Genomic DNA, 56,615 nt, shown 5'->3' with positions numbered 1-56,615 from the left:
AGGACAATTTCCGCTTCCGCGAGCAGGACAGCCTTTCCGCAGTCAATGAAGCACTGCAGAGCGGGCAATGGACGCCCGAGCTGCGCGCCGACCTGCTGGAGCGGCAAGCACCCGCGCTCAGCGTTCTGGGCATTTGTCTGCTGATGGTCGCGGTGCTTGGCTTTCCCAATGGCAGGCGCAGCAGGTTCACCGTGCCCATGGAAGCCTTGGTGATGCTGCTGGCTTTTGCCGAGCGGGGCGTGAGCTCCTATAGCCCATGGGGTCCGGCCACCGGAGGGATCGTGCTCATTGTCGCCGCCCTCCTGATCATCCTGATGCGCGCGCGGCCCCGGGCGCCGGGCAAGGTGGTGCCCGCATGAGCCGGATCGACCTCCTCGTGCTCACCCGGCTGGGCGGGCGCATCGCCACCATAGTTTTTGTGTTTTACGGGCTGATCGCCCTGGTGGAATCGCTCGACACCTGGCGCTTCAACTATGTGGCCGAAAGCCAGGGCGTGCCGCTGGCCATCCTGATGGTGGCGATGAGCGCGGTGCGCTGGACCATCAAGACCCTGCCCGTGACCGTGCTGCTGGGCGCAATCCTGGGCTTCCTCGATCTCAAGGCGCGCCATGAGCTGACCGTGATTGCCGCCAGCGGTATCTCCATCTGGCGCATCGTGCGCGCCCCCACCGTGGCGCTGATCTTGGTGAGCTTTGTCATTGCCCTGGGCGCCGAAACGATGAGCACCCAGATCAACCGTCAGCTTTATCCAACCTCCCCGGGCAAATCCTCCATGCTCACCGATGGGGACGATATCTGGCTCGAGCAGCGCAGCGGGGAGTTCCGCTATGTGCTGCTCGCCCGTGCCATGCAGCCGGGCGGCTCGGTGCTGGGGGATGTGACGGTCTATGCCCTCGGAGGCGAAATGCCCCCGCGCATCGAGGCACCCGAAGCGCAGCTGCGCGACGGACAGTGGCTGATGCCGGAAGCGACCGTGCGCACGGCCGATGCCCCGGCACGGTTGGTACGCGACTTCGCCCTGCCTACCACATCGAGCCCGGCTGAAATCAGCCTCAAGCTGGCCTCCACCGAAGACATGACCTTTTTCGAGCTGTCGCGCCTTGTGAGCGCGGGGATTGCCGATGAGGGCATCCGGGCGGCAGCGACAATGCGGCTGATCAAGCTGCTCTCCTTGCCGCTTGTGCTTACCGGATCGCTGTTCATTGCATTTGCATTTACTGCGGGTTATCGAAGGTCGGCTAACTATGGCCCCGCGGTTCTTTCGGGGATCGTTCTTGGGTTCGTTGTGTTCGTGATTACCGAGATGGCTGACCGCGCAGGGTCGACCGGCGTTCTCGACCCCACGTTTGCGGCAGTTGGACCGGCATTGGTGGCGATCGTTATTGGTGTAACGGTGCTGCTGTATAAGGAAGACGGGCGCGCGTGAGTAACAGGGGCTGGAACACAGGTTTGGTGTCGCCGCTCCGCAAGGCGGGTGCGGGTGCCCTGCTGGCGCTGGCCTTGTCTACGGGCGCCATGGCGCAAGGGCTGGTGCCGGCGCAATTCTTCAATGCTCCCGTCGATCCCGAAGCCGCTGCAGCGGTGGAAGCCGATAATCTGCAGTTTGATGCCCGCACCGGGATCATCACCGCTTCAGGCGATGTGGTGCTGAATTATAGCGGTTACACCGTAACCGGGCACAATCTCGTCTTCAACCGCAACAGCAATGATGTGCAGTTCACGGGGCCCGTGAGCGTGCGCGACCCCTCGGGCAATGTGGCACAGACTACCGATCTGCGCGTGACGGGTGGCATGAAGCAGGCCTTCATCAACGCCCTGACGATCACCACCTATGACGGCGCCCGGATCACGGCGGACAGCGTCGAATATGACGCGGCGCTGCGCACCCTTTTGAATGATGCCACCTATTCGCCCTGCGGCGATTGTATCGACGCCAAGGGACGGCGAATCGGCTGGTCGATGCGCGCGGCGCGCATCATCTCCAATGAGGAAGATGGCTCGCTGACGCTCGAGCAGCCCTCGCTGGCGTTGTTGGGATTTCCCGTGGCGTGGCTGCCTTACCTTTGGCTGCCCGATACCAGCGACAGCGCGCTGGCCAATGTCCGCATGCCATCGGTCGATTCCAGCGAGGAAATCGGGCTCAAGGTGGAAGTGCCCTTTGTGGCCTATTCCAACCAATGGACCGACATCATCCTGTCGCCCGCGCTGGTGAGCCGGCAGGGCCTGTTGCTGGGCGCCGAATGGATCCAGCGCTTCGACCAGGGCTCGTTCCGGATCAAGGCTTCAGGTATCTACCAGCTTCAACCGGACGCCTTCAGCTTCCCCGAAGCGCGCGAGGACTGGCGCGGAGCGGTGCAAAGCTCGGGCTCATTCCGGCCGGTCAAGGACTGGACGGTGGGTTGGTCCTACTCGGCCTTCACCGATGCGGCATTCTTCGAGGATTATCGCCTCGAAGAGCGCGAAGCCTCGGTCAACGAGGTCTATGCGACCAATGTGACGCGCGACACCTTTATCGATCTACGCCTGCAGCAGTTCACCCTCCTAGGAAAGGTGTCCGAAGCTGATCAGGACCGGCAGGGTGATGCCGTTCCCAGTGCGCGGTTCAACCATGTCGAGCGCCTCGCACCCGGCTGGGGCCAGGTCGAGGTGAGCGGACGCTTGCTAGGCGTGCAGCGCGAGGGCGATCATCGCGCCTTTGCCAACACCGTGCCCTATGTGTTCGGCTTTGCCGGCGACAAGACCCATGCCATGCTGCAGGGCGGCTGGCAGACGCAATGGATCGGCGCGGGCGGCTTTGTCGCCACGCCCTATCTGGGTGGGCGCCTCGATGCGGCCTATTACAATGGCGAAAGCACCTTGCCAGTGGCGCCCGATGAAACCACGCTCTGGAGCGCAACGCCAATCGCCGCCATGGATGTGCGCTTCCCGATGGCCGCGAGCGATGGCTCCACGGTGCATCTGGTGGAGCCAATCGGGCAACTGGTTTATCGCGGCTCGGACACTTCGCTTGTCGGCATCACCAATGACGACGCCCAAAGCTTTGTGTTCGATGACACCAATCTGTTTTCGTATAATCGCTTTTCGGGCAGCGATCGGCAGGAAACCGGGCTGCGCGCCAATATCGGTGGCCGTTATCTGGCTGACTTCGCCGATGGCAGCTATGTCGAACTGATTGCCGGCCAGTCCTTCCATTTGGCGGGTGAGAATGCCTTTGTCACCGCCGATCCTGCATTCAGCAGCGCCCGGACCGGGCTTGAGGACGGGGCATCCTATGCGGTGCTGGGCGCTTATGGCGCCCTCAATCCCCATACCCGATTTGGCGGCAAGCTGCAGGTTGATACCGAAACCATGGACATCGCCCGCGCGGGGCTGGGGGCGAGTTTTTCGGTCGAAGGGTATTCGGCCGGTTTGGATTACTTCTATATTGCCGCCGACCCCCAAGGTGGCGTGCTGCGCGACCAACATGAGATTGGCGCGCAAGTGGGCGTGCCTATCGCCGACTACTGGACCGTCAAGGCTGCCACCTATTGGGATCTCGCGGCCAATGAGTGGCTGCAGGTCAGCGGCGGCGTCGTATACGACGATGGCTATCTGGAACTGGGCGCCGGGGCGACCCTGACCGGGCCGACCCACACCTCCCCCGACGATACGCGCTTTACGGCATCGTTCCGCCTCAAGGCCCCGGCAGGTCTCAACATCGGCTATTCCGGAGATGTGGGCCGGTAGGTTACCGATTTTGGCCGTATTCGTGAGCAATTGACTCCACGATGTTCCCGCCCCATTGGAGGTGGGCAAGCGAACAACAGGCGGATAAGCGAGATGGCGGTTGGAAATTTGGCCCGCGCGGCCGGGGCTGTGATGATCGGCGCGCTGATGAGCTTTGGTTTGGCAATGCCGAGCTTGGCAGCCAATGTGAAGGTCACCGTGAACGGCACCCCCATCACCGACGTGCAGATTGCCCAGCGCGTCAAGCTGTTCGCCATTGAAGGCAACAAGACCGGCCAGCGCGGCGCCACCGAGCAGTTGATCGATGAAGCCATCCAGATGCAGGAAGCCGAGCGGCTCGGCATCGAGGTTTCGGGCGCACAGGTGGATGAAGGCATCCTCCAGATCGCACGTAACACCAAGCTCAGCCAGGACAAGCTGATCCAGATGCTGCAGCAAAGCGGCGTCAATATCGACACGCTGCGCGATCGGCTTGAAGCGGCTATTGCCTGGAACGGCGTGACGCAGGCGGCGATCATGCCCCAGGTGCAGATCTCGGACCTGGCACTGGACCAGCAGGCCGCCAGCAAGGTCGCGGCCTATCAGAGCTTTGATTATATCCTCAAGGAAATCATCTTCGTGGCCCCGGGCGGCCAGGGCGCCGGCGCCCGCACTGCCCAGGCCAATCGCTACCGCAGCAGCTTTTCGGGCTGCGACAGCGCGGTGGAACTGTCGCTCGGCTATACTGACGCGGCCGTGATCGATGTGGGCCGTCGGCACGCCACCCAGCTGCCCGAAGCCATTGCCAAGGAACTGGCCGGGCTCAACGCCGGCGGCATCACCAAGCCGCGCGTGGTGGAAACGGGCGTTTCGATGCTCGCGGTCTGCCAGAAGACGCAGGCGGAAGACCTGACCTTCATCAAGGGCGATCTGCGCGCCGAAGCGGGCAGCGACGCGCTCAAGGGACAGGTCGAGACCTATCTGGCCGATTTGCGCAAACGCGCCAAGATCATCTACAACTAATCAGGGCCCGCTTCGGCGGGCCTTTTGCTTTGGGGGGTACCGATTTGGCTCAGCCGCTGGCGATCAGCATGGGAGAACCGGCCGGGATTGGGCCTGACCTGATCTTGCAGTTGTTCGCGCGACGTCATGCGGAGGCCCTGCCCCCATTTTGCGTCTTTGGCGCAGCCGAGTTCTTTCGCGCCCGTGCGGCTCGGCTGGGCCTCGAACTGGCGGTGGAGGAATGCACGCCCACTGACGCGGCCGAGGTGTTCGCGCGGGCTTTGCCCGTGTCAGCCGTTGAGGGGCTGGTACCTGACCACCCCGGCAAAACGAGCCCGTTGTCGGGCCAGGCGGTGATCCGCGCCATCGAGCAATCGGTGGCCGCGGTGCTGCGTGGCGATTGTCGTGGGCTGGTGACCGCGCCCATCCACAAGGCGGCGCTTTACCATGCCGGCTTCCGGCACCCCGGCCATACCGAATTTCTGGCCGAGCTTTGCGCGGGCGGCGGCAAGCCCAAGCTGCCGGTGATGATGCTGGCCCATGGCGACCTGCGGGCGGTACCGGTCACCATTCACGTCCCAATCAAGGATGTGCCGGGGCTCCTCACCAAGGAGTTGATCGTCGAGACGGGCTGCGCGGTGCATCGTGATCTTAAGCACCGCTTCGGGATCGCCGAGCCGCGGATCGGGGTGGCCGGTCTAAACCCCCATGCGGGAGAAGGCGGCGCGATCGGACGCGAGGACCTGGAGATCGTGGGGCCGGCGGTCGCCGAGATGCGCTTCCAGGGCGTTGACGCAGTCGGCCCCATTCCTGCCGACACGCTGTTTTATCCGCCCCATTGGCGGCAATATGATGCGGTGATCGCGATGTATCACGACCAGGCGCTGATCCCGATCAAGACGGTGGCGTTTGAAGACGCCGTCAATGTTACACTAGGACTGCCGATCGTGCGCACCTCGCCCGACCATGGCACGGCGTTCGACCTGGCGGGCACCGGCAATGGGTCGCCCCGCAGTTTTCTTGCGGCCATCCGGCTGGCCGACACCATGACGGAGCCGAGCAAGGCATGAGCCAGATCGATGACTTGCCCCCGCTGCGCGAAGTGATCGCCGAGCATGGGCTGCGCGCCAAAAAGGAACTCGGACAGAATTTCCTCCTCGACCTCAACCTCACCTCGCGCATTGCCCGCGTGGGCGGCTCGCTGGAAGGCGTGCGGGTGATCGAGGTGGGTCCGGGGCCTGGCGGGCTGACGCGCGCGCTGCTGGCCGAAGGGGCGCGCGAAGTGATCGCCATTGAGCGCGACCCACGCACGCTCCCTGCCCTCGCCCAGATTGCCGAAGCCTACCCTGGCCGGCTGACGGTAATCAGCGGCGATGCGCTGGAGATGGACTACCGGACGCTGGCGGATGGGCCGACCCGCATCATTGCCAACCTGCCCTACAATATCGCAACGCCCCTGCTGACGGGATGGCTCACCGCCGAGCCCTGGCCGCCGTTCTGGGACAGCCTGACGCTGATGTTCCAGCGCGAAGTGGCCGAGCGGATCTGCGCCGCGCCGGGCGAGGATCCCTATGGCCGGCTTGGCGTCCTGGCCGGCTGGCGCACCGATGCGCGGATTGCCTTCAATGTGGGTCGGCAAGCCTTTGTGCCGCCCCCAAACGTGACATCCGCCGTGGTGCATCTCGTACCCAAGCCGGTGGACGACACCATTGCGGTCAAGCAGCTCGAACAGGTCACCAAGGCCGCGTTCGGACAGCGGCGCAAGATGGTGCGGCAAAGCCTGAAATCGCTGGGCGTGCCGTTGGAAGGCCTGCTCGCTGCCGCCGGGCTCAAGGGCGATGAACGTGCCGAGGATTTGCCGGTCAGTGCGTTTCTCGCCATGGCGCACGTACTGCCGCAGCTGCGCCAGACACCAGCAGCGGCCAGCCAGCAATAGGTCGGCTAGGCTCCGGTCGGGGCTGCAGGCACCGGCTGCTCGGATGGCAGCGGCGCAAGGCGGGTCAGGTGCAGCCCAACCAACAGGGCTGCCACTGCCGCCCCGCCGCTAACCAGCAGCACGCCGTTCCAGTCCCAGGCGACCCACGCATAGCCGCCCAGCGTACCGAGCACAGATGAGCCCAGATAATAGCTGAACAGATAGATGGCGGAGGCCTGGGCGCGACCGACGCTGGCGCGGCGGGCAACCCATGCACTGGCAATGCCATGGGCGGCGAAATAGCCGGTGGTGGCAATGGCGAGCCCCAGAATGATCACCGGGGTTGAGGGCACAAGGGTCAGGAACACCCCTAGCGTCATGACGAGCACCAGGGTCCAATACACCCGCCGCCGTCCGAGGCGCTGCGCGAGGCCGCCCGCCCAAGCTGAGCTGAAACTGCCCAGCAGATAGACCACGAAAATGGCCGAGATGGCCGCGTGGCTCAGCGCAAAGGGCGGCAGCGCCAGCCGGAAACCGACATAGTTGTAAAGGGTGACAAAGCTGCCCATCAACAGGAAGGCCGAGGCAAAGAGCCAGGGTAGCCCAGGATCGCGGAATTGCAGGCGTACCAGCGCGGCAAGCTCAAGCAGCGCAATGCGGCTGCGGCGTGAATTATGGGGCGCGGGCAGGAGCAGCACGACCACCAGAGCAGCGAGCGCGATGGCGGCGCCAAGAACCATGAGCGCGGGGCGCCAGCCAATGAGATCGGCGAGGATGCCCGACAGCAGCCGCCCGGCCATGCCGCCAATGGCAGTGCCCCCGATGTAAAGCCCCATGGAAAAGCCCAAAGCTTCGGGGTCCATCTCCTCGGCCAGATAAACCATGGCGACCGCGGGCAGGCCGGAAAGGGTAAGGCCCATCAGGGTGCGGATGATGAGGAGCGCGCTCCAATTGGGCGCGAAGGGCAGGACGAGCCCCAAACCCGCGGTGAGGAGAATGGCCCAGACCATCAGCGTGCGGCGCCCCAAGCGGTCGGACACCCAGCTGGCGAGCAGGAGTGCGAGCGCCAAGGTGGCGGTGGTGCTGGAAAGCGCAAGGGAACTGGTGCCGGCGTCGAGCCCAAACTCGGCCGCCAGGATGGGCAGCAGCGGCTGCACGGAATACAGCGACGCGAAGATCGCGAAGGCGGACAGAAAAAACGCGATATTGGCGCGCACAAAGGACGGGGTGCCACGGCGAATGATCTGCGTGCCGTTGGTCATGCCAGAAGTGCCTTGTCGCGCAGCGGGAGGTCGAGGAGCTTAAGACCGCAGCCCGGCGCCACTCAAAGGGAATCGATCTGGTTCTGCAGATCCTTGACGAAATTATCGAGCTGCGTCAGCCGGCTCCGCTCGAGCCGTGCAGCGGCAAGGATTGAGCGCACCTTCTGGGTCGAAGCCTCCAGATCGTCATTGACGATGATATAGTCGTATTCGTTGTAGTGCTGCATCTCGAGCTTGGCATTGCGCAGCCGTTTTTCGATCGTGCCCACGCTGTCCTGCGCGCGCCGCTCGAGCCGGGCGCGCAGCTCCTTGATGCTGGGGGGCAGGATGAACACGGTCACCATGTCCTTGCGGCTCTTTTCGTAGAGCTGCAGCGTGCCCTGATAGTCGACGTCAAACAGGATGTCGTTGCCGGCGGCCAGCTGCTCTTCCACCTTGGCGCGGGGCGTGCCGTAGAAATTGTCGTGCACCTGCGCCGATTCGAGCAATTCGCCATCGGCCTTCATGCGGTTGAAGGTGGGCACATCGATGAAATAATAGTGCGTACCCTCGACCTCGTCGGTGCGGCGCGCTCGCGTTGTCACCGATACCGACAGCCGGATATTGGGGTCCTGCCCGAACAGGGAGCGCGAAATGGATGATTTACCGGCCCCAGAGGGCGAAGCAATCACCAGCATCACGCCGCGACGTTGAGATTCCATTGGGGCACGGCCTTGGGTGAGGTTCTGTCGCTGGGTTGTTTAGCGAACAAAGCCTTGCGGTCAAGAGCCGTGCGCCACCCGTCCCCAGCTGCGACCTATTGCGGCGCGGCGGGGGCCGCCTCACCCGCTTCTTCGGCTTCCAGCGCCTGGCGCGCGGCTTCGGCATCTGCCTCGGCCTGGGCGGCAGCCTCACGCTCTATTTCGCGCCAGCGCGCCACATTGGTCTGGTGCTCGGCATAGGTTTCGGCAAAGGCATGGCCGTCAGAGGGTACCGGCCCCTTGGCCACGAAGTAGAGATACTCGTGGGTGTCGGGGTTGGCGACAGCGCGCAGGGCATCTGCGCCCGGATTGGCAATCGGGGTCGGGGGCAGACCATCGATCTGGTAGGTGTTGAACGGGGTCTTGGCTTCGATCTCGGAGCGCCGCAGCCCGCGCCCAAGCGGGGCCTGGCCATTGGTAATGCCATAGATGATGGTGGGATCCGACTGCAGGCGCATGCCTTCGCGCAGCCGGTTGACGAACACGGCGGCGACCTGTGGACGCTCGCTCGCGACCCCGGTTTCCTTTTCCACGATGGAAGCGAGAACCAGCAGCTCTTGGGCCGATTGGAGGGGCAGGTCCGGATTGCGGGCGGCCCAGATCGCGTCTAGCTCGGCCTTCATCGCGGCCTGCATCTTGTCGACCACTGACTGGCGGGTATCGCCGGGAAGGTAGTCATAGCTGCCGGGCAGCAGCGAGCCTTCGGGAGGCACCGGGGTGATTTCGCCCACCAGATTGCTGTCCCCATTGATCCGTTGCACCGCTTCCCACGTGGTCCAGCCCTCAGGGATGGTCACGGCGTAGCGGATCGGATTGCCTTCGGTGAGTTCCTTGAGGATATCGGCCATGCTAGCGCCGGCGGGGATGGTGAAGTCACCCGCCTTGAGCTTGCCTTGCCGCTCGAGCGCCCGCCCGCCGAGCTGGAACACATAGCGGTTCGAGATCAGCCCCTGCTCTTCAAGGCGCTCGGAGGTGGTGCCAAGGCCGTTGCCCGATTCGACGCGGAACACGGTGTCAGCCTGGGCGGGGCCGTCGCCATAGAACTGGGAAGCGCCATAGAGCAGCACGCCGCCGGCAACCACAAGCCCGATCACCAGCAGGGTCAGCAATCCGTTGAGGATGTCGAGAAAGCCATTGCCCGAGCGCTTGCGTGTCCGCCGGTTCTTTGGATCGGCCATGTTGCTGCCCCCGCCCTCTGTCGTGAATCGTTGTGGGGGCTCTGTTCCATCGCAATGGCACAAAACTGTGGCATGGCTCGCGCTTGCGGTGCAAACCAGCGCATGAGCGCTGGCTACCCTGCGCGGGAGAGTCGTCCCTTAATCGGCCTTGCGCATCACCAGAGTCGCATTGGTGCCGCCAAACCCGAAGGAATTGGACAGCGCCACATTGATCTCTTTCTTGCGCGGTGTCTTGGGCACCAGATCCATGCTGGTTTCCACCGACGGATTGTCGAGGTTCAGCGTTGCCGGAGCAATGCTGTCACGCATGGCCAGGAGGCAGAAGATGGCCTCAACCGAGCCGGCAGCGCCCAGGAGGTGACCGATGGCCGATTTTGTGGAGCTCATAACCGCCCCGGCGGCCGCATCGCCCATGACGCGCATGACGGCGCCCAGTTCGATTTCGTCGCCGAGCGGGGTCGAGGTGCCGTGGGCGTTGATGTAGTCGATCTCGGCGGGGCTGATGCCAGCGCGCTTGATCGCCGCGCTCATGGCGCGGAACCCGCCATCGCCATCGGGCGAGGGGGCCGTGATGTGATAGGCATCGCCCGAAAGGCCATAACCAACCACTTCGCCATAGATCTTGGCGCCACGGGCCTTGGCGCGCTCATAGTCCTCGAGCACGACAATGCCGGCGCCTTCGCCCATGACAAAGCCGTCGCGATCCTTGTCATAGGGCCGGGATGCAGCTTCCGGATTGTCGTTAAAGCCCGTCGACAGGGCCCGTGCAGCGGAAAAGCCGGCGAGAGCCAGCCGGTTAACGCAGCTTTCGGCGCCGCCGGCGACCATCACATCGGCATCGCCGAGTGCAATCAGCCGGGCCGCATCGCCAATGGCATGCGCGCCGGTGGAGCAGGCGGTAACCACGGAATGGTTGGGACCCTTGAGGCCAAAACGGATCGAAACATGGCCAGAAGCCAGGTTGATCAGGCGGCCCGGGATAAAGAACGGGCTGATGCGCCGCGGACCTTTTTCGTGCAGCGTGATGGAGGCATCGTAGATGCCGCCGACCCCGCCAATGCCAGAGCCGATCAGAACGCCGGTGCGTTCCTGATCTTCCTGGGTCTTGGGCTCGACACCCGCGTCCTGGATGGCCTGCGTTGCCGCGGCCATGGCATAAACGATGAAAGGATCAACCTTGCGTTGTTCCTTGACGTCCATCCAGTCGTCGGGATCATACTTGCCCTCGGCATAGGGGCCGAGCGGCAAGCGATGAGCGATCTGGCAGGCGATGTCGTCGACCTGGAAATCGTCGATGCGCTTGGCGCCGCTCTTACCAGCCAGAAGATTGGCCCAGGTTGCTTCTACGCCACAGCCCAGAGGTGTGACGAGACCCAAACCGGTGACGACGACGCGGCGCATTTCCATTGTCGAGCCTATCGTGCGCCGGCCTTAGCCGACAGCCTTGGTGAGGAAGGAAACTGCGTCACCAAAAGTCTGGATGGATTCAGCAGCATCGTCCGGGATCTCGACCGAGAATTCTTCCTCGAACGCCATCACCAGCTCGACCTGATCGAGCGAGTCAGCGCCCAGATCGTCGATGAAGCTCGCCTTTTCGACGACCTTCTCAGCATCCACATTGAGGTGTTCCACAACGATCTTGCGGACCCGATCAGCGACATCGCTCATATTTGACTTCCCTTTTTCGAAATCGAAGTTTCGGTTGCTTCTTATTGGCGCCTAGCCAAATCTTCAAGCGCCGTCTTGGGCTGCCATACCGGAATATCGGCTTCCAGCACAGCTTTTCCCGGGACGGGGCCGTCCTTGCAGTGGCGCCGATAGGGGCGCCCGCTGCCCTATCCTAACGCAGCACCGGCGATTTAGATCATCGCCATGCCGCCGTTCACATTGAGCGTATGCCCGGTGATATAGGCCGCAGCATCGCTGGCGAGGAACACCGCGCAGGCCGCCACTTCCTGGGGCGTGCCCAGCCGATTGGCGGGGATGGTCGACAAAATCCCCTCGCGCTGCTTGTCATTGAGCTCATCGGTCATGGCCGAAGCGATAAAGCCCGGCGCGATGGAATTGACCGTGATGTTGCGCGAAGCCACTTCATGGGCAAGTGCCTTGTTCATGCCGATAAGGCCGGCCTTGGAGGCAGCATAATTGCCCTGCCCCGGATTGCCCATGACCCCGACCACCGAGGAAATCCCGATGATGCGGCCGAAGCGCTGCTTCATCATGCCGCGCAAAACGGCGCGATTGAGGTGAAAGGCAGCGGTCAGGTTAACCGCGATCACCTCGTCCCACTCCTCGTCCTTCATGCGCATGAAGAGGTTGTCGCGCGTCATGCCGGCATTATTGACCAAAATATCGAGCCCACCCAGCGCCGCTTCCGCGGACGGCACGAGCTTATCGACGTCGTCGAGCTTGGAGAGATTGCACGGCAGGATCGGACTGTCGGCGCCGATTTCCTTGGCAACATCCTCCAGCGCTCCCTGGCGGGTGCCGCTCAGCGCCACCTTGGCTCCCGCTGCGGCGAGCGCCTTGGCGATCTCGCGCCCGATGCCGCCGCTGGCGCCAGTCACGAGCGCGCGCTTGCCGGTCAAATCAAACATGGGACAGCTCTCCGCAGAAAATCAAACAGGGGATCAACAGGAATCAGGCGGACAGCGTCGCGGCGAAGGCGGCGATGTCGTCGGGCGTGTTGACCGCCACAGCAGTAGCCTCAGGGTTGATGCGTTTGGCAAGGCCCGTCAGCACCTTGCCGCTGCCCAGCTCGGCCAGATGGGTGACCCCGCCCTCGCCCGTGAGCCAGGTCACGCTTTCGGTCCAGCGCACAACGCCCGTGACCTGCTCGACCAAGCGCTGGCGGATCGCGTCGGGATCGCTGATCGGCGCGGCCAGCACATTGGCCACGAGCGGCACAACCGGCGCCTGCATCTGCACCTCGGCCAGCGCCTCGCGCATGGCGTCGGCTGCGGGCTGCATCAGGGCGCAGTGGAACGGGGCACTGACAGGCAGCAGCAAGGCACGCTTGGCGCCCTTGGCCTTGGCCAGCTCAACGGCGCGCTCGATGGCGGCGACAGCACCTGATACCACGACCTGGCCCGGCGCATTGTCATTGGCGACATCGCAGATTTCGCCCTGCCCCGCTTCGGCGGCCACGGCACGGGCGGTCTCGAGGTCAAGGCCCAAGAGCGCCGCCATGGCGCCATGACCAACGGGCACGGCCTTTTGCATGGCCTGCCCGCGCGTCTTGAGCAGGCGCGCCGCATCGGCAACAGTGAAGGTGCCCGCCGCGCAAAGGGCAGAGTATTCGCCCAGCGAATGGCCCGCCACATAGGCAGCGTGATCGGCGAGGCGCATGCCGCGCGCTTCAAGCACCCGCATCACCGCGATGCTCACCGCCATCAGCGCCGGCTGCGCGTTTTCCGTCAGGCGCAACATCTCGTCCGAACCTTCGAACATGATGGCTGACAACCGCTGCCCCAGCGCCTCATCGACCTCGCCGAACACGGCGCGCGCTTCGGGGAAGCTCGCGGCCAGATCCTTGCCCATGCCAACTGCCTGGCTGCCCTGGCCGGGAAAGGTGAATGCATAGCGGGTCATTGACGGCGTCCTTGTTGCTCGGGAGCGGCGCCGCTCCCTCTTGGGAGGCGCGTTTGCCGGGAGTGTGTGGCAGAGTCAAGGCACTGGCGGCGCCCCCGGCCATCCGATCTAGTTGTTGAGGCCAGCCGCCTGGCGGGCCGAGCGCTCGGCAACGTCACCGGCCTGCCGGATCTCGGCTTCGGTTTGCCCCAGGGCACGAGCACCTTCTTCGGCTGCGCGACGAGCAGCGACAACCGCATCGCGCCGCATCTGCTCGGTCATGGTGCCGGCCCGCGACCGCAGATTATCGATCGTCGCCTGGGGATTGGCCATCGCGTCAACCGCGGGCGCCAGCGATTCAGGCACGTTGAGCTGCAAGGTGCGCGAACCATCGGGATTGCTCTGAACACTTGCCGCAGACTCCCGGTCCGGCGCGTCATCACAGGCCACAAGCCCAAGGGTGGCAAGGAGCGCGAGTGGGGCAAACAGCTTTTTCATGCGAAACAAAATTCCTGGTAACGTTGAGTGGTCTCGCCATGGCAAAGCCTGAGCCGCCGGGGGGTTCCAAAATAGCCAAAAGGCCGAAAAGCCTTGTGCGAAGCCCCTCTTTGGCCTATGTGACCCCCAGCATTCGTTTGGCCGGGGGCTGAACGGAGGGTTGGTGCATGGGGTCTCTCCTGCGCCGATAGGACCAACAAGTCCGGCCTCCCGTGTTCCCGCTCTTTGCAAGACTGCTTTGACGCCGTTCCCGGCTTCAAGGAGGCTCCGCGCCAGCAAGTGCACTGTGTTGAACCACAAAGGAAGGCGCATCAATGGCCCTTTACGAGCATATCTTCCTGGCGCGCCAGGACGTCTCCCAGCAGCAGGTTGAAGAGCTGACCGCTGCTCTGACCGAAGTCCTCGCTTCTGGCGGCGGCAAGGTCACCAAGAATGAATATTGGGGCCTCAAGGGTCTCTCCTACCGCATTCGCAAGAATCGCAAGGCCCACTACACGCTGATGAACATCGACGCTCCGGCTCCTGCCGTTGCCGAGATGGAGCGCCAGATGCGCATCAATGAAGACATCCTGCGCTTCATGACCGTGCGCGTTGACGAGCTGGAAGAAGGCCCGTCGGCCATGATGCAGAAGCGCGACCGTGATGACCGCGGCGACCGCGATGGCGGCCGTCCTGATCGTGGTGGCTTCGGCGGCGAACGCCGTCCCCGCCGTTTCTAATTCAAGGACCTCAAAGCTATGGCAATCAAAGACCTTACCACCGCCCAGGCCCGCCGTCCGTTCCAGCGCCGGCGCAAGACCTGCCCGTTCTCGGGCGAAGGCGCTCCCAAGATCGACTACAAGGACGTGCGTCTGCTCAGCCGCTATGTGTCCGAGCGCGGCAAGATCGTTCCCTCGCGCATCACCGCCGTTTCGGCGCTCAAGCAGCGTGAGCTGGCTCGTGCGATCAAGCGGGCCCGCTTCATCGGCATCATGCCGTATGCCGTCCAGTAAGGTCGCTGTGCTGGCGATCTAGTGGCGGTTCGCTGCGCTTCCGGTGCTCACGTACCCAAAGTACGCTGCGCGCCGGTTCTCGCGAACCACCACTATCTCATCCAGCCCAACGACTTTCTGTTTGGCGTCCAGGTGCCCTCCAAGGGCTGCCTGCCACAGTGCCCCCTCACCAGGGCACATCGCTGGGGTTCCGGATGGTCCGGGGCTCCTAACCGTCCATGAGACGGGACAGCCACAAGGAAATTGCAATGAAAGTTATCCTGCTCGAACGCGTCGGTCGCACCGGCTCCATCGGCGACGAAGTGACGGTCAAGGACGGGTTCGCCCGTAACTACCTGCTGCCCCAGGGCAAGGCCTTGCGCGCCACTGCCGGCAACCGCTCCAAGTTCGAAGCCGAACGCGCCCATATCGAAAAGCGCAACGAAGAGCGCCGCAACGCCGCTGCCGGGATCGCTGAAGGCCTCAATGGCCATGTGGTGGTGATCATCCGCCAAGCCGGCGAAACCGGCCAGCTCTACGGCTCGGTTGCTTCGCGCGACATCGTCGAGGCCTTGGCTACCGACGGCTACACCGTACAGCGCTCGCAGGTGGACCTTGCCGACCCAATCAAGTCGGTCGGCATCCACACCGTCGCGCTCAACCTGCATGCCGAAGTTGCGGTCACCATCACCGTCAACGTCGCTCGCTCGGAAGACGAAGCAAGCCGCCAGGTCGCTGGTGAAGACCTCACCGTCACCCAGTATGACGATGACGAGGCTGGCGATTTCGCCGCCGGCCAGGCCGATGCGGCGCAGGACGATCGTTTCGACGACTCGATCTAAAACCTGCTGCCCAGATTTGTGAAAGGCCGGGCACCCTGCCCGGCCTTTCGCTATTTCCAGGCGCTCCGATTCGCCCCCATCCTGCCGCGTTCGCGCGCTAGCAAGGCAATCGCGCCCGCCATCCCCGTTATGCCCATAGTTCACAGCCTTGTTCGCCAGCCGTTAACCTTTGTGGCGTAGCGCGAGACTCCCGGCTCCGTGCCATGGTTAAGAAGCGTTAACGATCCCTAAGGAGGTCCGCATGGCAGAGATCGCGCACTTCCCCCGCGCCGAAGAAAAGCCCCTTCGTCTGGCGCCCCACAATGTGGAGGCCGAACAGGCACTGCTGGGCGCGGTCCTGGTCAACAACGAGGCGTTCTACCGGGTCTCGGACTTTCTCGAGCCCGTGCATTTCTACGAGCCCATCCACCGCGAAATCTACGAGGTGATCGGCAAATTCATCCGGGCCGGCAAATCGGCCGATCCGATCACCATCAAGAGCCACCTCCCCGAGCAGCTGCTCGCCGACATGACCATGCCGCAATATCTGGCGCGGCTGGCGGCCGAAGCAACCACGGTGCTCAACGCCGCCGATTATGGGCGGGCGATCTATGACCTGGCCATTCGCCGCAACCTGATCCTTGTGGGCGAGGAGATGGTGTCGGTCGCCTATGAGTCGGACGTCGACATGAGTCCGAACCAGCAGATCGAAAAGGTCGAGGGCGAGTTGTTCCAGCTCGCCGAAAAAGGCCGCTATGACGGCGGCTTTCAGGCCTTTGGCGCGGCGCTCACCGCCTCGATCCGGATGGCCGGCGAAGCCTTTCAGCGCGACGGTGGGCTTTCGGGCGTTGCCACCGCGCTGCACGACCTTGACCGACAGATGGGCGGGTTGCAGCGCTCGGACTTGATCATCCTGGCCGGCCGCCCCGCCATGGGCAAGACCTCGCTCGTGACCAATATCGCCTACAACGTCGCCAAGGCCTGGAAGGGCGATGTCACCCCCGACGGGCACAACCGCACGGTGGATGGCGGCATTGTTGGCTTTTTCAGCCTCGAAATGAGCTCCGAACAGCTTGCCACCCGTATTCTGGCCGAGCAGGCGGAAATCTCCTCCTCCGATATCCGCCGCGGCCGCATTCACGACAGCCAGTTTTCCAAGCTGGTGGATGTTTCCAATGCCATGAGCCGGGTGCCCCTTTATATCGACGACACCGGCGGCATCTCAGTGGCGCAGATGGCCGCGCGAGCCCGGCGCCTGAAGCGGCAAAAGGGTCTGGACCTCTTGATCGTCGACTATTTGCAACTGCTGTCCGGCTCGTCCAAATCTTCGAGCCAGAACCGCGTGCAGGAGTTGACCGAGATCACCACCACGCTCAAGGCGCTGGCCAAGGAGCTGGAAGTGCCCATCATCGCGCTGTCCCAGCTGTCCCGTCAGGTGGAAGCGCGCGACGACAAGCATCCCCAGCTCGCCGACTTGCGTGAATCGGGCTCGATCGAGCAGGACGCCGATGTGGTGATGTTTGTGTATCGCGAAGAATACTATCTCAAGAACAAGGAGCCCAAGGAGGGCACGCCCGAGCACATTGCCTGGCAAAGCGAGATGGAAAAGGTGCATGGCAAGGCCGAAGTGATCATCGCCAAGCAGCGTCACGGCCCCACCGGCACGGTGCAGCTATCGTTTGAGGCGCAATATACCCGTTTCGGCAATCTGGCCCGCGCCGATTACCTCCCCGAGCGAATGGAATAATTCATGGCCCTGCAATCCGGCCTGGGCGGCCAGTTGAGCATCGATCTTGGCGCGCTGGCCCGTAACTGGCGCGCCCTCGACAAGGTCAGCGCCGGAGCGCTGACTGGCGCCGTCGTGAAGGCGGACGCCTATGGCACCGGCATCACCCAGGCCAGCAAGGCCCTGTTTGGGGCAGGCGCCCGATTCTTTTTCACCGCAACCCCTGACGAGGCGCTTTCAGTGCGCGCCGCCCTGCCCGAAGCCCATATCTTTGTGCTGGACGGGCTTTACCCTGGGGCGGCCAATCTTTACGTGCGGCAAAACCTGATGCCGGTGATCTCCTCGATCCCTATGCTTGAGGAATGGCTGGCCAAATGCGTGGAGCGCAACGAGGCCTATCCTTGCGCTTTCCATTTCGATACCGGCATGAACCGCTTGGGTTTTCGGCTCAACGAGGCCGAGGAAGTGCGCGAGCGCACCGCGGCGCTTGGTTATCAGCCGCAAATGCTGATGAGCCACCTAGCCTGTGCCGACCAGCCCAACCATGAAAAGAACCGCACGCAGCTGGCGCTGTTCAGCTCCGTGCTCAACCAATTCCCCAATATCCCGGCCTCGCTCGCCAATTCGGCCGGGCTGATGACCGGACGCGAATATCATTTCCAGATGGTACGACCTGGCATCGCCCTTTATGGCGGGCGCGCGGTCAACGGGCGCCGCAACCCGATGGCGCCCGTGGCAACGCTGCACGTGCCCATCCTGCAGATCCGCGAAGCCCGCACCGGGGAAACCGTTGGATACGGCGCCCATTATTCGCTGGCGCGCGACAGCCGTCTGGCGATCCTTGGTCACGGCTATGCCGATGGCTGGCTGCGTTCGCTGTCCTCGGCAACGGCGCGGCAGACCGCCAAGGCCTATATTCGCGGCAAGCTCTGCCCCATCATCGGGCGCATCTCGATGGACCTTTCCATCGTCGACATCACCGAGCTCGGTTCCGACCTGCCCCTTCCCGGTGAAGCGGCGGAAATCCTGGGCGCCAATGTGCCGGTGGACGAGCAGGCCGATGCCGGCAATACGATAGGCTATGAATTGCTGACTTCGCTGCGGCTGGCTCGGGTCAACCGGGTATATCTCGGCGACGGCCTCGGCGAGGATTAGCGTTCGTCTTTTGTTCTTGCCGCCCCGTCGTCCTTGTCGTATTGCCTGAGGTGAAACGAGAGGGTGCGATGGGCGTATATGTGATCCTGCTGCGGGCCATCGGTCCGGTCACGCACAAGATCATGTCCATGGCCGCCTGGCGCGATGCGGTAGCGGCCGCCGGCTTTACCGCGCCGCAGACCTATATCGCTACCGGCAACATGATCGTGCAAAGCGACGATACGCCATCCGCGGTGGAGCGCCGGATGAACGAGATCGTCCGCGGCTTGGGCTTGGGCCCCGGCAATGTGGCCGTGGTGCGCACCTCAGCGCAGGTGCGCCAGTTGGTGGACAGCAATCCCTTTCCCGAAGCGGCGGCGGAGCGTGGCGGGCAGATGGGCGTGTATTTCTTTGTGGACCCCAGCCCGGACTTCGGCTGGGTCGCCCAATATAACGGCCCGGAACAATTGCATGTCGAGGCCAACCACCTGATCGTCGATTATACCAGGCAGATCTCTGCCAGCCCCAAGCTTCCCGGTCTGATCGAGAAGCGATCGGGCACCGCCACCGCCCGCAACTGGAATACACTCAAAGGACTGGCCGAACGCGCCAGCGCCCGCGAGCAGAAGGATCACTGACTTGGCAAAATCGCGCTCTTCCTTTGTCTGCCAAGCCTGCGGTGCGGTCACCAGCCGCTGGCAGGGCCGCTGCGACGCTTGCGGCGAGTGGAACACCATTGTCGAGGAACTTACCGATAGCGGCGTGGGCGCGGGACCCAAATCGGCCAAGGCCGGCGGCAAGCCAACCAATCTTGTGCCGCTTTCGGGGGAAACCGAAACCGCGGCGCGCGTCATCACTGGCATTGCCGAACTCGACCGGGTGACCGGCGGTGGCTTTGTCATGGGCTCGGCCCTCCTCGTGGGTGGCGATCCCGGCATCGGCAAGTCGACGCTCCTGCTGCAGTCGGCGGCAGCACTCGCCAATCGTGGCAAGCGGGTCGTCTACGTGTCGGGCGAAGAAGCGGTGGCGCAGGTGCGCCTGCGTGCCCAGCGGCTGGGCCTGGGGGAAGCCGAAGTGTTGCTCGCGGCCGAAACCAATGTCGAGATCATTCTCGCCACGCTCGAAAACGGGCCGCCGCCCGATCTTGTCATCATCGACTCCATCCAGACCCTCTGGACCGACCGCGTCGACAGTGCGCCGGGCACCGTCACCCAGGTGCGCACCTCCGCCCAGGCGCTGACGCGCTTTGCCAAGAAAAGCGGCGCCGCCGTGGTGCTGGTGGGCCATGTTACCAAGGACGGCCAGATCGCCGGCCCACGCGTCGTCGAGCACATGGTGGATGCCGTGCTGTATTTCGAGGGCGACACCAGCCATACTTTCCGCATCCTGCGCGGCGTCAAGAACCGCTATGGCGCAACCGACGAGATCGGGGTTTTCGCCATGACCGAGCGGGGGCTCGAACAGGTGGCCAATCCATCGGCGCTGTTCCTGGATCAGCGGGACGAAGGCGCCGCCGGCTCGGCCGTGTTCGCCGGGCTCGAAGGCACTCGGCCGCTGCTGGTTGAAATCCAGGCCTTGGTGTCGCCCTCCCCCTTGGGTACGCCCCGGCGGGCCGTGGTGGGCTGGGATTCCTCGCGCCTGTCCATGGTGCTGGCGGTGCTGGAAACCCGCTGCGGCGTGCGGATCGGCGCTAACGACATCTATTTGAACGTGGCGGGCGGGCTCAAGATCAACGAACCGGCGGCCGACCTCGCTGTGGCAGCCGCACTGATCTCGTCCCTCACCGGTTCGCCCCTGCCGGCGGATGCGGTGTATTTCGGCGAAATCTCTCTCGCCGGCGGTGTGCGGCCGGTGGTGCACGGCTCCTTGCGCCTGCGCGAAGCCCATAAGCTTGGGTTCAAGTCGGCTTCCACCGGGCGCCTCGCCAGCAATGACCGGCATGGCGGGCTCGACATCGCAGAATTTTCGGTGTTGTCCGAACTGGTTGGGCGCATTGCCGCCAATGGCAAGGCGCCCGCCCATTCCGGCGAGGACGACTAAGCAGCGCCTTTCAGGGGACATCCTGCCGCGCCCCCGGGTCCTGCCCTTGGCATCTCAGCTTAAAGCAGTTAAACGAGGCGCTTGTTGCACCTGACCCAACAAGCAGAACAGGCAAATAGACTATGCTAACAGCGTTCGATGTCGGTGTTGGTGTGCTGGTGCTGATTTCAGCAATCCTGGCCACAGCCCGCGGCCTGACCCGCGAAGTCTTGTCACTCGCCACCTGGGCCGGTTCGGCCGCCATTGCCATCTATATGTGGCAATATCACCCCGAGATCGCGCGGCAATATATCGCCGAACAGGTGGTCGCCGATATCGCCACCGTAGTTGGCACCTTCATCATTTCCCTGATCGTGCTGCATCTGCTCACCATGCGGATTGCCGACTTTGTGGTGGATAGCCGGGTTGGGCCGATCGACCGTACGCTGGGCTTTGTGTTCGGCGTGCTGCGGGGTGTGCTGATCGCCATTGTCGTCACCATTTTCGGCACCTGGCTCCTGGGCAGCAACCTGCCCCCCTGGGCCGCCCAGTCCCAGACCCTGCCGCATCTGCAAAGCATGGGGAATTCGCTGATCGCAATGCTGCCTCCTGACCTAGAAGAACAGGTTACCGAAATCCTCAAGGGTGGCACTGGCCTGACCGATGACGCCGAGGACGCCCCCGGTCCTGCCGACGAAGGCACCGATACCAATGAGGACGGCACAGTCCCGCCGCCGGCAGGCGCGCCGACAACGCCTCCCGCACCGGTCACGCCAGCTACGGGGGCGTGATCAAGCCTTGGTGACCCGGCCAGCATGGGCATGCCTGCCGGGCCATATCGGCATTGGTACATGCCGCCTGAATAAGGTATGGGTCGCCATCCGCTATTGTTTCTGCGCCGGACACTTCGCACCGGCTACCGCACAAGCCTGAAATGGAGAGCCCGGTGGTCCATCCGAGCGATGACGATTTCGATCTTGACGGCGACACCCTGCATGAAGAGTGCGGGGTGTTTGGCATTTTGGGGCATCCCGATGCCCCGGCACTGACTGCGCTGGGGCTGCATGCGCTGCAGCACCGGGGGCAGGAAGCGGCCGGCATCGTTTCGTTTGATGGGCGCCAGTTTCACTCCGAGCGTCAGTTGGGGCTGGTGGGCGACCACTTCACCGACCCCGCGACGCTCAAGCGCATTCCCGGCTCCATGGCCATGGGCCATGTGCGCTATTCCACCACCGGCGAAACCATTCTGCGCAATGTGCAGCCCTTGTTCGCCGAACTGGAAGTCGGCGGCATTGCCATCGCCCATAATGGCAACCTGACCAATGGGCTGACCCTGCGCCGGCGCTTGATCGCGCAGGGCGCGATCTGCCAGTCGACCTCGGATACCGAGGTGATCCTGCACCTGATCGCCCGTTCGCAGCGCACCTCGTCCTCGGACCGGTTCGTGGATGCGATCGGGGCAGTTGAAGGTGCCTATGCCATGGTGGCGATGACGCGCACCAAGCTGATCGGCGCACGCGACCCCAACGGCATCCGCCCGCTGGTGCTGGGCGATCTGGATGGCAAGCCCATCTTTGCTTCGGAAAGCTGCGCGCTCGATATCATCGGCGCCAAGTTTGTACGCGACGTCGAGAATGGCGAAGTGGTGGTGTGCGAAATCCAGCCCGACGGCTCGATCAGCATCGAATCACTCAAGCCTTTTCCGCCCCGTCAGGAGCGGATGTGCCTGTTCGAATATGTCTATTTCGCCCGCCCTGACTCCGTGGTCGCCGGGCGCAGTGTTTATGCCGCGCGCAAGCGCATGGGCATGAACCTGGCCAAGGAAGCTCCGGTCGATGCCGATGTGGTGGTGCCCGTGCCCGATGGCGGCACGCCCGCAGCCATCGGCTTTGCCCAGCAGAGCGGCATCCCATTTGAGCTCGGCATTATCCGCAACCACTATGTGGGCCGCACCTTTATCGAGCCGACGCAGTCCATCCGTGCCTTTGGCGTCAAGCTCAAGCACTCGGCCAACCGCGCCGAGATCGCGGGCAAGCGGGTGGTGCTGATCGACGATTCCATCGTGCGCGGCACCACCTCGGTGAAGATCGTGCAGATGATCCGCGAAGCGGGCGCGAGGGAAGTCCATATCCGCGTCGCCAGCCCCATGATCCATTATTCCGATTATTACGGCATCGACACGCCCGACCCAGACAAGCTCCTGGCCAACCAGCACGCGGACCTCGCTTCCATGTGTCGGTTCATCGGCGCCGATTCGCTGGAGTTCCTCTCCATTGACGGGCTCTACGAAGCTGTGGGCGGCGCCAAGCGCAATCCCCAGGCGCCCCAGTTTACCGACCATTATTTCACCGGCGACTACCCAACACAGTTGACGGATCTGAACGGGCGCTCCAAGAACGAACCCAAGCAGATTTCCTTGTTGCGAGAGGCTGGTTAATGCCTGCAGAACACGATCTTGCGGGCAAAGTTGTCCTGGTCACCGGCGCATCGCGCGGTATCGGCTATGCCAGCGCCCTCGAAGCCGCGCGCCGTGGCGCCCACGTGGTGGCGGTCGCCCGCACCGTAGGGGCGCTCGAGGAACTGGATGACGAAATCCAGGAACTCGGCTCGTCCTCGACGCTCGTGCCGCTCGACCTACGCGATGGCGATGCCATCGACCGGCTGGGCGCGGCGATATTCGAGCGCTGGGGTGCGCTGGATGGCCTGATCGCCAATGCCGGCATGCTGGGCACGCTGTCGCCCGTGCCCCATCTCAAGCCCGAAGAATTTGAATCGGTGATGGCGGTCAATGTCACCGCCAATTACCGGCTGATCCGCGCCACCGACCTGCTGCTGCGCCAAGCGACAGATGGACGGGTTGTGTTCGTGTCCTCGGGCGCTGCGCGCAATGTTCGGCCTTATTGGGGACTTTACGCCGCGAGCAAAGCCGCGGCGGACGCCCTGGCCAAGGCCTATGCCGGCGAGGTCGAGCAAACCCGCTTGCGCGTCAATGTGTTCTATCCCGGCGCCGTGCGCACGGCGATGCGCGCCAAAGCGATGCCGGGGGAGGATCCTGAGACCCTGCCCCGCCCGCAGGATGTTGCGCCGCGCCTGGTGGATTTGCTGAGCCCGTCGCTGACGCAGACCGGCCAGATCTATGACATGCGCCAGGGCGGGTTTACCCCGCTCTAGGCCGTTGTCGTGACGCCATCGAGTCGCGTCATCAGCACCTTGTCGATCCTGCGGCCATCGAGATCAACGATCTCAAAGCGCCAGCCGTCGTGCTCGAAGGTTTCGCCCACGGCGGGCAGGCGGTTGATGGTCGAAAGCACATAGCCCGCCACCGTTTCAAAACGCGCATCCTTGGGGATGGCGACCTTGAGCTTTTCACTGAACTCGTCCACAGGCATCCAGCCGGCGACCAGATAGGAGCCGTCTTCGCGCCGAACCACGGCCGGATCGTCGCCGGTTTCTTCCTGGAACACGCCGGTGATGACTTCCAGAATGTCGCCGGAGGTCACGATACCTTCAAAATGGCCGTATTCATCCACGACCAGCGCCATGTGCACGGTGGAGTTGCGGATGGCGCGCACCACGTCGAGTGCATCAGCATGATCCATGACTACTGGTACAGGCTGCACGAATTTGCGGATATCGAGCGGCTGGCCGTTGGCGAAAGTGGCGACAAGATCGGTGATAGCCACGACGCCAATGATGGAGTCGGCGTCGCCGTCCTGCACGAGGAGGCGCGAACGGTGCGTGCTCAGGATGTTGCGGCGGATTTCAGCGCCGTCATCGGCAAGATCGATCACATCCACTTCGAGGCGCGGCGTCATCAGGCCGCGCGCGGAGCGATCAGCGAGACGCATGACGCCCGAGATCATGGAGTGCTCGTCGGTCTCGATCACGCCGGCCGTGGTGGCTTCCGCGATGATGGTGCGCACTTCTTCTTCGGTGACCGTTTCTTCCATCTGGCCGCCCTGCCCCAAAAGGGTCAGCACCGCCTTGCCCGAGATGTCGAGTACCCAGACGATGGGCGAGCCAACCTTGGCCAGCAGCTTCATCGCGGGGGCGACGCGGGCGGCAACGCCTTCAGGGTCGCGGAGAGCGATCTGCTTGGGCACCAGCTCGCCCAGGATCAAGGAGATATAGGTGATGAACAGCACCACGCCGCCCACACCCACCACATCGGCGATGTTATCGGGGACACCCAGGGCTTCGAGCCAGTCGGTGAAGCGCAGGCCAAGCGTCGCACCTGAAATGGCGCCGGACAGGATGCCAACGAGGGTAATGCCGATCTGCACCGAAGACAGGAACTTGCCGGAGTCCTCGGCCAGATGGATGGCGACCTCAGCCCCCTTGTTGCCGGCATCGGCCATGGTGCGCAGGCGCGCGGGCCGGGCGGAAACAACGGCGAGCTCGGACATGGCCAACGCGCCATTGACGATGGTCAGAACGATTACGATCAGGATTTCTAGGAACAAGATTTCAACGTGATACGCGGCCCCGCACTCAGCATCGGGTCGCTTCAGACGCGTTGATTATGAGGCAAAGCGAGCCGAAGCACCATGGGGTGTTGATGCTTCGTCCGGTTTGGCTAGCCCAGCCGGCGCTTGCTAGGATCGTTATAGGGGTTATTGCTGCCCGAACGCACCCAGAGCCGAATGGGCGTGCCTTTGATATCAAAGGCTTCGCGCATCCCGTTGACCAGATAGCGCTGATAAGCCGTCGGCAGGGCATCGGGGCGCGAGGCAAACAGGATAAAGCTGGGTGGCCGGGTCTTGGCCTGCGTCATATAGCGCAGCTTGAGGCGGCGGCCCGAAACGGCCGGGGGCGGATGCCCCTCGACCATGCCCGCGAGCCAGCGGTTGAGGCGCGCGGTGGAAACATGGGAGTTCCAGGCGCGCTCGATGGTGAAGATCGCGTCCATCAGCTTGTCGATATTGCGCCCGGTCAGCCCCGAAAGGGTGACCAGGGGAATACCGCGCAGCTGCGGCAAGAGCCGGTCGCAGGCTTCGCGCAGGGCCGAAAGCGTGGCGTTCTTGTCCTCGATCAGATCCCATTTGTTGAGCGCGATCACCATGGCGCGGCCTTCGCGCTCCACCAGGTCGGCCAGCGCCAGATCCTGCTTTTCGAACGGGATCGTGGCGTCGAGCATCAGCACGACGACTTCGGCATACTGGATCGAACGCAAGCTATCGCCCACGGCGAGCTTTTCGAGCTTTTCCTGCACGCGCGAGCGTCGGCGAATGCCGGCGGTGTCGACGAGATTGATCGTGCGCCCTTCCCATTCCCAGGGCACGAGAATGGAGTCGCGGGTGATGCCGGCTTCGGGGCCCACCAGCACGCGGTCTTCCCCGACCATGCGGTTGATCAGCGTGGATTTGCCGGCATTGGGGCGGCCGACGATGGCGACATTGAGATAGCGGCGCGGGTTCCAGCGCAGCGTGGCCTCATCGCCCTCGCCTTCGAGCATGTCCGGGGTGATGTCGATATCGACCTCGGGCATGGCATCGAGATCGGCAATGGCTTCGGCCTGCTGCTTTTCGGCCGCGGCATCGATGGCCTGGCCGACGATGGAATAAAGCTCGGACAGCCCCAGTCCATGCTCGGCCGACAGCGCGATGGGTTCGCCAAAGCCGAGCTTGAAGGCTTCCACGAGCCCCGCTTCTGCAGCCTTGCTTTCAGCCTTGTTGCCCACGAGATGGACGGTCTTGCCGGCCTTGCGCAGCACCTGGGCAAAGCGCTGGTCGAGCGGCACAACGCCGGCGCGCGCATCGATCATGAAGAGGATCACATCGGCTTCGGCAATGGCCAGCTCGGTCTGCTGGCGCATCCGGTCTTCCAGCGAGCCGTCGGTGACATCCTCATAGCCGGCGGTGTCGAGCACGCGAAAGGTGAGATCGGCGATATGGCCTTCCGCTTCGCGCCGGTCGCGGGTGACGCCGGGTGTATCGTCGACCAGCGCGATCTTGCGGCCGACCAGGCGGTTGAACAGGGTCGACTTGCCGACATTGGGACGACCGACAATGGCTACGGTGACGGTCATGGCATGGCTTTCTGGTGGGCGGGGCGCAAGGCTCCGCCGTTATTCAAGGACAGGATCGGTGGTTGGGGTGGCCGGAGCCGGAGCCGCGGGAGCCGCAGCTGCAGGCGCGTCCGTGGCCGGGGCCGGGGCAACAGCTTCTGGCGCAGCGGGTGCCGCAGCTTCTGGAGCGGGTGCCTCAGCTGCCGGCTCGACGGGCGCGGCCTCGTCGACGACGACGGTTTCGCTCGATTGCAGCGTAGCTTCGCTATCGGGGATCGGTTCGGGCGCAATCACGCCTTCCGACACCATCTGGCCGAGATAATAGCCCATGCGCTGGCGCGTGGTGTTCTGCGTCAGGGGATCGTTGAGCACCGATTCAAAGCTGGCCTGGGCGGCGGCAAAGTCGCCCGCCTTGTATTGCGCCAGCCCCATGGCTTCGCGCGCCGCATTGCGCAGCGGATTGCCTTCGGTGGCGATGGTTTCAACGCGCGTCTGCACATCGGCAAGGGTGCCGTTATCTACCAGAAGCGTGCCGGCAAACACTAGCGCGAGCTCGCGCAGGCGCGGATTGGACTGGGTATTGGCCAGTTCGTCGTAAACGGCTACGGCCTCGGCCGCCTTGCCTTCCTTGGCCAGCAGCCCCGCCTTGCGGAACTGCGCCAGCACCGGATAGCCGCCCGACCCATCGGCGATCAGGCGGTCGAGCTCGGTTTGGGCCGCGGCAAGGTCGCCCCCGTCGGCGAGGTCAAAGGCCGCATAAAGCTCGTCCGAGGACTGCGCCGCATTGCTCGACTGGTACCAGGACCACCCTTCGTTGATGGCAACGATCAGCACCACGCCAACGGCTGCACCCAGGATATAGGGCGCAAAGCGGCGCCAGAACGCGCGCATGCGATCAGAGCGCAGTTCCTCGTCGACTTCGCGAAAGATGTTGTCCTGGGACATGGGCGGCCTGACGTCGTTGGAGAAGTGCGGGGAGCATTACCATGGGTCCCCGCGATTGCAAACGGAATGGGCTTGAGTGGGCGACCGGCCGGCCGCTCACTCCCACTCGATCGTGCCGGGGGGCTTGGAGGTCACGTCATAGACCACCCGGTTGATGCCGCGCACTTCATTGATGATGCGGGTGGCGGTGCGCCCAAGGAAGTTCATGTCGAACTGGTAGAAATCGGCGGTCATGCCGTCCACCGATGTAACTGCGCGCAGCGCACACACGAACTCATAGGTTCGCCCGTCGCCCATTACGCCCACGGTCTGGACCGGCAAGAGCACGGCAAAGGCCTGCCAGATCTTGTCGTATTGGCCCGACTTGCGGATCTCGTCGAGATAGATGGCGTCCGCCTTGCGCAGGATATCGAGCTTTTCTGGCGTGATCCCGCCGGGGCAGCGGATGGCCAGGCCCGGCCCGGGGAAGGGATGGCGACCGATAAAGCTCTCGGGCAAGCCAAGCTCGCGGCCGAGCACCCGCACTTCGTCCTTGAACAATTCGCGCAACGGCTCGACGAGCTTCATGTTCATGCGCTCGGGCAGGCCGCCCACATTGTGGTGCGACTTGATGGTCACCGAGGGCCCGCCGGTGAACGAAACGCTTTCAATCACGTCGGGATAGAGCGTGCCCTGAGCGAGGAATTCGGCGCCGCCGAGCTTTTCGGCTTCCGCCTCGAAGGTCTCGATAAAGAGGCGCCCGATGATCTTGCGCTTGGTCTCGGGATCCACCTGCCCCGTCAGCTCGCGCAGGAACAGCTCGGAGGCATCCACATGCACGAGCGGGATATTGTAGTGGTCGCGGAAGAGGCTGACGACCTGCTCGCTCTCGTTGAGGCGCATCAGGCCGTGATCGACATAAATGCAGGTCAGCTGATCGCCGATGGCTTCGTGGATCAGCACGGCGGCCACCGAGGAATCAACGCCCCCCGACAGCCCGCAGATCACCCGGCCGGTGCCGACCTGGGCGCGGATGCGCTCGATCATCTTGTCGCGATAAGCCGACATGGTCCAGTTGGACGCCACGCCGCACACTTCATGGACGAAATTGGCAAAAAGCTTGGACCCGTCGGGGGTGTGCACCACTTCGGGGTGGAACTGGGTAGCCCAGATGCGCCGGCTTTCATCGGCGATCATGGCAAAGGGCGCGCCGGGCGAAGTGGCCACGATCTCAAAGCCGGGCGGGATGGTGACGACGCGGTCGCCATGGCTCATCCAGACCTGGTGCTCGGTGCCAACTTCCCAGACACCAGTGGTGAGGGCCGAGTGCTTTTGCACGGTCAGCTCGGCGCGGCCGAATTCCCGGTGATGGCCCGCTTCCACCGTGCCGCCCAGCGCCATGCACAAGGCTTGCTGGCCATAGCAGATGCCAAGGATCGGCACGCCGGCCTCGAGCAGTGAGGGATCAATGGTGGGGGCGTTCTCGTCCAGCGTCGAAGCGGGGCTGCCTGAGAGCACAATGCCGCGCGGCTTGAGCTTCGCGGCCGCCTGGGCCGCGTGCTGGAAGGGATGGATTTCGCAATAAGCCCCGGTTTCGCGGATACGGCGCGCAATCAGCTGGGTGACTTGCGAACCGAAGTCCACAATCAGGATTGCGTCGGTCTCGGGATCTTTCTGGGGGTGCTGCATGGCGAGCATTTACCGGCACAAAGAGCTAAGTGCAAGCCTCGCGGATGCATGCCTGCCTAGTTCAAAAGTGCAATCGAAAGATTGAGGGCACTGGCAAAGCTCACCCACAGCAAATAGGGCAGGAACAGCCAGCTGGCGAGCTTGTCGAGCGGGCGCGCCATCAGCATGAAGCCGATGATCGCCAGCCACATGAGAACGATCACCACAAAGGCCGGCCACAAGAGATGCGCGCCGAACCAGACCGGCGACCAGGCGAAATTGAGCACCATCTGCGCCCACCACAGCTTCATCGCGGTGCTGCGCGGATCGATCATAAAGATGCGCCAGCCGGCAATGCCGATCAGCACGTAAAGCGTCGACCAGACCAGACCGAACACCCAACTGGGCGGATTGAAGAACGGCTTTTCGAGATTGTCGTACCATTCGCCGCCCCCGCCGGTGAACACCCCGATCAGCGAGCCGATCCCCAGCACCCCGACCACAAAGACGGCGAGAAGCAGCCAGGAGCGCGGGGTGCGATGATCGGCGGTCGAAACGCTGGACATTGGGCTCTCGCGGTTGAACAGAGGTCCCCCGCTGAACGCCGTGGCGCCCCCTCGGTTTCACCGACGCAGGATGTGGCAGTAAAAGCCGTCCGTGCCGGTCAGGCGCGGGGTCAGGGCAATGCCGCCCGCAGCGGTCGCAACGCCCTCGGGCAGCGCGGTGCCGAATGCGGCCGACCAGAGATCGGCCGGTGCCATCGAGACCAACTCGGGATGCTCGGCGCGGAGGGCAACGATCTGATCGTCGTTCTCCTCGGGCAGGATCGAGCAGGTGATGTAAACGAGCGTGCCACCCGGCTTGAGGAAGGCGAGGCCCTCGCGCAACAGCGCCGCTTGTTCGCCCATCCGCGTCGCCAGGAGTTCAGGCGAAAGCTTCCATTTGGTGTCGGGGCGCCGCCGCCAGGTGCCCGTGCCGGTGCAAGGGGCGTCGATGACGACGCGATCCATCTTGCCCATGAGGTCATCGAGCGCGCCCTCATGGGGGGCACGCACCTGCACATTGCGCGCGCCATTGCGCTTGAGGCGATCATAAATGGGCGCCAAACGGTTGCGATCGCTGTCATAGGCAAAGATCTGGCCCTTGTTGCCCATAGCTGCCGCCAAGGCGAGGGTCTTGCCCCCGGCCCCGGCGCAGAGATCGAGCACCTGTTCGCCGGGCTGTGCATTGGCGAGGGCCGACACGATCTGGCTGCCCTGGTCCTGCACCTCGAACCAGCCCTTGAGATAGCCCTCGTCGGTGGTGACATTGGGCGTGCGCGCATCGCGAGGCCCGGCCGGCATGGTCACACCCTGGGGCGCAATGGCGGTAGGCTGCGGGTTGAAGCGCGCAAGGGACTTGAGCACGCGTTCGCGGCTCGACTTGAGCGTATTGACGCGCAGATCGAGCGACGGACGAGTGGCCATGGCGGCCCCTTCGGCCACCCAATCGGCACCAAAGGCCCGCTCGAGCGAGGGCGCCAGCCATTCCGGCAGATCGGCGCGCACAGGAGCGCGCGCCCCATCAAGGCTGCCGGCGGCACGGGCGATCTCGTCCTCGCTCAGCGGCTCGGGGGCATGATTGTCGCCCGCAAAAGCGGCGTTGAGCGCCTGCGGATCCTCCTGCCAGTCGCGCAGGGCGACGGCAAGCACCAGGGCGCGCGGGGAATCGCTGGCCATCAGGAAGGCATGGGAAGCGCGGTGGCGCAGCGCATCATAAACGAGATTGCCGATGGCGGCGCGATCACCGGCGCCGGCAAAGCGGTTGGCCAGCCCCCAGGCCTTGAGCGCTTCGGAAACGGGGCGCTTGCGCGTTTCTACCTCGGACAGAACGGCAATTGCAGCGGCAAGGCGGCCGGGAAGGCGCATGGGCAACTCAGGCTAAAAGAATGCGGAACAGCAGCACTAGCCAGAAGATGGCCAGCACCGCAAGGCCAAGGCCATAGGCGGCAAAGCGCTGTTGCACATGGTTAGTGGTGACGTGAATGGCGGCGTGAACGTAGCGCGAAGCCACGAACACGGCGGCGAGCACCACTTCAATCAGGTTCGGCACCCCAGCCCAGAGCGCCAGCAGCGCGCAAATGTAAAACAGCACCGGCAGCTGAAACTGGTTGTCGAAATTGTTGGACAGCAGTCGCGCCCGCAGCGGATAGGCGGTTTTTTCCACCGCAATATCGGTGACCTTGATCTCGCCCGACATCACGCGCGGCACCCGCTCGCGCCCCATCAGCACAAGGATGACCAGGGTCAGCAGCACCTGCGCCGCGATGGCGAGCACAAGGAGCTTGGCATTGAGCGGCATGAGGCAAGCCCCCGGTGAGACAGCGTGAATGCGGCATTAGTCGTTCAGCGGGTCATGGCCCCAGTTCATCAGCGAAAAACGCCACGGCGTTTCGCTGATGTCACCGCTCGGGCGCTGCGCCAGGTGGCGATGCACATAGCCAACCACCTTGCGCATATGCTGGTAGTCGTCATCGGTCAGCTCGGCCTTGGGCTTGCGCTTGATCTCGATGATGCGCTGGCCCGATTGGTGGCCCACCGATTCTTCGCCTTCGTCGCGATCCTTGGGCCAGCCGACCTTCTGGCTGTGCTCGGAGGCCAGCCATTTGTTGAGCTCGGCGGGCGCCATGTTGACCGCTTCGTTGAAATCCTTGCGGATCGCGTCCTTCTCAGCCTCGTCCATGCTAGCCACCCCCCGGAGTTTGTGCCCGGGGGTAACGGGTGCGGCAGGGCGGCGTTCCGTCAGCGCCTTAGCGGGCGCTGCGGTAGTTCGGGGCTTCGCGGGTGATGGTCACATCATGCACATGCGATTCGCTGAGCGCCGCGCCCGAAATCTTGACGAACACCGAATTGTTGCGGAAGTCCTCGAGATTATGGGCGCCGGTATACCCCATGGCCGCGCGCAGGCCCCCTGCGAGCTGGTGCAGCACGGCGCCGGCCGAACCTTTATAGGGCACCTGCCCTTCGATACCCTCGGGCACGAGCTTCATCTGGTCGCGCACATCCTGCTGGAAATAGCGGTCGGCCGAGCCCGAGCCCATGGCTCCCACCGAGCCCATGCCCCGATAGGATTTATAGGAGCGGCCTTGGTAGAGGTAAACCTCGCCCGGGCTTTCATCGGTGCCGGCGAGGAGCGAGCCCACCATCACGCAGGAGGCGCCGCCGGCCAGGGCCTTGGCCATGTCGCCCGAGAACTTGATGCCGCCATCGGCGATCACGGGCACGCCATGCTTGGCGCCTTCTTCGGCGCAGGCCATCACGGCTGCCAGCTGCGGCACGCCTACGCCCGCAACGATCCGGGTGGTGCAGATCGAGCCGGGACCGATGCCGACCTTGACCGCGTCCGCACCCGCGTCGATCAGCGCGCGGGTGGCTTCCGCGGTGGCGACATTGCCCGCCATGATGCGGGTGGAATTGCTTTCGCGCTTCACGCGCTCGACCGCCTCGGCAACCCGCACCGAGTGACCATGGGCGGTGTCGATGACGAGGAGGTCGACGCCCGCCTCGATCAGCGCGAGCGAACGCTCGAACCCGGCATCACCGACGGTGGAGGCAGCGGCCACCCGCAGGCGCCCCTGCGCGTCCTTGACGGCATTGGGGTTGAGCTGGGCTTTTTCGATATCCTTGACGGTGATGAGCCCGGTGCAGCGCCCCTCGCTGTCGACCACCAGCAGCTTTTCGATGCGGTGCTTGTGCAGCAGCACCTTGGCTTCGTCCTTGGACACGCCATCGCGCACCGTGATGAGGTTTTCATGCGTCATCAGCTCGGCAATGCGCTGGGCGGGATTGGAAGCAAAGCGCACATCGCGGTTGGTGAGGATACCGACGAGCTTGCCGGTCATGCGTCCGCCCTTGCCGCCATTTTCCACCACGGGAATGCCCGAAATGCGGTTGGTCTGCATCAGCGAGAGCGCATCGGCCAGGGTCGCATCAGGGCCGATAGTGATGGGGTTGACCACCATGCCCGATTCAAAACTCTTGACCTGACGCACCTGCTCGGCCTGCTCGGCCGGGGTGAGATTTTTGTGGATCACGCCCATGCCGCCGGCCTGCGCCATGGCGATGGCCATCGCGCTTTCGGTGACCGTATCCATGGCCGAGGACAGGATGGGCAGGTTGAGCGCGATGTCGCGCGTCACATAGGTGGCGATGTCGGTTTCGCCGGGCAACACATCGGAGCGTGCCGGCTGCAGCAGCACGTCATCAAAGGTGAGGGCGGAATCGCCGGTGATGGTGGTGATGATCTTTGCCAATGCCAATAACTTTCCGGTGGTCTGAGGGGGATCAGAGCTTTGGGGATGTGAACGGGGCGAGCGGGGCGCCGGGTTCAGGTTGGCGAGGGTCTCTAGCACCCCCCGGTTGCGCTGCATAGGGGGGCGGCCGCGCAGCGGGGGTGCCGGCTTTGCATGGCGCGCATGCCCATGGCGAGCGCGGCCAATATAGCGCGGCAAGAGCAAGCATTCATCATTTGGTCGATCAACACTTGTTTGCGCTTTCCAGTGCCGCCGCTGGCGACCATACTGGCATTGGCTGCTGCGTCGGCCCCTCTTTTGCTTTGCCCCGGTTTTCCCTTGATCCGCGTTACACCCCTCATCCTGGCGGTCGCCCTGTTCATGGAACAGATGGACTCCACGGTGATCGCCACCTCGCTGCCCGCCATTGCGGTGGACATCGGCACCGAGCCGGTGGCGCTGAAACTGGCGCTGACCAGCTATTTCGTGGCGCTGGCCATCTTCATCCCCATTAGCGGCTGGATGGCGGACCGCTTCGGGGCCAAGAACATTTTCCGCATCGCCATATTCGTGTTCATGCTGGGCTCGCTCGCCTGCTCGTTCTCCTATTCGCTCGAGACCTTTGTGATCTCGCGCTTCTTTCAGGGCATCGGCTCCTCGATGATGACCCCGGTTGGGCGCCTGCTGCTGGTGCGCTCGACCCCGCGTAACGAGCTCGTTGCCGCCATGGCCTGGCTGACCGTGCCCGGGCTGATCGGGCCGCTCACCGGCCCGCTGATCGGTGGGTTCCTCACGACCTATCTGAGCTGGCACTGGATTTTTTGGATCAATATTCCCATCGGCATTGCCGGCATCCTGCTCGCGGGTCGCTTCCTCAAGGTCAAGGACGAGCGCAATTCGCGCCCCATCGACGCCGTCGGCTTTTTGCTCGCCAGCGTCGCCTTTTCCGGCACGGTGTTTGGCCTCTCGGTGATCAGCCTGCCCGCCCTGCCCCTGATCTATGGCTATCTGACCATTGCGGTAGGGGTCGTCGCCGGCATCTTTTATCTGCTCCATGCCCGGCGCACCAAATACCCGCTGCTTGACCCGCGCATGTTCCGCCAGCGCCTGTTCCGCTCCTCCATCATCGGCGGCTCGATCTACCGCATCGGCATTGGCGCCGTGCCGTTCCTCTTGCCCCTGATGCTGCAACTGGGCTTTGGGCTTAACCCCTTCCAGTCGGGCGCCATCACCTTTGTGTCGGCAATCGGCGCCATCATGAGCAAGTTCATCGCCGAACGCGTTTTTGCCTGGTTCGGCTTTCCCCATGTGCTGGCCGTTGCCGGAATCATCGGGGGCGTGCTGATCGCGGTGCAGGGCACCTTTACGACCACCACCTGGGTGCCCCTGATCATGGCCGTGCTGCTGGTCGGGGGCGTCTTGCGTTCGATGTTCTTTACCGGCTCCAACGCGCTGGGCTATGCCGATATCAGCGACGAGGATGCCAGCCAGGCCACCGCAATCGTCGCTGTAGCCCAGCAACTGAGCATCGCCTTTGGCGTTGCGGTCGCAGGGGCGGTGCTGGAAATCAGCACCCGCACCCATGGCGGGGAACTGTCCCTCGCCGACTTCCAGATCGCGTTTTTCGTTGTTGGTTGCGTCAGCGCCCTTGCCGGCCTCGTTTATCTTCGCCTCCCCGCGGAAGCGGGCAACAATGTCTCGGGCTACAAGGCCCTGGTTGCCACAAAGGAGTGAGTGCGGGGGCCGCCGCCCCTATGCTCGAACACAGATTTGTCCCGCATCACGCCCCTGATCCTCGCCACCGCCTTGTTCATGGAAAACATGGACGCCACGGTCATCTCGACCTCGCTCAACGCCATTGCCAGCGATATCGGCACCGACCCGATCTCGCTCAAGCTGGCGCTGACGGCCTATCTCGTGGCGCTTGCGATCTTTATCCCCATCAGCTCCTGGATGGCCGACCGGTTTGGCGCGCGTACCGTGTTTCGCTGGGCCATGGGCGTCTTCGTGCTGGGCTCGCTCGCCTGCGCCTTTGCCAATTCGCTGGAAACCTTTGTCGGCGCCCGCTTCCTTCAGGGCATGGGCGGCGCGATGATGACGCCCGTAGCGCGCCTCGTGCTGGTGCGCTCCACCGCCCGGCACGACCTCGTCGCGGCCATGGCCTGGCTGACCATCCCCGGGCTCATCGGGCCCATCGTGGGCCCGCCATTTGGCGGTTTTCTCACCACCTATCTGTCCTGGCACTGGATCTTCCTGATCAATGTGCCGATCGGCATGGTCGGCATCGCTCTCGTCAGCAAGTTCCTGCCCGAAATGGAGCGGATCGAACCGGGCACGATGGATTTCAAAGGCTTCATCCTGGCCGGCAGCGCCTTCGCGCTCTTTGTTTTTGGCACCTCGGTGATCAGCCTGCCCGCCCTGCCGCCCATGTTTGGCGTGATTGCGACGGTGCTGGGCATTTTGCTCGGCCTGCTTTACGTTCGCTACGCGCTGGCCACCCCCAAGCCGCTGTTTGATCTGCGGCTGTTGCGCTTTCCGTTTTTCCGCAGCGCCGTGGTGGCCGGCTCGTTTTTCCGCCTGGGCCAGGGCGCGATCCCGTTCCTCTTTCCCCTGATGCTGCAGCTCAGCTTTGGCATGTCGCCCTTTGAGTCAGGGATGGTCACCTTCGCCGGAGCCGTTGGCGCCATTGTCGCCAAATTCGTCGCCAACCAGATCTTTGCCAGCATGGGGTTCCGCAACGCCCTTGTGGTCGCGACGGCCGTGTCGGCGCTGGGGCTCGTCGCCATGGGGCTTTATACCCCCCAAACGCCCCTGCCCCTGATCATCGCCATTCTCGTTGTGGTGGGCTTTTGGCAATCCATCTTCTGGACCGGCAGCAATGCCTTTGTGTTTTCCGACATCAACGACAAGGACGCCGGCCAGGCCAATGTGATCAGCCAGGTCAATGTGCAGCTGACCATCGCCCTTGGCGTGGCGCTGGGCGGTGGTATCCTCGAGGCCAGCAATGCCCTGCGGGGGGGCGAGTTGATCCTCGCCGATTTCCATTTGGCGTTTTTCGTTTTGGCCGGGATGTGCCTGATCTCGACGGCGCTGTTCATGCGCCTGCCCGGCAATGCCGGCCACCAGCTGACGCGCCCAGCCCCGGCCGCCGAGTAGGAGGGGGCGGGAACTCAGGCACAGCCCACCCGTTGCTGGCAGGATCAATCCAGCCACGGAGTTCTGCGCTTGTTTCATTCCCTTCTGATCGGCATGGCCGGTGGCATGCGGGCGCTGAGCCCCCTTGCGGCCGTGTCCATTGCCGCCAATCGCGGTGCCCTGCCCGCCGATAACGGCGCCCCGCCCTTCTTGGGTCATCCCCTGGTGGTTGCGGGCACCGTCGCGCTCGCCGCCGGCGAATTGCTGGGCGACAAACTGCCCTCCTCACCCGACCGGATCATTGCGCCGGGCCTGGCCGCCCGCGCGATCACCGGCGCCATCACCGGCATGGCGCTGGCGCCGCGCGAACAGCGCTATACCGGCGCGTTGCTGGGCGCGGCCGGGGCTCTCGCCGCCGCCTATCTCACCTTTAATGCGCGCATGGCGGCAATGCGCGACCATGGACAGACCACGACCGGCCTCGTGGAAGATGCGGTGATGCTGGGCGCCACCGCCTGGGTCGTGGCCGATGCCAGCCATGCCAGCACCCGCGCCTTGGAGGACACTAGTCCTCGTCGTCTTCCGCCGCCGCCTCGGGCGCTTGGCGCCCCTTGAAACCCTTGGCCAGCAGATAAGCCTCCGCCGAGTCGGAACGACTGGACGGTGGCTTGGAATGCTGGGTGGTGCGGAAGTGGCGCTTGAGCATGTGCAGCAGCTCATGCTCGGTGCCGCCCTGGAACACCTTGGCCACAAAGGTGCCCCCCGGCGCCAGAACGTCGAGCGCAAAGTCCGCCGCAATCTCGATCAGGTGCACGATCCGCAGGTGATCGGTCGGCCGATGGCCGGTGGTGGGCCAGGCCATGTCAGACATCACGAGATCGGCCTTCTTGCCGCCCATCGCCTCGATCAGCATGGCCGGCGCATCGTCGTCAGTGAAATCCTTTTGCAGCAGGATCACGCCCGGAATGGGATCCATTTCCAGGTAATCGATCCCCACGATCAGCGGATTGGCGTCGGTGGAGCCGGTCGCCGCAGCCGCGACCTGGGACCAGCCGCCTGGCGCCGCGCCCAGATCGACCACGCGCATGCCCTTGCGGAAGAGATGGTGCTTTTCATCCATCTCCTTGATCTTGAACGCCGCCCGCGAGCGATAGCCCGCAGCACGCGCCCGCGCCACATAGGGGTCGTTGAGCTGCCGCTCCAGCCATTTGGTGGATGAAACCTTGCGTCCCTTGGCCGATTTGACCCGGATCTTGAGGTCCTTGTCGGACTTGCGCCCGCCCGTACCCAGTGCCTTGTCAACCATTGCTGCTTCTCCGCGTCGGATAGCGCGAGGCGCGCGTTCGGGTCTTGTCGGCATCCATCAGCGAAATCAGGATCCCTTCGCGCAGGCCCCGATCGGCCACCCGCACGCGTTCAGCCGGCCATTCGCGCCGGATGGCTTCAAAGATCGCGCAGCCCGGCAGCACCAGATCGGCCCGGTCGCGCCCGATGCAGGGGTGAGCCACCCGGCGATCGAATGGCATGTTGAGCAACACGCGCATGGTTTCATCAACCTCCGCGCGGTTCATCCACAAGCCATCGACTTTTTGCCGCTCATAACGCTCGAGCCCCAGATGCAGCCCCGCCAACGTCGTCACCGTGCCCGAGGTGCCGATCAAGTGCACGGGATGGGTGGTGATCATCTGGCGCAGCTTTTCGCGGCCCCGGAACTGGCGCAACTGCTCGGCGACATAGGCGACCATGGCTTCAAACACCGCCGGGGTGACGTCAACGCCCCCGAAGCGCTCGGCAATCGACACCACGCCCACCGGCAGCGACTGCCAGGAGCGGATCGAGGCGGACATGCGCCCGGTGGCCTTGGGGCGGCCGCCGCGGAAATCGAGCCAGGCGAGCTCGGATGAGCCACCCCCGATATCGAACATCAGGGCGCCCTGCGCCCCACCATCGATGAGGTCGGCGCAGCCGGTCACGGCCAGCTCGGCTTCCGTGCGGCGATCGACGATCTCGAGCTCGATCCCCAGCTCATCCTTGACCCGCTGCAAAAAGGCGGGGCCATTCTCGGCCGCCCGGCAGGCTTCCGTGGCGATCAGGCGCATGCGGGCGGGCTGATGCTCGCGCAGCTTGTTGCGGCAATGGCGCAGCGCCTCGACCGTGCGGTCCATCGCGGCATCGCCAAGCCGGCCCGTCACCGAAACGCCCTCGCCCAGTCGCACGATGCGGGTAAAGCCATCCAGCACCCGAAAGCCGCCATCATGGGGCCGGGCAATCAGGAGCCGACAATTATTGGTGCCGAGATCGAGAGCGGCATAGATGGTGCCCCGATGCCGGCGGGGAGGTGGAGGTGCGGCTGATGTCCGCTGTTCCGAGGGGTATGGAGGCGCACCGGCCCCCTCTTCCCTGCCCGGCTGGCCTTGCGCTGGCCGGGAACGGAATGGCGCATCGTCGGCAAGCGACGGCGCTGCAGCGGACCGATCGGGATCGGTCACTGTGAACTCCTGCGTGCACGGTCGCCGGTCCGGCTTTTCCGGACGCGCCCGGGCACTGTTTATTGCGTGTCACCGTGTAAGGTAGTGCAAGGGGCGCCCAAGCGCAATGGCAAGGATTGTTGCTGTCCGCTATCCTCTTGAGGGAGGTATGGATATCGACCTTGCCCTGTTGCGCGCGCCCCGCTTGTCCCTTTGTAGCCCGTCCCCTTGTGGCTCTTGCTCAAGCCGGACGCCAACTCCCTGCAAAGGGTCCGAGCGCACGAAAGGAGCATGGCAAGAGCCCACAACAGCGGAGCGGGACAGCCGCGATCGGTGGGCAATTCTGGCCAGTTATCTACCCTCAGATCGGCTCCTCGGTGCCGCTTCCCCGTAGGCCACGCCCTTGGCTCGGCCAGGTTTATCCACTTCCCGCTGCTTTATCCGCCACAGCCCCTTGATCACCACCGCCAATGTGCTAAAAGCCGCCCCGAAGCCAGCAGGGCACACCCCGGCCAGCCTCCCAGCGCCGGGCTCGCTCACAGCCCACCGATGCCGCTTGCGCATTGGGGAATAGTTCAACGGTAGAACAGCGGACTCTGACTCCGTCAATCTTGGTTCGAATCCAGGTTCCCCAGCCAATCTCTCAGCAAAAACTCTTTGTTCCCTGAAGGTTAGAGCCAACGCCGCCGGCCCGACTGCGTGGTTTCCCACCAGTTTGGCCACCGAGTTGGCCACCGGACACGATTCGGTTTCTGGAGTCGCAGGGGAGCGACATACCCAGCCGAAACTGTCGTGCCCGTCAGTTGGGGGCATGCATCGACATGCGCACCGGACACTACACGCGCCTGAAAGGTCGCATTACCTACTTCCGCCGGAAGGTACCTGAGTTCCTCCAGGTAAGGCTTGCATCTACAGAGATCCAGACTTGGGGTTATCTCCTCCGCTTTGGCAGAGCGGCTTGGCCGCAAGTTGGCTGTCGAGATTGATAACTTTTTGAGCGAGCCAAGACTGATCCTATGTTGAACAGCGCTGCCCTCACCAAGCTTGTCGAGACCGCAATTGCCGGTTGGCGCGAAGACGATGAAATCGCGACTGCTCGAAACATCACTCAATATGGCCATGTGCTGGGCGATCCAAGGCAGCAGGCCACCGATTTGGCGGAAATGGCGATCGGTCTGATTGGTCGGGTCGCAGACGGCCACAGCGCCTACGAAGATCCTTACGTCGCCGAGATCGCCCAAAAAGCTGGCGTTCTCGCGCAGAGTGCAGCACTCGCCGAAGGAGGCCGTGCCATCAGTCTAGGCCTCGCTGCCCACTATCTCCAGTCAGCCGCAACAACCGCTTCGATCCACGGCTTGGCAAGCCGCCGCCGCGGCCTTCCCGTTGGCGATTGGCAGAATCGGCTGAGCGCATTGGAAAAGCATCTCGGCCTTGACAGAGCCCATGGCCAACGTGCGGCTGAACCCGGGCCGACCAAGGAGGCTCCGGCAACACATGTTGATGGCCTTAAGTGCGGGATGACAACTTCCGTGACAACCCCGAACAAACCAGGGGTCCCCTTTTCCGAGCTGGCAAAAACGTGCCTCGACGCGAGGATTGCAGCGAGCCAGGTCAAGTCAACCTTGCGGGACGAAATGAAAGGTAGCCTGCAGATCTGGATTGAAACGGTAGGCGATCTGCCTGTGACCGATTACAAAAGAGCAGATTTCCTTGACTACCGCTCGACCCTTCAGAAAATCCCAAAGGTCTACTGGAAGTCCGAGGCGTCGCGAAAGCTGACGATCCTTGAAGTCATTGAATGGGCGCGAGCCGATGCACGCGCAGAATGGATGAAGATCGCATCTGCTGAAAAGCAAGCAGACCCTGTCGCGGTGGAGCGCGCTGCTGGCAGCTACCAGAAAATCAGCAACGTTACGGTAAACCGCCACCTCAGTACCATCGCACCGATCTTTGAATGGGCGCTGGACAACGATCACCTGCCGGAAACCACTCGTCCGTTCTGGAAAAACCTGCATGTGAAAACCGGTGTTATGGTCACTGGTTTGAAGCCGAACGAGGAGCGTCCAGCCTACTCGGTTGAGCAAGTCCAGATCATTGCGAAACATCCTGTGTGGACCGGTCGAAAATCGGCCTATTACGTGAATGCTCCAGGCGAGGTCATAATCCGCGACAGCCTCTATTGGGGCTTCCCGATCGCATTGCTGCATGGCATGCGGCGAGAAGAGTTCGCCCAGCTCAAAGTACGGCATGTCCGGCAGATTGCAGGCATTTGGGTGTTCGACCTGTACGCTCACGACCTTGATCTTAAGAAACCGGCTTCGAAACGCCATGTGCCGATCCATAGCCGGCTGTTGGGGCTCGGCTTCATTGAAGCGCTCGTAACCGGGCGGAATCCGGATGAACGGCTGTTTGCAGACCTCTCGGCCAGCGGTGACGACAAGCTTGGGGACGGCCTCGGCAAACGTTTCGGCCGGGTGATCGACCATCAGGGCATTGTTGTCGTGCGAAAAAACGGTACGCAGTCCGACGGGTGTTTCCACCCGCTCCGGCATCGCTTTGTGACGGATCTGCTGAGGGCTGGCGTGCGCGAGCACCTTGTGGACACACTGGCCGGTCATGCGTCTCAGGCAAGGGATAGACAAGCACGAGAAAGCGAGCGCCTCCGCCGCGAGGAGAATTTTGAGATCTCCGAACTGAAAGAGGCGATTGAAAGGCTACCGGACTTCGTGGACTTTACGCCCTGGATCGAAGCCTGGAACAAATTCGGCGGTAGCCGATCTGATTAACCGTTGTTGGTGCCGCTCGCAAAGGCACCGGCTTTGCCATCCCGATCAGCCGCAGGATCAAGGCAGTCGACGTTGTGGACGTGCTCACCGACCTGCTTATCCAGCGCGGAGCGCCTGGTCATATTCGTTCAGACAACGGCCCCGAGTTCGTAGCCTAGGCTGCCCGGGAGTGGATCGCTGCCGTCGGCGCCAAGACGGCCTACATCATGCCAGGCAGTCCCCGGGAGAACGGCTATTGCGAGAGCTTCAACGTCCAACCCCGCGATGAACTGCTCGATGGCTAAATCTTCTACACGCTCAAGGAGGCACAGATCGTCATCGAAAGCTGGCGGTACCACTACAATACGACCCGACCGCATTCATCGCTCGGGTATGAGCCGCCTGCACCAGACGCCATCTCATGGCCCCTCCCTGACGATCTCGGCTTCTATTTCCTGTCGTATCTCGCGAGCCCGGAGCGCTGCCGCACTGTGGAGGGCAACCGTTTCGTTTCCCAAGCTCCAGCTCGTCCCTTCGTCGCTGCGAGAAGCCCAAGCCGCGCAGAGCAAGCGGTGCAGGTCTGCCGGCCTCTCTGGCCGGCCATGACGCGAGACGAAGTCGGGACTGGCGACCAGCACGTTGCGAAAGGTGAGAAGCTGTCGCGCAATCATGGTCTCGTGCAAAATCGTGTTGACCCGAAGGGCCACATCGATCCCGTCTTCGATCAAGTCCACCCGCCGATCAGTGGAGTAGACGTGGATTGAAACGTCGGGATAGCGGCGCTGAAAGGCCGACAGCAGCTCCCACCAAGGCTCGAACACCGGGCGCAGCGACAATAGCAGGCGGCCTTTCAGCTGTGCTTCATCCTCAACTAGCGCCTGCTCGGCCTCGAGCAGTACCTCGATGCTTCCCACCGTATGCTCGTATAACCGCGTGCCAACAGGGGTGAGCTTGATGCCGCGCGCTCCACGCTCAAGGGGTTGCACTCTCAAGCCTTTTTCCAGCTCACTGATGCGGCGGCTTAGCGTTGGAAGAGGCACGTTCAGCCGGTTTGCTGCCCCTGACAGGCTTCCAGCCTGAACAACCGCAACAAACATTCGAGCGGCGTTGAGATCCATAAGTAGCCTTCCAATTCTGATAGGCAGCTTACCAATCGGCAGCTTCTGTTCTGCCGCTCGAAAGATTAGACCGGCTCAACATATCTAACAGCCCCCCTGCAGCACCCGGAGGCGGTCCGCTTTTGCAAGCAGTGGTTGGTACGCGGCAATCAGGAGACAGCGCATTGACTAAGCCAGAGAGTGAATCGGCTCCACCAGCCCCAGCTTCAACTTGGATCCCCAAGGCGCCCTCGCCTGCCGACAACTCGCATATGGGCGATGACTTCGCCAAGGCTTATGAAGAGGCTGCAACTCGCATCATAGAGCCACTTTCACTTGCTGCGCTCAATATGGTGGGTGATGTTGGCCCTCGACGCGCCAATCGACATTGTGGCGGGCACCGGTGCGCTGAGCATTCCGGCTGCCGAACTCGGCGCAAAGGTTCTGGCGGTGGACATCGCACCAGGCATGGTGAGGCGCCTTGCCCCAACTCGCGAGGTTCCCCAGTTGCGAGGCGCGCCTGATGGACGGCCAGGCATTGGAGCTGAAGGACGCGGCTTTTTCCGTGGCCGGAGTAAGCTTGCTTCCTGATTGGAGAAAAGGCTTGCGTGAGCAGGCGCGTGTTTTACGACAAGGCGGACGCGGATGCGTTGCGACTTGGCGGATCTTGCCGGGCGGAGGACCTTTCCTGGTCATGGCCCAAGCGCTTCGCTCCGTATTCCCCGATCGCCCACCCCCTGCTCCGCCCGAGGGATTTGTCGCGCTGTCCGATCCCGCAAGGCTGCAGCACGAGCTTGCTGACGCCGGTTTTTCGGACGTCTCGGTAGAGGAAGTCGACGCCGTCTGGGAAGGACCTGCGGGCGAAGCGTATCTGGACTAGCTCAAGGATCTTCACCCTTACATGGGGCCATATCGGATACTGGATCAAAGGCAGCGTCGCCAGGTACATAACGCCATCCTCGCCATTGTGGATCAAGCCGCTTCGAACGGTCGCGTCCGCTTGCACTCGTCTGGAGTGATTGCCGTCGGAACCCGTCTTTCTTGATAGCGGCTGGCCGCTGGCCGGCGTCCTTGTAACATCGGGCTCCCACTTCAATTCAGGTGGAAGGCATCGCCCGCAATCATACCTATGGTGCCTTCATGGCATCGATAAAGGCGCGAAGGGCTGGAGGTTGGTTGAGCCGGCCAGCATAATACAAATGATTGGGCGGCACGTGGTAGTGCCAGTCCTCCAGCACCCGAACCAGCTCTCCCGAGGCTAGATAAGGCGCAACATGTCGCTGCAGCAGGATGGTGACGCCCACGCCTTCGCGGGCGCAGGCGAGCAGCAAATCATTGTCGCTCGTCACGAACGTGCCGGGAGCGTCTAAAGCCAGCGTCTGGCCATCGCGCTCAAAGGTCCAGCGGTGGATGAAGCGGGCCGAAGGGTAGCGAAAGTTGAGGCAGTTGTGCCCTGTTAGATCCTGAGGGTGCTGCGGCGTTCCGAATTGGGCGATATAGGACGGCGCGGCGACCACATAGAGCGTATCACCTTCATCAAGCCGAATGGACACCATGTCCTTTTCCAGCGAGGGCGCTCGCCTGATACCAGCATCGAACCCTGCGGCCACGATGTCCACCAAGCCATCATCGATCACCAGCTCCACGACGATTTCGGGGTAATCGGTCGAGAAGCGGCGCAGCTTGGGCAGCACCAGCTCAAACGCTGCTGAGCGATGCGTTGTAACCCTAACCCGCCCGGAGGGGCGGCCGCGATCAGCGTCAAGGTCAGCGATGGCGAGATTGATCTCCGCCATAGCGGGCCGCAAGCGGGCCAGCAGCCGTTCACCGGCCTCCGTCGGGGCAACGCTGCGAGTGGTGCGATTGAGCAGGCGCACGCCCAGTCGGTTCTCCAATGCCTTGACTCGGTGGCTCAATGCGGATGCGGAAACACCTAGCAGAGGGGCAGCCCGGCTAAAGCCGCCCGCCTCCACTATTGCGGCCAGAACAGCCATGTCGCCCCAGGTGTCACGATCCATTGCTGAACTCCATTCACAAGCCTTGCAAGTTCTTCCCAGCTAGTCCTCAGGGATCACAGGATACATCTTTGGTCCTGTCAACACGAAAGGACACTTCCATGTTTCTGAAAACCAGCTTCGTCGCCCTTGCCCTACTCGCCGCTTCTCCCGTTGCCATGGCAGCAGAAAGCTTGGTTTCGGATCGCGAGATCAACGGTCATTCGATCAGCGAGATCGAGGCAAATCTTAAAGCCAAAGGCATCGACGTCACGGGCCTCGAGAAATGGGGTGACGCATTGCGTGCTCACGCCCAGAGCTCAAGTGGCGACGTCTACTGGGTATTCGTCGATCAGCATACATTTCGGACGCTCGAGGCCGGCCCTGCAGTAGCCACCAGCCTTGACGTAGGCACGACCTCGGACGCCGTCCGCACCGCGCCTTCCTCATCTCAGGCGCCACTCTCACTGTCTCAGAACAGTGACGAGTAACCGACCTGACTCGAGGCTGTCACCAGCCTCGAGTCCTATTGGCTTGTGCCGGGAAGATCCCCCGGGCAAAGGTCCAATTGAGCTTCCAACCTATGCAAACTTGGCGGGCCAGGCGGAAAGTGCCTGCTCGGCCACCGCTTCCAGCATCGCGCGATTAAAGCCGGCTTTGGCCTGCAAGGCCATGCCGTGCAGGACTGCCATCAGGAAAGCCGCAAGGGCTGCGGGCTTGGCGGTCGGGGGCAAGTCACCCTCGGCTACTGCCCGCTCGAAGCGCTCGCGGAATTGGATTTCACCTGCTGCCCGGACATCGATCAGCGCTTGTCGGATCGGCTCGGCATCATCCGATGCAGCCACAGCGCCATTGATGTTCAAACAGCCCGTATGCCCGGGATAGCGGGTGTTCAGGTCGGCTGAGCTGAACAGCATATGGGCAGCGACATCCCGTGCTGTCGGCAGAGCGAGAGCTTCGGGAATGAAGGTCAGGTAGTGCTCGTTGTAGCGCGCCAAGGCCAGGCGAAACAGCGCTTCCTTATTGCCGAAGGCGGAGTAAAGCGCCGGCCTTTCCACGCCAGCGGCCTTGGTGAGGTCGGCATACGAAGCCCCCTCATAGCCCTTGTCCCAAAAGACCCCCAGCGCCGCATCAAGTACTTTATCGGGGTCAAACTCGCGATGACGTCCCATCAGCTCAACTCAACACATTCCATAACGGCTATTACTAGACCGCTTGACACGCCACGTCAAGGTTTCGTAATGGGCATTAGCGTAACGGACGTTATGCATAGGATTTCGCCGCATTATACGCCCGGCCGGAAGCTGGTCGTCCATGAAAGACTTCTCATGTCAAATATCTTAACAGGCAAGATTGCCCTGGTGACTGGTGGCTCGCGCGGTTTGGGTGCCGCCACAGCTGAGGCGCTGGCTGACCAAGGCGCAGATGTCGCCATCAGCTATGTTGCCTCCGCCGGGAAAGCCGAAGCACTGGTCGACAAGCTCAAGGCGAAGGGTGTGCGCGCCCTGGCGATCCAAAGTGATCAGGCTGACACCGCCGCGGCAAAACCCTTGATTGAAAAGGTCCTGGCCCATTTTGGCAAGCTCGACATCCTCGTCAACAACGCGGCGATCGTCGCCAAGGGGCAGATGGTCGACGATCTCGCCCTGGATACGGGCGCTCTCGACCAGCAGTGGCAAGTCAACGTCCTCGGCGTGGTGGCGACCACGCGGGCGGCAGCATCGGTGCTCTCCGATGGCGGCCGCATCATCTTCATCGGCTCGCTGAACGGCACCCATGCTCTGGTTACCGGTGTTGCCGACTATGCGGGAGCCAAAGCCGCCATCAACGGCTACGCCAGGGGTGTCGCCCGAGATCTGGGTGGACGCAACATCACGGTCAACGTCGTCCAGCCCGGCGCGATGCCCACCGACATGATGGCGAACGTCTTCGGCGGCACTGTTGCTCCCGAGGCTTTCCTGGATCTGCACCCTATCCGCCGGATCGCCACACTCGAGGAAGTGTCAGAGGTGATCTGTTTTCTGGCAGGCCCGCATGCCGGCTACATGACGGGCGGCATTATCGATGTGGCTGGCGGCCTTGGCATCTGAACGCTCGAGGCCAGCACGCGGGCTATGCTCAAAAGTCAGCTTTCTATATCAGCATGTTAGGAGTTGAAGTGACCAATAAGTTTGGGGCGAAAACCACTGCCGACGAGGTGCTGGCCGACATAAACTTGACCGGCCAGCGCTTTTTGGTGACTGGAGCTGCCGGCGGCATCGGCCTGGAAGCCGTGCGCAGCTTGGCCGCTCGCGGTGCCGCTGTGGTTGGTACCGTCCGGGACCTGGGCAAGGCAGACTCCGCCCTGCGGGCTGCGCGGGACGCCGCCGCACTGGCTGGTGGGACCATCGAACTGGTTGAGCTTGATCTGGCGTCGCTGCAAAGCGTCCGCGCCGCTGCAGACAAGCTGCTGGCCAGCGGCCGGTTGTTCAACGCCATGATCGCCAATGCCGGCATCATGGCCGCCCCGTTCGCCCTCACCATCGACGGCTTCGAAAGCCAGTTCGCGGTTAATCATCTTGGCCACTTCTCTTTCATCAACCGCATCGAGCCGCTGCTCGCCGATGATGGGCGCCTGGTGGTCCTGACGTCCCAAGCGCATCGCGTAGCCGACATCGATCTGGACGATCCCAACTTTGCCCAGCAGGCCTATGACCCCTTCGTGGCGTATGGCCGATCCAAGACCGCCAATGCCCTGTTCGCGGTGGAATTTGACCGGCGCCACCGCGGTCGCGGCATTCGGGCCGCTGCCGTGATGCCGGGAAACAGCATCACCGATCTGCCCCGTTATTTCTCACAGGAGGAACTGCAAGGCTTGTTCGAGACGGTCGGCAAGGCGCGCGCCGAGGCAGGGCTGCAGCCGGCAGAGCTTAAGGACATTTCCCAAGCAGCCGCGACGACGGTTTGGGCTGCCGTTGTGGCCGATAAGAACGAGATCGGCGGAAAATACCTCGAGGATGTCGCGGTCGCACCGGTCAATGACACGCCCAACCCGTTTGCCGATGGGGTCAGGTCATATGCGCTGGACACCGCGCGCGCCGCGCAGCTTTGGGCGAAAAGCGAAGAACTGGTCCAGTCCGTCTAGGAGCTGTCATGACCACGATCGGCATCATCGGTGCAGGCGAAGTCGGCACGCAATTCGCGCGCGCAGCTATCGCGAATGGCTACCACGTCGTGCTGGCCAATTCACGAGGCCCTGAAACGCTGCGCGACCTCGTTCAAGAACTGGGGCCATCAGCTCAAGCCGCAACTGCGGCACAAGCTGGAGCCGCAGCCGATTTCGTGGTCGTGGCAGTGCCGCTCAAGTTGATCAACAACATGCCTGTCGAAGAACTCGCAGGCAAAATCGTGCTCGACACCAACAACTACATGATCTGGCGTGACGGCCATTTCCCCGTTGTCGATTCCGGCGAAAAGACGGTGCACGAACTGCGCCAGGAGCAGCTTCCCGCATCAAAGGTGGCCAAGGCCTTCACCCATATCCAGGCGCCCCGGATCAACAGCTGGGGCCAACCACCCCGATCTCCCGGCCGCCTGGCGCTGTCAACCTCGAGCAATTTCCCCGAGGCGGTGGAGTTGGTCACCCGGCTCTACGACCAGTTCGGTTTCGATACGGTGGACCATAGTCCGCTCAGCCAATCGTGGCGCAGCGCTCCCGGGCAACCGGCGTGGAAGCAGGAGCGCCAAACCCGGCCCGAGCTGATGGCCAATTTGGCCCGAGCCCGCCCCATCGTTCTGGCCTAGTCAGCCTCCATTCAAGGATTATCCGCCACGACCTCGACCGCCGTCGCGCCCTCCTTGCCGTTATGGGGAGCGGTGCTTGCCATGAGCCTTGGCATATTTGGTATTGTTGGAGCCGAGCTTTTGCCGGCAAGCCTGCTCACCTCCATGGCCAACGACCTTCAGGTCACCGAAGGCATGGCCGGCCAGGCTGTGACCGTGACTGCCGGCGTCGCCGTCCTTGCCAGCCTGCTCGTTGCCGCCGCGAGCGGTCGCGTGGATCGCCGCAAGGTGCTGATTTTTCTCACCTCCCTGCTGGTCATTTCCAATCTCCTTGTGGCCGTGGCCCCTTCGCTGAACCTGTTGCTGCTCGCCCGCATGCTGCTCGGGATTTCGCTTGGCGGCTTCTGGGCATTGTCCGCCGCGACAATGATGCGGCTGGTCCCGGAGAACGACATCGCCAAGGCATTGGCAATCCTGTTCGGGGGCGTTTCTGCGGCTACCGTGTTTGCCGCGCCGCTTGGCAGCTTGTTGGGCGATCTATGGGGATGGCGAGCCGTTTTTGTGGCAGCGGCAGGTTTGGGCGCCCTTGCTCTCCTCGCGCAATTGGTGCTGCTGCCGCCCATGCGTTCCGAGCAGGCGGCACGTTTGGGTACCGTGTTTGGCTCTTGCGCCGGCCGGGCCTGGGCTTGGGAATGTTGGCTTTCCTGCTGGTGTTCACTGGCCATTTTGGCTTCTTCACCTGTCTTCGCCCGTTTCTTGAAACGGTGACGCGAGCGGGCCCGATGGGTGTCACCTCCATCCTGCTCATCTTCGGCATCGGCACCTTTGTTGGCAATTCAGTGAGCAGCAGGCTGATCGAGCGTTCGATGTTCGGGACGCTGGGAACAATGCCCCTTCTGCTTGCGGTTTTGGCCATCCTCCTGGCGACCCTTGGTGGCAACGCGTTTGCCGACGCGGCACTCACCGCCATTTGGGGTTTCGCCTTCGGCATCATTCCGGTCTCCTGGTCGACATGGGTCACCCAAGTCGCACCTGATGAGGCAGAGTCAGGCGGCGGCTTGTTGGTGGCAACCGCCAATCTCGCTATCTCCATTGGCGCTGCGGCAGGCGGCTGGATCTTCGACAACAATGGTTCGCGGATGGTATTCTTTGCCTGTGCGGCGGTTCTGGCCTTGAGCTTCGTGTCGACCCTCATGCTGAAGGCCCGCCCGAGGCGATGACTCATTCCTCGGTGCAGGTACCCGTTACCTCACCTGCCCCAGAGTCTGGTTCGTATCACCAGCGGCTCACGAGACCGTGGCGGGCAGCGACAGCGCCTTGTTCGTAAGACCGGATGGTCACTGTCTCGCCTTAGCCATGTCACCCCAAGTGTCACGATGCATTGCTGAGCCCCATTCACAAGGCTTGCAAGTTCATCCCAGCTAGTCCGCAGGGATCACAGGAGACATCTTTGGTCCTGTCAAAACGAACAACAGTTCCATGTTTCTGAAAACACGAAAGGGCATCACAATGGCTGAAAAAGTTTGGTTTCTCACCGGCGGATCACGCGGCTTCGGTCGGATCTGGACGGAGGCGGCGCTCAAGCGCGGGGACAAGGTTGCAGTTACTGCGCGCGACCCAGCCTCGCTTGTCGAACTGACGGAAAGGTTCGGCGATCAAGTGCTTCCGCTGACGCTCGACGTCACCAACCCCGATGCCGCGCTCAAGGCCGTTCACATGGCCCACGATCATTTCGGCCGGCTTGACATCGTCGTTTGCAATGCGGGCTTCGGGATGGTCGGCGCGGTAGAGGAGGTCAGCATTGAACAAGCGCGCCTCGTTATGGACACCGACTTCTTTGGCATGCTGGCAGTCGTAAAAGCTGCGTTGCCGATCATGCGCGCCCAAGGGTCTGGTCACATCCTGACTGTGGCCAGCACCGCGGGCATCATGGCGACACCATGCGGTGGGCTCTATAATGCGGCCAAGTTCGCGGTCGTAGGCCTGGGTGAAGCCCTTGCCGGCGAAGTCGCGCGGCTGGGCATCAACGTCACGATCATCGAGCCAGGCCCGCACGCTACGGACTTCACGAGCGCGTCCTCGATGGTCGTTGCCCAGCCGATCGACGCCTACGGGCCCCTTCGAGACGAACTTGCGGCGGCGTATCCGGCCGGGGGCGCTAGTGATCCGCGTACAACAGCTGCCGCAATATTGGCAGTTGTGGATGCCCCCTACCCGCCCTTGCACCTGCTGCTTGGCAGCGGCCGGGCACAGATCGATCAAGTCTATGCCAGCCGGACCGCCGACTGGGATGCCTGGTCTGACGGTCCGCACTGAGCCTCGCGTGGAGCAAGAGGGGACCCGCCGCGGTCGCAATGAACGAGGACCGTCGACAAAACAGCGGGTCGGCTGGCTTGAAGCCCGGTCGGTAGTTGCCTCCGTCCAGATCGGCGCCAGGCGGCCGAGCAAGTGCTGGACAGTGTCACTTCGCTTGCAGGCTCGATCTTCGACGCCGACGTGCAGAACACTCTCGGCCAGCCGAACCGGCCAAGCATTGGTTGTCCTCAACCTAGCACTCAGTCGTCCGGCCCATCTCCTCAGAGTCTTTAACGCAGCATGTCGACCAGGGCGACCAGTGCGGGGGTCCGTTGCCGCCGCGATGGATAGTAAAGATGATAGCCCGGTGAAGGCGGGCACCAATCCTCGAGGCACCGCACGAGGCGCCCTTTGCTGAGATGATCAGCGACTTGATCCTCAAAAACATAAGCCAGCCCGTATCCGGCCAAAGCGGCTGCCTCCAGAGTGTCCCCGTCGTTGACCACCAGGGTGCCGTCTACCGTGACGTCGAGGGGGCGTCCGCCTTGCTAAAAGTGCCACTTGGCGATGTTTCCAGCGCTCGCCATGCGGAAGTTGATGCAGTCGTGGCGGGCGAGATCCCAGGGGTCCTTGGGAACCCGATAGCGGGCGAAATAGTCCGGTGTCGCCACGACCGCAGCGCGGGCGTCCGGCCCGATCGGCACCGCCACCATGTCCTGTTCAACCTGGCGGCCAAACCGGATCCCGGCATCAAAACCGCCGGCGACGATATCGGCAAAGGCGTCGTCGGCGAATATCTCAACCTTCACTCTGGGATAAGCCATCCGGAACGCCTCGAGGGCTGGCAGGACCAGGGACTTGGCGGGAAAGCGGATGGTCGTCAGGCGGATGGTGCCGGATGGCGTATCGCTTGACCCCGCGAGCGCCTCACCCACGCCGCTCTGCCTGGCTTCATTGCCCGCAACCGGGGCACGATCATCAATATCGGTGGGTCCTGGCCTTCCAGGCTTTGCCAAAACCAAGGCTTTTGTGCTGCTGTTCACGAGCGGACTGCAGCAGGAACTCAAGGACACAGCCATCCGGGTGCAGGCAGTGCTGCCCGCCGGTGTTGCCACCGAGATCTACGATGGCTCGATCATGCCGCTCGACCAAAGCCCGGCGGAACTGATCATGAGCGTAGATGCGATGGTCGACGCGGCCCTCGCAGGTCTGGATAGCGGCGAAGAGGTCACCTTGCCATCAGTGGCGGACATCGAGCTCTGGCGCCAATACGCTGCAAACTCCCAGGCACTGTTCGCGCCAGTCAAACCGGGTCCCCGGCGCCTCGTTACCGCGTCTAGACAATACGACAACTCAGCTTCTCCTGGCTCAAGCCCGCATCCTCCCTTCTCAGCAAGTCTGCAAGATGGGGGGATGCGTCACTGTCATCTTCCCCGGCGTGCTCGCATTACCGGCCGGAGGACTTGCCCTGCCTGGCGCTATGGTGGCGCAGGAGAATGATCTCGCGCTCGCTTCAGAATGAACCCTGCTCTCGAGCGAGCGTTGACAGATAACAGGAATGCGCAGAGCCCGACCCAGTTGGGCACATTGGACATGCGCTCCGTGAACTCCAAGGCAAAGCAAAGCGTGCCTTGGAGTCCGGACGATCATGCCTCTATTGTCTCGTGAAGAACTTCAGCAACAGTTGTTCAGTGCGTTCGGGGCACTCCGAAGCGAGCCAGTGGCCGCAGCCCTCAAGGCTTTCACCGCGCAAATCAGTAGCAGCAGTCTCCAACTGCATGCCGAGCAATCCGCCAGTGCTGATAATCCCTGCCCCCGCTATTTCGGCCTCTGGCGTAGCTTCGCCGCCAAGCCACAACACTGGCATTTCAAGCTTGTTGCCGGCATCGAACCACGCTTTGTTTGCAGCGGCATCGCTTTCGAAAGCGCGGTAGTAGTTGAAACCCGCACGCATTGCTCCGGCTGCAGTGTAGGTGCGCAGGAACTCCTGAATGTCGGTCTCCTCAAAGCCGCGCGGATTGTACGTGAAGCCGCTCCAAAATTGGTCGAGGAAGAGGCGCTCACGGCCTTGCGTCAGTAGCTCTGGCAGGTCCGGCACCTTGTTGAAGGCGAAGTGCCATGGCGCAACGGCTTCAGAATGGGGCATTCCCATCAATGGAACGTCCAGAATGGCGACGCGCTCTACCAAGTCAGGGTGATTACGTGCGATAGCAAAAGCGATCTGGCCGCCCAGATCGTGACCTGCGATCGAGAAGCGGGTCAAGCCGAGCTTACGTGCGAGAGAGACGATGTCCTCACCAATTCGATCTTTATGGTAGCCACCTTCCGGTCGGGTTGTATCGCCGAGGCCACGTGTGTCCACTGCGATCACATCGAAATTTTGGGCCAGACCGGGCATGACCTTGTGCCATTCCCACCATGTCGTCGGCCATCCGTGGATCAGGATTAGCGGCTCCCCCTCGCCGCCACGAACGTAGTGGAGGCGCACATCTCCTACGGCAGTGCGATGGTGGGAAAAACCCGTGTCTGGACCCAAAGCGGGGGTCAGCGACCGGGCTGTCTCGCTTGCTGTGGCAGCCGGTGTTCCGGCAGGGCTGGCTTCTTGTGCCGACGCCGCAACATTGAGCATCGGCGCGATCATCAAACTGAGCGCGAACGCGTACTTGCCAAATTGTTTCATAATCAGTCCTTCTTCTTGAGAGCGTGAAAACGCACGATCAGGATCAGCGCGAGGGCTGACCAGCGACAGCGATACGCTCGTCATAAGTGAGCCGTGGCATTCGCCCGCGAGGGCGAACTCCCTTGATTTCGGTCCAACTGCTCGTTGTGGACAAAAACATCGAGACCAATGGCAGCGCCAATGACGAAACCCGAGACGTAACGTACGTTATAGTAATGATCATTACGTTAATTGGCTTCTATCGTCAAGCGGTCAGTAGCGGCCGGTCGGCCCAGTTTTGCGCCGCATTGGCGCATTGCCTCCTGATCAGGTGTTCAAGCGGCTGAAGACCGATTCCAATCGGTCAACGCCCAGACCCACTGTGATCAAGGTGATCCTTGGCTGCGTCAACGAGGCTATGGAAGCCAGATGCACCCAGTTCCGCGTGATCCGGCGTCCTTGTGTCGGCCTTTACCATTGCTTCAGCGACGAGGCGAAGATACTTGACATGAAGTCTTATCGCGCCGGCGCCGCCGAATTCGCTATAGGCCATGGGCAGGCCATGCAGCCGCGGAATGGTGCTGCCGCAAAGCCGCTTTCGAGGGCATCGAGCAACTGTTCGCCATGATGATCCGCGACTTAAAGTCAGGCAAACGCGTGATAGGCAAGCCGTGATCGTGATGGAAGAGCCGGCTTATACTTGAACCCGATTGCTGGGCCCGTTACTGGCTACAATAGTTCAGTGTAGGCATCGATCCGAACAGGGCCAACCAAGAGACGCCCAAACGAAAGTGCCCTGCCCTACAACCTGCCAGACATGTCCGCTTTCAGCCACACGCTCAACAACCTTCGATGGCCGAAATGGGGTCGGCTCCGGACCGGCACCTTTGGGGTGGAACCTGACTACAGCTCTTGGGCGCGAACAGAAGAATGCTGACGGTCCCCACCTGGCGGCACAGGACCGCGGAGCAAGGTCAGCTCAGTGGGGCCGCACCCCGCTATCCAGATGATAGATTCCTAAACGAACAGCGGCGGCAACTAAACCGGCTTTGCCGCGCCATGTTTAAGGCCATCCAGGAGCAGTGCAACCATAGGGGCAGAATGGTCCGGTTTGCCTTCGTGGTCCGGGGTCGAAAGCAAGGCTACCGCCCGCAATAGATCCCATGGGTCCACATCATCTCGTATCGCTCCAGCAGCTGCTGCAGCGCTTAACAGCGTCCCACATGCCGGTTTGAGGCGAGCCTCGAAGTATGCTGGTAGAGCGGCATAGGCCGGGTTGCCCGTGTGAAGCGACTTGGCCAAACCGCGCTTAGTGGAGATGAAATCCAGATAGCGTTCCATCCACAGCATCAGTGCCCGCTCAGGCTCGTACTCTTGTCCGATGGTCGTTGCCGCCGTAGCGCAGGCGTCGACTTCCTGCCGAAAGACCGCTTCGATCAGATCCGAGCGATGGGGGAAGTGCCGATAGAATGTGCCCACTCCTACTCCTGCCCGTTCGGCGATTTCACGCACAGGGGCATCGACGCCAGTTTCTGCAAAGACCTCTTTGGCGGCTCGCAACAGTGTCTCCAGGTTGCGCTTGGCGTCGGCTCGACGCCCACCCACGTGCTGCTGCACCTTCGCCTTTGAAACCAAATTTTGCGTAGTATCAGAGCCGCGCACGAAATACCCATTGCTAAACGGAACATCGTTCCGTATTTATCCGGACGCCTGTTCCGCTTCTAGTTACCGGAATCGGTCCTGCGTCACAACAAGAATTACTGGAAGTGTCCTTATGAGCGAACAACGCATTGCCCTAGTCACCGGGGCCAACACAGGTATTGGTCTTGCCATTGCGCAAGGGCTTGCCAAGCAAGGCCTGACCGTTCTCGTCGGCTCGCGGAGCTTGGCAAAAGGCCTCGCGGCGGCTGAGAGCATCGGCGCCTCGGCTCATGCCATTCAGCTTGACGTCACGGACCCGGCGTCGATTGCGGCAGCCGCCGAGCGGATCCGGGCTGAGTTCGGCGGGCTCGATATCCTGATCAACAATGCGGGGGTCTCGCATGCGGGTCGCCCTGGCATGACGTTCCCAGAGATCATGAAGACCAACTCTCTTGCTACTGCCCCTATCGATGATGTGCGGGCGGTCTGGGATACCAACGTGTTTGGTCTCATTGCTGTCACGCAGGCCATGCTGCCCTTCCTGCGCGAGTCTCCTGCTGGCCGGATCGTCACGATCGGCAGCTCCGGCGGTTCGATGAGCGAAAATTCCAAGCCCGACAATGCGCACCGCACCATGTACGGCAATTATTCCTCGTCAAAGTCGGCCGCACATGCCGCAACGCTCGCATTTGCACTGAGTCTTGAATCGACCAACATCAAGGTCAACGTCGCCTGCCCCGGCCACACGGGCACGGCCCTCAACAACTTCTCCGGGGCCCGCACACCTGAACAAGGCGCACGTCGTGCCATCGAACTGGCACTGATTGGTGCCGATGGCCCGACGGGAACATTCTCGGACGAGAATTGCCCAGTTGCGTGGTGATCGGCACGGCGGAAAGGTAGCGTCAGCGTATACTTGTTACCGGTGCGACCGCCTTGGCTCCGCCCTTGCTCCGGAACTGATCGAGGGAGGCCATAAAGTGGTTGGCCTTGCGCGTTCCGAGCGATCAGCCAAGGCTCTTGCAGCAGTAGAAGTAAAGGTCCACCACGGCGACCTGCCGATTCGGAAGGCCTGCGGTCAGCCGTGTCTTGGCGGACGTGGTCATCCACACTGAATTCAAGCACGACTTCGCCGATTTTCGCGCGAGCGCTGAAGCCGATTACCAGGCCATACGCACCATAGGCGACACGCTACAAGGCTCCAGCGCCACTTGTTATAACATCCGAATTGCCAATTGTTGCGGGACAACCGCCGTCAGGGAGCGCCTCCCCCCGAAGGTCCGAAGACCCGACGGCAGAGCTGGCCAGCGGAGGCATACGCCTGGGGAGACCGCCCCAGGCTAGTCCTGCGAGGTCTGCCTCGTGTCGCATAAACGCCTTACCCGATAC

Annotated in this window: 54 protein-coding genes, 1 tRNA gene and 2 pseudogenes (1 of these 57 running past the window's edge); 32 read left to right on the top strand and 25 right to left on the bottom strand. The window is 62.8% G+C overall.

The window, feature by feature from the left end; translation table 11 throughout:
- From AC3YMN_RS16565 to rsmA, 6 genes are all read left to right on the top strand, one after another.
- On the top strand, positions 1–359 hold the 3' portion of the coding sequence (locus AC3YMN_RS16565; RefSeq protein WP_172125343.1) for an LptF/LptG family permease. Its footprint begins 703 nt before the window's first position; the window shows 359 of its 1,062 coding nt (coding positions 704–1,062); its start codon lies beyond the left edge, outside the window; its stop codon occupies positions 357–359.
- Complete coding sequence (locus AC3YMN_RS16560; RefSeq protein WP_489890848.1) at positions 356–1,426, top strand: LptF/LptG family permease; 1,071 nt, start codon at positions 356–358, stop codon at positions 1,424–1,426. The genes AC3YMN_RS16565 and AC3YMN_RS16560 overlap by 4 nt, the downstream gene beginning before the upstream one ends.
- A gap of 26 nt (positions 1,427–1,452) precedes the next feature.
- Complete coding sequence (locus tag AC3YMN_RS16555; protein ID WP_489890886.1) at positions 1,453–3,726, top strand: LPS-assembly protein LptD; 2,274 nt, start codon at positions 1,453–1,455, stop codon at positions 3,724–3,726.
- Between the two features lie 93 nt (positions 3,727–3,819).
- Positions 3,820–4,728 (top strand): SurA N-terminal domain-containing protein, encoded by a 909-nt coding sequence (locus AC3YMN_RS16550; RefSeq protein WP_127754327.1) that lies wholly within the window; start codon positions 3,820–3,822, stop codon positions 4,726–4,728.
- Between the two features lie 44 nt (positions 4,729–4,772).
- The gene (gene pdxA / locus AC3YMN_RS16545) at positions 4,773–5,777 is read left to right on the top strand and encodes a 4-hydroxythreonine-4-phosphate dehydrogenase PdxA (RefSeq protein ID WP_489890847.1); all 1,005 of its coding nucleotides are present in this window, start codon (positions 4,773–4,775) and stop codon (positions 5,775–5,777) included.
- Complete coding sequence (rsmA, locus tag AC3YMN_RS16540) at positions 5,774–6,643, top strand: 16S rRNA (adenine(1518)-N(6)/adenine(1519)-N(6))-dimethyltransferase RsmA (RefSeq protein WP_489890846.1); 870 nt, start codon at positions 5,774–5,776, stop codon at positions 6,641–6,643. The genes pdxA and rsmA overlap by 4 nt, the downstream gene beginning before the upstream one ends.
- A gap of 5 nt (positions 6,644–6,648) precedes the next feature.
- On the opposite strand, the gene AC3YMN_RS16535 is transcribed toward rsmA, so the two are convergent.
- The 8 genes from AC3YMN_RS16535 to AC3YMN_RS16500 form a co-directional block, all read right to left on the bottom strand.
- Positions 6,649–7,884 carry an MFS transporter gene (locus tag AC3YMN_RS16535; protein WP_489890845.1) on the bottom strand — a complete coding sequence of 412 codons (1,236 nt, stop codon included), beginning with the start codon at positions 7,882–7,884 and terminating at the stop codon, positions 6,649–6,651.
- 62 nt (positions 7,885–7,946) lie between these two features.
- The gene (gmk, locus tag AC3YMN_RS16530; protein WP_248305141.1) at positions 7,947–8,585 is read right to left on the bottom strand and encodes a guanylate kinase; all 639 of its coding nucleotides are present in this window, start codon (positions 8,583–8,585) and stop codon (positions 7,947–7,949) included.
- 95 nt (positions 8,586–8,680) lie between these two features.
- Complete coding sequence (gene mltG, locus AC3YMN_RS16525; protein ID WP_127754331.1) at positions 8,681–9,802, bottom strand: endolytic transglycosylase MltG; 1,122 nt, start codon at positions 9,800–9,802, stop codon at positions 8,681–8,683.
- Positions 9,803–9,940: 138 nt separating this feature from the next.
- Positions 9,941–11,203 carry a beta-ketoacyl-ACP synthase II gene (gene fabF, locus AC3YMN_RS16520; RefSeq protein ID WP_127755321.1) on the bottom strand — a complete coding sequence of 421 codons (1,263 nt, stop codon included), beginning with the start codon at positions 11,201–11,203 and terminating at the stop codon, positions 9,941–9,943.
- A gap of 30 nt (positions 11,204–11,233) precedes the next feature.
- A complete protein-coding gene (locus tag AC3YMN_RS16515; protein ID WP_035100440.1) occupies positions 11,234–11,470 on the bottom strand; it encodes an acyl carrier protein in 237 nt (78 codons plus the stop codon).
- A gap of 191 nt (positions 11,471–11,661) precedes the next feature.
- The gene (gene fabG, locus AC3YMN_RS16510; RefSeq protein ID WP_127754332.1) at positions 11,662–12,399 is read right to left on the bottom strand and encodes a 3-oxoacyl-[acyl-carrier-protein] reductase; all 738 of its coding nucleotides are present in this window, start codon (positions 12,397–12,399) and stop codon (positions 11,662–11,664) included.
- 43 nt (positions 12,400–12,442) lie between these two features.
- A complete protein-coding gene (fabD, locus tag AC3YMN_RS16505) occupies positions 12,443–13,393 on the bottom strand; it encodes an ACP S-malonyltransferase (RefSeq protein WP_489890844.1) in 951 nt (316 codons plus the stop codon).
- A 108-nt stretch (positions 13,394–13,501) separates the two neighbouring features.
- On the bottom strand, positions 13,502–13,870 hold the full coding sequence (locus tag AC3YMN_RS16500) for a hypothetical protein (protein WP_489890843.1): 369 nt from the start codon (positions 13,868–13,870) through the stop codon (positions 13,502–13,504).
- A 314-nt stretch (positions 13,871–14,184) separates the two neighbouring features.
- On the opposite strand from AC3YMN_RS16500, the gene rpsF reads away from it, so the two are divergent.
- From rpsF to AC3YMN_RS16450, 10 genes are all read left to right on the top strand, one after another.
- Complete coding sequence (gene rpsF / locus AC3YMN_RS16495; RefSeq protein WP_127754335.1) at positions 14,185–14,589, top strand: 30S ribosomal protein S6; 405 nt, start codon at positions 14,185–14,187, stop codon at positions 14,587–14,589.
- An 18-nt stretch (positions 14,590–14,607) separates the two neighbouring features.
- Entirely contained in the window at positions 14,608–14,862 is a 255-nt protein-coding gene (gene rpsR / locus AC3YMN_RS16490) for a 30S ribosomal protein S18 (protein WP_035100429.1), read from the top strand.
- A gap of 248 nt (positions 14,863–15,110) precedes the next feature.
- A complete protein-coding gene (rplI, locus tag AC3YMN_RS16485) occupies positions 15,111–15,683 on the top strand; it encodes a 50S ribosomal protein L9 (protein WP_127754336.1) in 573 nt (190 codons plus the stop codon).
- A gap of 241 nt (positions 15,684–15,924) precedes the next feature.
- Positions 15,925–17,409, top strand: a complete 1,485-nt coding sequence (locus AC3YMN_RS16480) for a replicative DNA helicase (protein WP_127754337.1) — start codon at positions 15,925–15,927, stop codon at positions 17,407–17,409.
- A 3-nt stretch (positions 17,410–17,412) separates the two neighbouring features.
- Positions 17,413–18,543: an alanine racemase gene (alr, locus tag AC3YMN_RS16475; protein WP_489890842.1), complete on the top strand. Its 1,131-nt coding sequence runs from the start codon at positions 17,413–17,415 to the stop codon at positions 18,541–18,543.
- A gap of 68 nt (positions 18,544–18,611) precedes the next feature.
- The gene (locus AC3YMN_RS16470) at positions 18,612–19,160 is read left to right on the top strand and encodes a DUF1697 domain-containing protein (protein WP_489890841.1); all 549 of its coding nucleotides are present in this window, start codon (positions 18,612–18,614) and stop codon (positions 19,158–19,160) included.
- A gap of 1 nt (position 19,161) precedes the next feature.
- Positions 19,162–20,562 (top strand): DNA repair protein RadA, encoded by a 1,401-nt coding sequence (gene radA, locus AC3YMN_RS16465; RefSeq protein ID WP_489890840.1) that lies wholly within the window; start codon positions 19,162–19,164, stop codon positions 20,560–20,562.
- A 122-nt stretch (positions 20,563–20,684) separates the two neighbouring features.
- Positions 20,685–21,332: a CvpA family protein gene (locus AC3YMN_RS16460; protein WP_127754341.1), complete on the top strand. Its 648-nt coding sequence runs from the start codon at positions 20,685–20,687 to the stop codon at positions 21,330–21,332.
- A 155-nt stretch (positions 21,333–21,487) separates the two neighbouring features.
- Complete coding sequence (gene purF / locus AC3YMN_RS16455; RefSeq protein ID WP_489890839.1) at positions 21,488–22,978, top strand: amidophosphoribosyltransferase; 1,491 nt, start codon at positions 21,488–21,490, stop codon at positions 22,976–22,978.
- Positions 22,978–23,712 carry an SDR family NAD(P)-dependent oxidoreductase gene (locus AC3YMN_RS16450; protein WP_489890838.1) on the top strand — a complete coding sequence of 245 codons (735 nt, stop codon included), beginning with the start codon at positions 22,978–22,980 and terminating at the stop codon, positions 23,710–23,712. The genes purF and AC3YMN_RS16450 overlap by 1 nt, the downstream gene beginning before the upstream one ends.
- Here AC3YMN_RS16450 and AC3YMN_RS16445 read toward each other — a convergent pair.
- The 9 genes from AC3YMN_RS16445 to guaB all read right to left on the bottom strand — a co-directional run bounded on the left by AC3YMN_RS16445 (position 23,709) and on the right by guaB (position 33,431).
- The gene (locus tag AC3YMN_RS16445; RefSeq protein WP_172125497.1) at positions 23,709–24,989 is read right to left on the bottom strand and encodes a hemolysin family protein; all 1,281 of its coding nucleotides are present in this window, start codon (positions 24,987–24,989) and stop codon (positions 23,709–23,711) included. The two genes, AC3YMN_RS16450 and AC3YMN_RS16445, sit on opposite strands and share 4 nt — an antisense overlap.
- Positions 24,990–25,117: 128 nt before the next feature.
- The gene (gene der / locus AC3YMN_RS16440; RefSeq protein WP_127754345.1) at positions 25,118–26,569 is read right to left on the bottom strand and encodes a ribosome biogenesis GTPase Der; all 1,452 of its coding nucleotides are present in this window, start codon (positions 26,567–26,569) and stop codon (positions 25,118–25,120) included.
- 39 nt (positions 26,570–26,608) lie between these two features.
- On the bottom strand, positions 26,609–27,493 hold the full coding sequence (locus AC3YMN_RS16435) for a tetratricopeptide repeat protein (protein WP_489890837.1): 885 nt from the start codon (positions 27,491–27,493) through the stop codon (positions 26,609–26,611).
- A gap of 96 nt (positions 27,494–27,589) precedes the next feature.
- The gene (gene guaA, locus AC3YMN_RS16430; RefSeq protein WP_489890836.1) at positions 27,590–29,161 is read right to left on the bottom strand and encodes a glutamine-hydrolyzing GMP synthase; all 1,572 of its coding nucleotides are present in this window, start codon (positions 29,159–29,161) and stop codon (positions 27,590–27,592) included.
- A gap of 56 nt (positions 29,162–29,217) precedes the next feature.
- A complete protein-coding gene (locus tag AC3YMN_RS16425; protein WP_489890835.1) occupies positions 29,218–29,706 on the bottom strand; it encodes a TspO/MBR family protein in 489 nt (162 codons plus the stop codon).
- Positions 29,707–29,763: 57 nt separating this feature from the next.
- Positions 29,764–31,047, bottom strand: a complete 1,284-nt coding sequence (locus AC3YMN_RS16420; protein WP_489890834.1) for an RsmB/NOP family class I SAM-dependent RNA methyltransferase — start codon at positions 31,045–31,047, stop codon at positions 29,764–29,766.
- 7 nt (positions 31,048–31,054) lie between these two features.
- Positions 31,055–31,480: an MAPEG family protein gene (locus AC3YMN_RS16415; RefSeq protein WP_489890833.1), complete on the bottom strand. Its 426-nt coding sequence runs from the start codon at positions 31,478–31,480 to the stop codon at positions 31,055–31,057.
- Positions 31,481–31,516: 36 nt separating this feature from the next.
- A complete protein-coding gene (locus AC3YMN_RS16410; RefSeq protein ID WP_489890832.1) occupies positions 31,517–31,861 on the bottom strand; it encodes a DUF3140 domain-containing protein in 345 nt (114 codons plus the stop codon).
- Between the two features lie 67 nt (positions 31,862–31,928).
- Positions 31,929–33,431 carry an IMP dehydrogenase gene (gene guaB, locus AC3YMN_RS16405; protein ID WP_127754352.1) on the bottom strand — a complete coding sequence of 501 codons (1,503 nt, stop codon included), beginning with the start codon at positions 33,429–33,431 and terminating at the stop codon, positions 31,929–31,931.
- Positions 33,432–33,749: 318 nt separating this feature from the next.
- Between guaB and AC3YMN_RS16400 the strand changes: the two genes are divergently transcribed.
- The 3 genes from AC3YMN_RS16400 to AC3YMN_RS16390 all read left to right on the top strand — a co-directional run bounded on the left by AC3YMN_RS16400 (position 33,750) and on the right by AC3YMN_RS16390 (position 37,160).
- Positions 33,750–35,144 carry an MFS transporter gene (locus tag AC3YMN_RS16400; RefSeq protein ID WP_489890831.1) on the top strand — a complete coding sequence of 465 codons (1,395 nt, stop codon included), beginning with the start codon at positions 33,750–33,752 and terminating at the stop codon, positions 35,142–35,144.
- Between the two features lie 36 nt (positions 35,145–35,180).
- Complete coding sequence (locus AC3YMN_RS16395) at positions 35,181–36,566, top strand: MFS transporter (protein ID WP_489890830.1); 1,386 nt, start codon at positions 35,181–35,183, stop codon at positions 36,564–36,566.
- A 69-nt stretch (positions 36,567–36,635) separates the two neighbouring features.
- Complete coding sequence (locus tag AC3YMN_RS16390; protein WP_210258707.1) at positions 36,636–37,160, top strand: DUF4126 family protein; 525 nt, start codon at positions 36,636–36,638, stop codon at positions 37,158–37,160.
- Here the strand turns inward: AC3YMN_RS16390 and AC3YMN_RS16385 are convergent.
- Positions 37,111–37,851 (bottom strand): RlmE family RNA methyltransferase, encoded by a 741-nt coding sequence (locus AC3YMN_RS16385; protein WP_489890829.1) that lies wholly within the window; start codon positions 37,849–37,851, stop codon positions 37,111–37,113. The two genes, AC3YMN_RS16390 and AC3YMN_RS16385, sit on opposite strands and share 50 nt — an antisense overlap.
- Positions 37,844–39,034 (bottom strand): Ppx/GppA phosphatase family protein, encoded by a 1,191-nt coding sequence (locus AC3YMN_RS16380; protein WP_489890828.1) that lies wholly within the window; start codon positions 39,032–39,034, stop codon positions 37,844–37,846. The genes AC3YMN_RS16385 and AC3YMN_RS16380 overlap by 8 nt, the downstream gene beginning before the upstream one ends.
- 543 nt (positions 39,035–39,577) lie before the next feature.
- On the opposite strand from AC3YMN_RS16380, the gene AC3YMN_RS16375 reads away from it, so the two are divergent.
- From AC3YMN_RS16375 to AC3YMN_RS16365, 3 genes and pseudogenes are all read left to right on the top strand, one after another.
- Positions 39,578–39,651, top strand: a tRNA-Gln gene (locus tag AC3YMN_RS16375).
- 378 nt (positions 39,652–40,029) lie between these two features.
- Positions 40,030–41,799: a tyrosine-type recombinase/integrase gene (locus AC3YMN_RS16370; RefSeq protein ID WP_489890827.1), complete on the top strand. Its 1,770-nt coding sequence runs from the start codon at positions 40,030–40,032 to the stop codon at positions 41,797–41,799.
- A gap of 35 nt (positions 41,800–41,834) precedes the next feature.
- Positions 41,835–42,206 (top strand): annotated as a pseudogene (locus AC3YMN_RS16365) (integrase core domain-containing protein); the annotation flags it as partial.
- Here AC3YMN_RS16365 and AC3YMN_RS16360 read toward each other — a convergent pair.
- Positions 42,198–42,896, bottom strand: a complete 699-nt coding sequence (locus tag AC3YMN_RS16360; protein WP_489890826.1) for a LysR family transcriptional regulator — start codon at positions 42,894–42,896, stop codon at positions 42,198–42,200. The pseudogene AC3YMN_RS16365 and the gene AC3YMN_RS16360 sit on opposite strands and share 9 nt — an antisense overlap.
- Before the next feature lie 673 nt (positions 42,897–43,569).
- Between AC3YMN_RS16360 and AC3YMN_RS16355 the strand changes: the two genes are divergently transcribed.
- Positions 43,570–43,755: a hypothetical protein gene (locus tag AC3YMN_RS16355; RefSeq protein ID WP_489890825.1), complete on the top strand. Its 186-nt coding sequence runs from the start codon at positions 43,570–43,572 to the stop codon at positions 43,753–43,755.
- 247 nt (positions 43,756–44,002) lie between these two features.
- On the opposite strand, the gene AC3YMN_RS16350 is transcribed toward AC3YMN_RS16355, so the two are convergent.
- Positions 44,003–44,893, bottom strand: coding sequence for a LysR family transcriptional regulator (locus AC3YMN_RS16350; protein WP_489890824.1), 891 nt, complete (start codon positions 44,891–44,893; stop codon positions 44,003–44,005).
- Between the two features lie 98 nt (positions 44,894–44,991).
- Here AC3YMN_RS16350 and AC3YMN_RS16345 point away from each other — a divergent pair, with 98 nt between their 5' ends.
- On the top strand, positions 44,992–45,360 hold the full coding sequence (locus AC3YMN_RS16345; RefSeq protein WP_489890823.1) for a hypothetical protein: 369 nt from the start codon (positions 44,992–44,994) through the stop codon (positions 45,358–45,360).
- Between the two features lie 90 nt (positions 45,361–45,450).
- On the opposite strand, the gene AC3YMN_RS16340 is transcribed toward AC3YMN_RS16345, so the two are convergent.
- Positions 45,451–46,041, bottom strand: a complete 591-nt coding sequence (locus AC3YMN_RS16340; protein WP_172124645.1) for a TetR/AcrR family transcriptional regulator — start codon at positions 46,039–46,041, stop codon at positions 45,451–45,453.
- A 156-nt stretch (positions 46,042–46,197) separates the two neighbouring features.
- On the opposite strand from AC3YMN_RS16340, the gene AC3YMN_RS16335 reads away from it, so the two are divergent.
- From AC3YMN_RS16335 to AC3YMN_RS16310, 6 genes are all read left to right on the top strand, one after another.
- A complete protein-coding gene (locus AC3YMN_RS16335; protein WP_489890885.1) occupies positions 46,198–46,959 on the top strand; it encodes an SDR family NAD(P)-dependent oxidoreductase in 762 nt (253 codons plus the stop codon).
- Positions 46,960–47,027: 68 nt separating this feature from the next.
- Positions 47,028–47,993: an SDR family NAD(P)-dependent oxidoreductase gene (locus AC3YMN_RS16330; RefSeq protein WP_489890822.1), complete on the top strand. Its 966-nt coding sequence runs from the start codon at positions 47,028–47,030 to the stop codon at positions 47,991–47,993.
- 8 nt (positions 47,994–48,001) lie between these two features.
- Entirely contained in the window at positions 48,002–48,652 is a 651-nt protein-coding gene (locus AC3YMN_RS16325; RefSeq protein ID WP_489890821.1) for an NADPH-dependent F420 reductase, read from the top strand.
- Positions 48,653–48,733: 81 nt separating this feature from the next.
- On the top strand, positions 48,734–49,399 hold the full coding sequence (locus AC3YMN_RS16320; protein ID WP_489890820.1) for an MFS transporter: 666 nt from the start codon (positions 48,734–48,736) through the stop codon (positions 49,397–49,399).
- Positions 49,400–49,413: 14 nt separating this feature from the next.
- On the top strand, positions 49,414–49,851 hold the full coding sequence (locus AC3YMN_RS16315) for an MFS transporter (RefSeq protein WP_489890819.1): 438 nt from the start codon (positions 49,414–49,416) through the stop codon (positions 49,849–49,851).
- Between the two features lie 289 nt (positions 49,852–50,140).
- Positions 50,141–50,947, top strand: a complete 807-nt coding sequence (locus AC3YMN_RS16310) for an SDR family NAD(P)-dependent oxidoreductase (protein WP_489890818.1) — start codon at positions 50,141–50,143, stop codon at positions 50,945–50,947.
- Between the two features lie 269 nt (positions 50,948–51,216).
- Here AC3YMN_RS16310 and AC3YMN_RS16305 read toward each other — a convergent pair.
- A pseudogene (locus tag AC3YMN_RS16305) lies at positions 51,217–51,861 on the bottom strand (LysR substrate-binding domain-containing protein).
- Positions 51,862–51,955: 94 nt separating this feature from the next.
- Between AC3YMN_RS16305 and AC3YMN_RS16300 the strand changes: the two are divergent.
- Complete coding sequence (locus AC3YMN_RS16300) at positions 51,956–52,426, top strand: hypothetical protein (protein WP_489890817.1); 471 nt, start codon at positions 51,956–51,958, stop codon at positions 52,424–52,426.
- Between the two features lie 154 nt (positions 52,427–52,580).
- Here the strand turns inward: AC3YMN_RS16300 and AC3YMN_RS16295 are convergent, their stop codons facing one another.
- Positions 52,581–53,690: an alpha/beta fold hydrolase gene (locus tag AC3YMN_RS16295; RefSeq protein ID WP_489890816.1), complete on the bottom strand. Its 1,110-nt coding sequence runs from the start codon at positions 53,688–53,690 to the stop codon at positions 52,581–52,583.
- 933 nt (positions 53,691–54,623) lie between these two features.
- Positions 54,624–55,220, bottom strand: coding sequence for a TetR/AcrR family transcriptional regulator (locus AC3YMN_RS16290; RefSeq protein WP_489890884.1), 597 nt, complete (start codon positions 55,218–55,220; stop codon positions 54,624–54,626).
- Between the two features lie 139 nt (positions 55,221–55,359).
- Between AC3YMN_RS16290 and AC3YMN_RS16285 the strand changes: the two genes are divergently transcribed.
- On the top strand, positions 55,360–56,109 hold the full coding sequence (locus AC3YMN_RS16285) for an SDR family NAD(P)-dependent oxidoreductase (protein WP_489890815.1): 750 nt from the start codon (positions 55,360–55,362) through the stop codon (positions 56,107–56,109).
- Positions 56,110–56,615: the final 506 nt, after the last annotated feature.

The sequence above is a fragment of the Devosia sp. Z11_6 genome (assembly GCF_058133665.1).
The sequence above is the reverse complement of the archived record's forward strand: the minus strand, read 5'-3'. Positions and strand labels throughout refer to the sequence as shown.

What these genes read in the sequence shown, in the direction of transcription:
- AC3YMN_RS16500 (WP_489890843.1), bottom strand. Translation starts at nt 13,870, where the DNA reads ATGAAAAAGCTGTTTGCCCCACTCGCGCTCCTTGCCACCCTTGGGCTT.
- gmk (WP_248305141.1), bottom strand. Translation starts at nt 8,585, where the DNA reads ATGGAATCTCAACGTCGCGGCGTGATGCTGGTGATTGCTTCGCCCTCT.
- rpsF (WP_127754335.1), top strand. Translation starts at nt 14,185, where the DNA reads ATGGCCCTTTACGAGCATATCTTCCTGGCGCGCCAGGACGTCTCCCAG.
- guaA (WP_489890836.1), bottom strand. Translation starts at nt 29,161, where the DNA reads ATGCAGCACCCCCAGAAAGATCCCGAGACCGACGCAATCCTGATTGTG.
- AC3YMN_RS16550 (WP_127754327.1), top strand. Translation starts at nt 3,820, where the DNA reads ATGGCGGTTGGAAATTTGGCCCGCGCGGCCGGGGCTGTGATGATCGGC.
- AC3YMN_RS16335 (WP_489890885.1), top strand. Translation starts at nt 46,198, where the DNA reads ATGTCAAATATCTTAACAGGCAAGATTGCCCTGGTGACTGGTGGCTCG.
- AC3YMN_RS16515 (WP_035100440.1), bottom strand. Translation starts at nt 11,470, where the DNA reads ATGAGCGATGTCGCTGATCGGGTCCGCAAGATCGTTGTGGAACACCTC.
- fabF (WP_127755321.1), bottom strand. Translation starts at nt 11,203, where the DNA reads ATGCGCCGCGTCGTCGTCACCGGTTTGGGTCTCGTCACACCTCTGGGC.
- AC3YMN_RS16420 (WP_489890834.1), bottom strand. Translation starts at nt 31,047, where the DNA reads ATGCGCCTTCCCGGCCGCCTTGCCGCTGCAATTGCCGTTCTGTCCGAG.
- AC3YMN_RS16340 (WP_172124645.1), bottom strand. Translation starts at nt 46,041, where the DNA reads ATGGGACGTCATCGCGAGTTTGACCCCGATAAAGTACTTGATGCGGCG.
- AC3YMN_RS16560 (WP_489890848.1), top strand. Translation starts at nt 356, where the DNA reads ATGAGCCGGATCGACCTCCTCGTGCTCACCCGGCTGGGCGGGCGCATC.
- rplI (WP_127754336.1), top strand. Translation starts at nt 15,111, where the DNA reads ATGAAAGTTATCCTGCTCGAACGCGTCGGTCGCACCGGCTCCATCGGC.
- AC3YMN_RS16385 (WP_489890829.1), bottom strand. Translation starts at nt 37,851, where the DNA reads ATGGTTGACAAGGCACTGGGTACGGGCGGGCGCAAGTCCGACAAGGAC.
- AC3YMN_RS16435 (WP_489890837.1), bottom strand. Translation starts at nt 27,493, where the DNA reads ATGTCCCAGGACAACATCTTTCGCGAAGTCGACGAGGAACTGCGCTCT.
- AC3YMN_RS16370 (WP_489890827.1), top strand. Translation starts at nt 40,030, where the DNA reads ATGTTGAACAGCGCTGCCCTCACCAAGCTTGTCGAGACCGCAATTGCC.
- AC3YMN_RS16410 (WP_489890832.1), bottom strand. Translation starts at nt 31,861, where the DNA reads ATGGACGAGGCTGAGAAGGACGCGATCCGCAAGGATTTCAACGAAGCG.
- der (WP_127754345.1), bottom strand. Translation starts at nt 26,569, where the DNA reads ATGACCGTCACCGTAGCCATTGTCGGTCGTCCCAATGTCGGCAAGTCG.
- AC3YMN_RS16285 (WP_489890815.1), top strand. Translation starts at nt 55,360, where the DNA reads ATGAGCGAACAACGCATTGCCCTAGTCACCGGGGCCAACACAGGTATT.
- rsmA (WP_489890846.1), top strand. Translation starts at nt 5,774, where the DNA reads ATGAGCCAGATCGATGACTTGCCCCCGCTGCGCGAAGTGATCGCCGAG.
- AC3YMN_RS16320 (WP_489890820.1), top strand. Translation starts at nt 48,734, where the DNA reads ATGAGCCTTGGCATATTTGGTATTGTTGGAGCCGAGCTTTTGCCGGCA.
- AC3YMN_RS16460 (WP_127754341.1), top strand. Translation starts at nt 20,685, where the DNA reads ATGCTAACAGCGTTCGATGTCGGTGTTGGTGTGCTGGTGCTGATTTCA.
- AC3YMN_RS16450 (WP_489890838.1), top strand. Translation starts at nt 22,978, where the DNA reads ATGCCTGCAGAACACGATCTTGCGGGCAAAGTTGTCCTGGTCACCGGC.
- rpsR (WP_035100429.1), top strand. Translation starts at nt 14,608, where the DNA reads ATGGCAATCAAAGACCTTACCACCGCCCAGGCCCGCCGTCCGTTCCAG.
- AC3YMN_RS16315 (WP_489890819.1), top strand. Translation starts at nt 49,414, where the DNA reads ATGGGTGTCACCTCCATCCTGCTCATCTTCGGCATCGGCACCTTTGTT.
- AC3YMN_RS16480 (WP_127754337.1), top strand. Translation starts at nt 15,925, where the DNA reads ATGGCAGAGATCGCGCACTTCCCCCGCGCCGAAGAAAAGCCCCTTCGT.
- AC3YMN_RS16355 (WP_489890825.1), top strand. Translation starts at nt 43,570, where the DNA reads ATGGCCCAAGCGCTTCGCTCCGTATTCCCCGATCGCCCACCCCCTGCT.
- AC3YMN_RS16470 (WP_489890841.1), top strand. Translation starts at nt 18,612, where the DNA reads ATGGGCGTATATGTGATCCTGCTGCGGGCCATCGGTCCGGTCACGCAC.
- AC3YMN_RS16350 (WP_489890824.1), bottom strand. Translation starts at nt 44,893, where the DNA reads ATGGATCGTGACACCTGGGGCGACATGGCTGTTCTGGCCGCAATAGTG.
- AC3YMN_RS16295 (WP_489890816.1), bottom strand. Translation starts at nt 53,690, where the DNA reads ATGACGAGCGTATCGCTGTCGCTGGTCAGCCCTCGCGCTGATCCTGAT.
- AC3YMN_RS16345 (WP_489890823.1), top strand. Translation starts at nt 44,992, where the DNA reads ATGTTTCTGAAAACCAGCTTCGTCGCCCTTGCCCTACTCGCCGCTTCT.
- AC3YMN_RS16535 (WP_489890845.1), bottom strand. Translation starts at nt 7,884, where the DNA reads ATGACCAACGGCACGCAGATCATTCGCCGTGGCACCCCGTCCTTTGTG.
- fabD (WP_489890844.1), bottom strand. Translation starts at nt 13,393, where the DNA reads ATGACCCGCTATGCATTCACCTTTCCCGGCCAGGGCAGCCAGGCAGTT.
- fabG (WP_127754332.1), bottom strand. Translation starts at nt 12,399, where the DNA reads ATGTTTGATTTGACCGGCAAGCGCGCGCTCGTGACTGGCGCCAGCGGC.
- mltG (WP_127754331.1), bottom strand. Translation starts at nt 9,802, where the DNA reads ATGGCCGATCCAAAGAACCGGCGGACACGCAAGCGCTCGGGCAATGGC.
- AC3YMN_RS16310 (WP_489890818.1), top strand. Translation starts at nt 50,141, where the DNA reads ATGGCTGAAAAAGTTTGGTTTCTCACCGGCGGATCACGCGGCTTCGGT.
- AC3YMN_RS16425 (WP_489890835.1), bottom strand. Translation starts at nt 29,706, where the DNA reads ATGTCCAGCGTTTCGACCGCCGATCATCGCACCCCGCGCTCCTGGCTG.
- AC3YMN_RS16415 (WP_489890833.1), bottom strand. Translation starts at nt 31,480, where the DNA reads ATGCCGCTCAATGCCAAGCTCCTTGTGCTCGCCATCGCGGCGCAGGTG.
- AC3YMN_RS16325 (WP_489890821.1), top strand. Translation starts at nt 48,002, where the DNA reads ATGACCACGATCGGCATCATCGGTGCAGGCGAAGTCGGCACGCAATTC.
- alr (WP_489890842.1), top strand. Translation starts at nt 17,413, where the DNA reads ATGGCCCTGCAATCCGGCCTGGGCGGCCAGTTGAGCATCGATCTTGGC.
- AC3YMN_RS16360 (WP_489890826.1), bottom strand. Translation starts at nt 42,896, where the DNA reads ATGGATCTCAACGCCGCTCGAATGTTTGTTGCGGTTGTTCAGGCTGGA.